This is a genomic window from Rothia endophytica, assembly GCF_928381505.1.
Classification (GTDB): Bacteria; Actinomycetota; Actinomycetes; order Actinomycetales; family Micrococcaceae; genus Rothia; species Rothia endophytica_A.
The window spans coordinates 113,718-171,388 of the sequence record NZ_CAKMSJ010000005.1 but is presented as its reverse complement, the minus strand read 5'-3'; the positions used below and the strand labels follow the sequence as shown (position 1 = coordinate 171,388).

The 57,671-nt window shown below is 58.1% G+C and carries 52 protein-coding genes (1 of these 52 only partly in view); 7 read left to right on the top strand and 45 right to left on the bottom strand.

The genetic code is table 11. The annotated features are described in order from the left end of the window. The 4 genes in view from L6990_RS07970 to argC are tightly spaced (at most 29 nt apart) and all read right to left on the bottom strand, a layout consistent with a single transcriptional unit that may run on beyond the window. Positions 1-265, bottom strand: the beginning of a protein-coding gene (locus tag L6990_RS07970) for an acetylornithine transaminase (RefSeq protein WP_237203579.1). 953 nt of this gene lie to the left of the window's left edge; only the first 265 of its 1,218 coding nucleotides appear in the window; its start codon is at positions 263-265; the stop codon falls past the left edge of the window. Positions 266-287: 22 nt separating this feature from the next. Continuing rightward, positions 288-1,298: an acetylglutamate kinase gene (gene argB, locus L6990_RS07965; RefSeq protein WP_237203578.1), complete on the bottom strand. Its 1,011-nt coding sequence runs from the start codon at positions 1,296-1,298 to the stop codon at positions 288-290. A 29-nt stretch (positions 1,299-1,327) separates the two neighbouring features. Next, the gene (argJ, locus tag L6990_RS07960; protein ID WP_237203577.1) at positions 1,328-2,542 is read right to left on the bottom strand and encodes a bifunctional glutamate N-acetyltransferase/amino-acid acetyltransferase ArgJ; all 1,215 of its coding nucleotides are present in this window, start codon (positions 2,540-2,542) and stop codon (positions 1,328-1,330) included. Beyond that, positions 2,539-3,585, bottom strand: coding sequence for an N-acetyl-gamma-glutamyl-phosphate reductase (gene argC / locus L6990_RS07955; protein WP_237203576.1), 1,047 nt, complete (start codon positions 3,583-3,585; stop codon positions 2,539-2,541). Before argC ends, argJ begins: the two co-directional genes overlap by 4 nt. Before the next feature lie 202 nt (positions 3,586-3,787). Here argC and L6990_RS07950 point away from each other — a divergent pair, with 202 nt between their 5' ends. Next, positions 3,788-4,765: a quinone oxidoreductase family protein gene (locus tag L6990_RS07950; protein WP_237203575.1), complete on the top strand. Its 978-nt coding sequence runs from the start codon at positions 3,788-3,790 to the stop codon at positions 4,763-4,765. A gap of 105 nt (positions 4,766-4,870) precedes the next feature. Here the strand turns inward: L6990_RS07950 and L6990_RS07945 are convergent, their stop codons facing one another. From L6990_RS07945 to infC, 12 genes are all read right to left on the bottom strand, one after another. After that, entirely contained in the window at positions 4,871-5,542 is a 672-nt protein-coding gene (locus L6990_RS07945) for a hypothetical protein (RefSeq protein WP_237203574.1), read from the bottom strand. Positions 5,543-5,754: 212 nt separating this feature from the next. Then, complete coding sequence (gene pheT / locus L6990_RS07940) at positions 5,755-8,304, bottom strand: phenylalanine--tRNA ligase subunit beta (protein ID WP_237203573.1); 2,550 nt, start codon at positions 8,302-8,304, stop codon at positions 5,755-5,757. A 4-nt stretch (positions 8,305-8,308) separates the two neighbouring features. Continuing rightward, positions 8,309-9,436, bottom strand: coding sequence for a phenylalanine--tRNA ligase subunit alpha (gene pheS, locus L6990_RS07935; protein ID WP_237203572.1), 1,128 nt, complete (start codon positions 9,434-9,436; stop codon positions 8,309-8,311). A gap of 272 nt (positions 9,437-9,708) precedes the next feature. Beyond that, entirely contained in the window at positions 9,709-10,839 is a 1,131-nt protein-coding gene (locus tag L6990_RS07930; RefSeq protein WP_237203571.1) for a VIT1/CCC1 transporter family protein, read from the bottom strand. Positions 10,840-11,173: 334 nt separating this feature from the next. Beyond that, positions 11,174-11,596, bottom strand: coding sequence for a (deoxy)nucleoside triphosphate pyrophosphohydrolase (locus L6990_RS07925; protein ID WP_237203570.1), 423 nt, complete (start codon positions 11,594-11,596; stop codon positions 11,174-11,176). 23 nt (positions 11,597-11,619) lie between these two features. After that, positions 11,620-12,552, bottom strand: a complete 933-nt coding sequence (locus tag L6990_RS07920) for a TrmH family RNA methyltransferase (protein WP_237203569.1) — start codon at positions 12,550-12,552, stop codon at positions 11,620-11,622. A 228-nt stretch (positions 12,553-12,780) separates the two neighbouring features. Next, positions 12,781-14,052, bottom strand: a complete 1,272-nt coding sequence (efeB, locus tag L6990_RS07915) for an iron uptake transporter deferrochelatase/peroxidase subunit (RefSeq protein ID WP_237203568.1) — start codon at positions 14,050-14,052, stop codon at positions 12,781-12,783. A gap of 13 nt (positions 14,053-14,065) precedes the next feature. Continuing rightward, positions 14,066-15,238, bottom strand: coding sequence for an iron uptake system protein EfeO (gene efeO / locus L6990_RS07910; RefSeq protein WP_237203567.1), 1,173 nt, complete (start codon positions 15,236-15,238; stop codon positions 14,066-14,068). A gap of 24 nt (positions 15,239-15,262) precedes the next feature. Beyond that, positions 15,263-16,093 carry an iron uptake transporter permease EfeU gene (efeU, locus tag L6990_RS07905; RefSeq protein WP_237203566.1) on the bottom strand — a complete coding sequence of 277 codons (831 nt, stop codon included), beginning with the start codon at positions 16,091-16,093 and terminating at the stop codon, positions 15,263-15,265. Positions 16,094-16,270: 177 nt separating this feature from the next. Beyond that, on the bottom strand, positions 16,271-16,654 hold the full coding sequence (gene rplT, locus L6990_RS07900) for a 50S ribosomal protein L20 (protein ID WP_237203565.1): 384 nt from the start codon (positions 16,652-16,654) through the stop codon (positions 16,271-16,273). 125 nt (positions 16,655-16,779) lie between these two features. Beyond that, positions 16,780-16,974, bottom strand: coding sequence for a 50S ribosomal protein L35 (gene rpmI / locus L6990_RS07895; RefSeq protein WP_237203564.1), 195 nt, complete (start codon positions 16,972-16,974; stop codon positions 16,780-16,782). A 212-nt stretch (positions 16,975-17,186) separates the two neighbouring features. Continuing rightward, complete coding sequence (gene infC / locus L6990_RS07890) at positions 17,187-17,810, bottom strand: translation initiation factor IF-3 (protein WP_409349927.1); 624 nt, start codon at positions 17,808-17,810, stop codon at positions 17,187-17,189. A gap of 359 nt (positions 17,811-18,169) precedes the next feature. Between infC and L6990_RS07885 the strand changes: the two genes are divergently transcribed. Then, a complete protein-coding gene (locus tag L6990_RS07885; RefSeq protein ID WP_237203563.1) occupies positions 18,170-18,589 on the top strand; it encodes a DUF1844 domain-containing protein in 420 nt (139 codons plus the stop codon). Between the two features lie 173 nt (positions 18,590-18,762). Here L6990_RS07885 and L6990_RS07880 read toward each other — a convergent pair whose 3' ends face one another. From L6990_RS07880 to L6990_RS07850, 7 genes are read right to left on the bottom strand one after another with little or no spacing between them, the layout of a single operon-like run. Next, on the bottom strand, positions 18,763-19,677 hold the full coding sequence (locus tag L6990_RS07880) for an SseB family protein (protein ID WP_237203562.1): 915 nt from the start codon (positions 19,675-19,677) through the stop codon (positions 18,763-18,765). Then, positions 19,677-20,408, bottom strand: coding sequence for a bifunctional 1-(5-phosphoribosyl)-5-((5-phosphoribosylamino)methylideneamino)imidazole-4-carboxamide isomerase/phosphoribosylanthranilate isomerase PriA (gene priA / locus L6990_RS07875; RefSeq protein ID WP_237203561.1), 732 nt, complete (start codon positions 20,406-20,408; stop codon positions 19,677-19,679). Before priA ends, L6990_RS07880 begins: the two co-directional genes overlap by 1 nt. 24 nt (positions 20,409-20,432) lie before the next feature. Further along, the gene (locus tag L6990_RS07870; protein ID WP_237203560.1) at positions 20,433-20,603 is read right to left on the bottom strand and encodes a hypothetical protein; all 171 of its coding nucleotides are present in this window, start codon (positions 20,601-20,603) and stop codon (positions 20,433-20,435) included. Next, complete coding sequence (hisH, locus tag L6990_RS07865) at positions 20,604-21,284, bottom strand: imidazole glycerol phosphate synthase subunit HisH (protein WP_237203559.1); 681 nt, start codon at positions 21,282-21,284, stop codon at positions 20,604-20,606. It abuts the gene before it with no gap. Next, a complete protein-coding gene (gene hisB / locus L6990_RS07860) occupies positions 21,285-21,917 on the bottom strand; it encodes an imidazoleglycerol-phosphate dehydratase HisB (protein ID WP_237203558.1) in 633 nt (210 codons plus the stop codon). Positions 21,918-21,950: 33 nt separating this feature from the next. Beyond that, positions 21,951-23,048, bottom strand: a complete 1,098-nt coding sequence (locus L6990_RS07855) for a histidinol-phosphate transaminase (RefSeq protein ID WP_440480490.1) — start codon at positions 23,046-23,048, stop codon at positions 21,951-21,953. Positions 23,049-23,097: 49 nt separating this feature from the next. Then, the gene (locus L6990_RS07850; RefSeq protein WP_237203556.1) at positions 23,098-23,709 is read right to left on the bottom strand and encodes a LysM peptidoglycan-binding domain-containing protein; all 612 of its coding nucleotides are present in this window, start codon (positions 23,707-23,709) and stop codon (positions 23,098-23,100) included. Positions 23,710-23,928: 219 nt separating this feature from the next. On the opposite strand from L6990_RS07850, the gene lexA reads away from it, so the two are divergent. Then, on the top strand, positions 23,929-24,642 hold the full coding sequence (gene lexA / locus L6990_RS07845) for a transcriptional repressor LexA (RefSeq protein WP_237203555.1): 714 nt from the start codon (positions 23,929-23,931) through the stop codon (positions 24,640-24,642). Positions 24,643-24,713: 71 nt separating this feature from the next. Here lexA and L6990_RS07840 read toward each other — a convergent pair whose 3' ends face one another. Next, positions 24,714-26,747: an ATP-dependent DNA helicase gene (locus L6990_RS07840; protein WP_237203554.1), complete on the bottom strand. Its 2,034-nt coding sequence runs from the start codon at positions 26,745-26,747 to the stop codon at positions 24,714-24,716. Next, the gene (gene hflX, locus L6990_RS07835) at positions 26,747-28,348 is read right to left on the bottom strand and encodes a GTPase HflX (protein ID WP_237203553.1); all 1,602 of its coding nucleotides are present in this window, start codon (positions 28,346-28,348) and stop codon (positions 26,747-26,749) included. The genes L6990_RS07840 and hflX overlap by 1 nt, the downstream gene beginning before the upstream one ends. Before the next feature lie 191 nt (positions 28,349-28,539). Between hflX and L6990_RS07830 the strand changes: the two genes are divergently transcribed. Next, the gene (locus L6990_RS07830; RefSeq protein WP_237203552.1) at positions 28,540-29,148 is read left to right on the top strand and encodes a class I SAM-dependent methyltransferase; all 609 of its coding nucleotides are present in this window, start codon (positions 28,540-28,542) and stop codon (positions 29,146-29,148) included. Between the two features lie 53 nt (positions 29,149-29,201). Here L6990_RS07830 and dapF read toward each other — a convergent pair whose 3' ends face one another. The 3 genes from dapF to miaB are packed head-to-tail and all read right to left on the bottom strand — an operon-like array spanning position 29,202 to position 32,729. Next, positions 29,202-30,158 carry a diaminopimelate epimerase gene (gene dapF, locus L6990_RS07825; RefSeq protein WP_237203551.1) on the bottom strand — a complete coding sequence of 319 codons (957 nt, stop codon included), beginning with the start codon at positions 30,156-30,158 and terminating at the stop codon, positions 29,202-29,204. Positions 30,159-30,213: 55 nt separating this feature from the next. Next, positions 30,214-31,218: a tRNA (adenosine(37)-N6)-dimethylallyltransferase MiaA gene (miaA, locus tag L6990_RS07820; RefSeq protein ID WP_237203550.1), complete on the bottom strand. Its 1,005-nt coding sequence runs from the start codon at positions 31,216-31,218 to the stop codon at positions 30,214-30,216. After that, positions 31,215-32,729 carry a tRNA (N6-isopentenyl adenosine(37)-C2)-methylthiotransferase MiaB gene (gene miaB, locus L6990_RS07815; protein WP_272879275.1) on the bottom strand — a complete coding sequence of 505 codons (1,515 nt, stop codon included), beginning with the start codon at positions 32,727-32,729 and terminating at the stop codon, positions 31,215-31,217. Before miaB ends, miaA begins: the two co-directional genes overlap by 4 nt. A 35-nt stretch (positions 32,730-32,764) precedes the next feature. Here miaB and L6990_RS07810 point away from each other — a divergent pair, with 35 nt between their 5' ends. Next, a complete protein-coding gene (locus L6990_RS07810; protein ID WP_237203549.1) occupies positions 32,765-33,862 on the top strand; it encodes a hypothetical protein in 1,098 nt (365 codons plus the stop codon). Between the two features lie 116 nt (positions 33,863-33,978). Further along, positions 33,979-35,202 (top strand): aromatic amino acid transport family protein, encoded by a 1,224-nt coding sequence (locus tag L6990_RS07805; protein WP_237203548.1) that lies wholly within the window; start codon positions 33,979-33,981, stop codon positions 35,200-35,202. A gap of 74 nt (positions 35,203-35,276) precedes the next feature. Here the strand turns inward: L6990_RS07805 and L6990_RS07800 are convergent, their stop codons facing one another. From L6990_RS07800 to dapB, 11 genes are all read right to left on the bottom strand, one after another. Continuing rightward, positions 35,277-36,287 carry a regulatory protein RecX gene (locus L6990_RS07800; protein WP_237203547.1) on the bottom strand — a complete coding sequence of 337 codons (1,011 nt, stop codon included), beginning with the start codon at positions 36,285-36,287 and terminating at the stop codon, positions 35,277-35,279. A gap of 126 nt (positions 36,288-36,413) precedes the next feature. Beyond that, positions 36,414-37,514 (bottom strand): recombinase RecA, encoded by a 1,101-nt coding sequence (recA, locus tag L6990_RS07795; RefSeq protein ID WP_237203546.1) that lies wholly within the window; start codon positions 37,512-37,514, stop codon positions 36,414-36,416. 213 nt (positions 37,515-37,727) lie between these two features. Further along, on the bottom strand, positions 37,728-37,991 hold the full coding sequence (locus L6990_RS07790; RefSeq protein ID WP_336604476.1) for a DUF3046 domain-containing protein: 264 nt from the start codon (positions 37,989-37,991) through the stop codon (positions 37,728-37,730). A 30-nt stretch (positions 37,992-38,021) separates the two neighbouring features. Next, positions 38,022-38,471, bottom strand: coding sequence for a helix-turn-helix domain-containing protein (locus L6990_RS07785; protein ID WP_237203545.1), 450 nt, complete (start codon positions 38,469-38,471; stop codon positions 38,022-38,024). Positions 38,472-38,733: 262 nt separating this feature from the next. Next, positions 38,734-39,237 (bottom strand): CinA family protein, encoded by a 504-nt coding sequence (locus tag L6990_RS07780; protein ID WP_237203544.1) that lies wholly within the window; start codon positions 39,235-39,237, stop codon positions 38,734-38,736. Further along, positions 39,237-39,842 carry a CDP-diacylglycerol--glycerol-3-phosphate 3-phosphatidyltransferase gene (pgsA, locus tag L6990_RS07775; protein ID WP_237203543.1) on the bottom strand — a complete coding sequence of 202 codons (606 nt, stop codon included), beginning with the start codon at positions 39,840-39,842 and terminating at the stop codon, positions 39,237-39,239. Before pgsA ends, L6990_RS07780 begins: the two co-directional genes overlap by 1 nt. Positions 39,843-39,893: 51 nt before the next feature. Then, positions 39,894-43,139 (bottom strand): FtsK/SpoIIIE family DNA translocase, encoded by a 3,246-nt coding sequence (locus tag L6990_RS07770; protein WP_237203542.1) that lies wholly within the window; start codon positions 43,137-43,139, stop codon positions 39,894-39,896. 95 nt (positions 43,140-43,234) lie between these two features. Continuing rightward, positions 43,235-44,953 carry a ribonuclease J gene (locus L6990_RS07765; RefSeq protein WP_237203541.1) on the bottom strand — a complete coding sequence of 573 codons (1,719 nt, stop codon included), beginning with the start codon at positions 44,951-44,953 and terminating at the stop codon, positions 43,235-43,237. Positions 44,954-45,054: 101 nt separating this feature from the next. Further along, complete coding sequence (gene dapA, locus L6990_RS07760) at positions 45,055-45,975, bottom strand: 4-hydroxy-tetrahydrodipicolinate synthase (RefSeq protein WP_237203540.1); 921 nt, start codon at positions 45,973-45,975, stop codon at positions 45,055-45,057. Positions 45,976-46,077: 102 nt separating this feature from the next. Continuing rightward, complete coding sequence (locus L6990_RS07755; RefSeq protein WP_237203539.1) at positions 46,078-46,701, bottom strand: hypothetical protein; 624 nt, start codon at positions 46,699-46,701, stop codon at positions 46,078-46,080. Beyond that, positions 46,694-47,449, bottom strand: a complete 756-nt coding sequence (dapB, locus tag L6990_RS07750; RefSeq protein WP_237203537.1) for a 4-hydroxy-tetrahydrodipicolinate reductase — start codon at positions 47,447-47,449, stop codon at positions 46,694-46,696. Before dapB ends, L6990_RS07755 begins: the two co-directional genes overlap by 8 nt. A 309-nt stretch (positions 47,450-47,758) precedes the next feature. Between dapB and L6990_RS07745 the strand changes: the two genes are divergently transcribed. Beyond that, positions 47,759-49,699 carry an acyltransferase family protein gene (locus tag L6990_RS07745; protein WP_237203535.1) on the top strand — a complete coding sequence of 647 codons (1,941 nt, stop codon included), beginning with the start codon at positions 47,759-47,761 and terminating at the stop codon, positions 49,697-49,699. Positions 49,700-49,704: 5 nt separating this feature from the next. Here the strand turns inward: L6990_RS07745 and L6990_RS07740 are convergent, their stop codons facing one another. The 6 genes from L6990_RS07740 to L6990_RS07715 form a co-directional block, all read right to left on the bottom strand. Continuing rightward, on the bottom strand, positions 49,705-51,036 hold the full coding sequence (locus tag L6990_RS07740) for a M16 family metallopeptidase (RefSeq protein ID WP_237203533.1): 1,332 nt from the start codon (positions 51,034-51,036) through the stop codon (positions 49,705-49,707). Between the two features lie 131 nt (positions 51,037-51,167). Further along, positions 51,168-53,399, bottom strand: a complete 2,232-nt coding sequence (locus L6990_RS07735) for a polyribonucleotide nucleotidyltransferase (protein WP_237203532.1) — start codon at positions 53,397-53,399, stop codon at positions 51,168-51,170. A gap of 210 nt (positions 53,400-53,609) precedes the next feature. Continuing rightward, a complete protein-coding gene (rpsO, locus tag L6990_RS07730) occupies positions 53,610-53,879 on the bottom strand; it encodes a 30S ribosomal protein S15 (RefSeq protein WP_237203531.1) in 270 nt (89 codons plus the stop codon). 488 nt (positions 53,880-54,367) lie between these two features. Next, positions 54,368-55,876, bottom strand: a complete 1,509-nt coding sequence (locus tag L6990_RS07725; protein WP_237203527.1) for a tripartite tricarboxylate transporter permease — start codon at positions 55,874-55,876, stop codon at positions 54,368-54,370. After that, positions 55,876-56,436 carry a tripartite tricarboxylate transporter TctB family protein gene (locus L6990_RS07720; RefSeq protein ID WP_237203523.1) on the bottom strand — a complete coding sequence of 187 codons (561 nt, stop codon included), beginning with the start codon at positions 56,434-56,436 and terminating at the stop codon, positions 55,876-55,878. The genes L6990_RS07725 and L6990_RS07720 overlap by 1 nt, the downstream gene beginning before the upstream one ends. Before the next feature lie 2 nt (positions 56,437-56,438). Then, a complete protein-coding gene (locus L6990_RS07715; RefSeq protein WP_237203522.1) occupies positions 56,439-57,530 on the bottom strand; it encodes a tripartite tricarboxylate transporter substrate binding protein in 1,092 nt (363 codons plus the stop codon). Positions 57,531-57,671: the final 141 nt, after the last annotated feature.

Genomic DNA, 57,671 nt, shown 5'->3' with positions numbered 1-57,671 from the left:
GCTGGGCTAGAGCCACCTGCTGCGGAGTGGTAAAAAAGTTAGAAACATGGGCCAGCGTAGCAGCCTGCTCCCCCACCGCCTTCACCCAAGCGGGGTGGGCATGGCCCAGAGCGTTAACGGCAATACCGCCAAGCAGGTCTAGGTAGGGATTGCCGTCTGCATCCCAGACGCGCGAGCCCTCACCGCGTACCAGCACCAGGGTGGGGTCACCAAAGACACCCAAGAGGTCGGTGGAATAGGTTTCAAGATAGTCTTGCTGGCTCACGTTTATCTCTTCTCTTCAGGCTCTAGTAGGTCACCGGTTCTACCCGGTAGTCAGCTTCTGGGTGCTTCCAGGCGCCCTCAGTCAGGCCGTCCGGGGTCAGCTGGGTGCCGATGCCAGTATCTGTAAAAATCTCAAGCAGGGGCGAGTGCGGCAGGCGTCCATCTACGATGGAAGCGCGCGGCACCCCCTGTTCTACCGCCTGTAGGCAGGCACCCATCTTGGGAATCATGCCAGACACAAGGCTGGGCATCATCTCCCGAAGTTCACTGACAGTAAGGGAGCTAATCAGAGAGCTACGGTCAGGCCAGTGGGCGTAAAGCCCCTCAACATCGGTCAGTACCACCAGCTTCTCAGCACCGAGCGCAGCGGCGACGGCGGCAGCGGCGGTATCAGCGTTAACGTTGAGGATTTCACCGGTGAGACCGGCCAGACCGTGGTCATGGTCCGGGTGCTTTTCGCGGTCGTGAACCTCGGGGGCAATCGATGAAATCACCGGGATTTTTCCGGCTTCAATCATGGAGGTAATAGCGGTGGTATTTACCCCTACCACTTCACCTACCAGCCCCAGGTCTGTCTCAACCCCATCAACCTGGGCTGTGATGCGTCGAGCGCGCAACAGCCCGCCGTCCTCACCGCTCATCGCAACAGCATAGGGGCCGTGACCGTTGATGTAGCTTACCAACTCGCGAGCCACCTGGCCGGTCAGTACCATGCGCACCACGTCCATTGCCTCAGGAGTGGTGTAGCGCAGACCGCCCCGGAACTCGCTCTCAATGCCCAGCTTGCCCAGCATGGCGGTAATCTGCGGCCCACCACCGTGCACTACTACCGGGCAAATACCGATAGTGCGTAAGAAAACCATGTCCTCAGCGAAAGCAGCGCGCAGATCCTCAGAAATCATGGCGTTGCCGCCGTATTTGAAGACCATAATCTTGCCGCGGAACTGCTGGATCCAGGGCAGGGCTTCGGTCAGGGTTTTAGCTTTTTCCTGCGCCGTATCAAAGCGGGCGGCGGCGTTGTTCTGCTGTGCCATGTCTTCTTTCTTGGCCGTGAGCGGGGTTCTTAACTGGAGTAGGCGCTGTTTTCGTGGACGTAGTCGTGGGTTAGGTCGTTGGTCCAGATGGTTGCCTGGTGCTCCCCTGCCCCCAGATCGATGTCTACGGTGACCCTGCGGTCAGCGGCCAAATCGACCAGGGAACGGTCTTCACCTATGCCACCGGCACGGCAGACCATCACGCCGTTGATGGTGACATTGACGTTTTCGGGCTCAAAGGTGGCACTGGTGGTGCCCACCTCAGAGAGGATGCGGCCCCAGTTAGGGTCGTTGCCAAAAATCGCCGTCTTAAAAAGGTTGGAGCGGGAAACCGCGCGGGAGACTTCCTCAGCCTCAGCTTCGGTAGCTGCCCCCAGGGTGCGCACGTGGATATCGTGGCTGGCTCCCTCGGCGTCGCCAATCAACTGAAGGGCAAGATCCTGGCAGATAGCGGTCAGTGCCTCGGTAAAGTCTTGCAGATCGGGGGTAACACCAGATTCCCCGGATGCCAGTAGCGCCACGGTATCGTTGGTGGACATACAGCCATCGGAGTCAGCCCGGTTGAAGCTCAAGCGGACGGCCTCGCGTAGCGCGGTATCAAGCTGCTGGCTGGTGAGGGCAGCATCGGTGGTCAGAACCACCAGCATGGTAGCCAACCCGGGTGCCAGCATGCCGGCGCCCTTGGCCATACCGCCAATGCGGTACGTTCCATCAGCCGCCGTTAGCTCCTGGCCAGCCAGCTTGTGCACGGTATCGGTGGTCATAATCGCCTGGGCTGACTCCTGGCAGGACGCCGCACCGGCACCCAGCGAAGCCACGGCTTCGCCAATACCGGCGCCCAACTTATCCATGGGTAGGCGCTGACCAATCATGCCGGTGGAACAGACCAGCACGTCCCCGGCTGAAACGCCCAGGACCTCTGCAACTTGCTCAGCACTGACGTGGGTGTCTTGAAAACCGGGTGAACCGGTGCAGGCGTTAGCCCCGCCCGAGTTGAGAAGAACCGCGTCCGCCCGCCCATCAGTGATAACCTGCTGGCTCCAGAGCACGGGCGCTGCAGCGAACTTATTGGTGGTGAAAACTGCGGCGGCGTTCTTCTGAGCCCCCTCATTAACCACCAGCGCTACATCTCGCTTACCAGCGACACTGGAAATCCCGGCGGCTACACCGGCAGCTCTGAAGCCGGCAGGGTAGGTAACCCCCTTGCTTTCGATGCCCTCAATGTGGTGCTTTAGATCGGTCACGGTGCCAGCCCTTCCTGCTCCAAGCCCAGCTCTTCACGCAGACCCAAAGCAATATTCATGGATTGAATGGCACCACCGGCGGTGCCCTTGGTCAGATTATCGATGACGCTGGTGACGATAACTCGCCCAGCGTGCTCGTCGAAGGCCAGTTGCATTTCAACGTGGTTAGAGCCCTGCACGCTCTTGGTGCTGGGCCACTGCCCCTCAGGGAGCAGGTGCACAAAGCGCTCACCCTCATAGGCCTTAGCCCAGGCGTCCCGCAGTTGGGCTTCGGTCACACCCGGCTTGACCCGAGCTGTACAGGTAGCCAGGATGCCGCGCGGCATGGGGGCAAGAGTGGGCGTGAAGGAAATCTGCACCCGCTCCCCCGCTGCTGCCGAAAGTTTCTCTTCAATCTCAGGGGTATGGCGGTGCGCCCCGCCTACGCCGTAGGGGCTCATGGAGCCCATGACCTCAGCCGAGAGCAGGTGAGACTTCAGACTCTTACCGGCCCCGCTGGTGCCGGACGCAGCCACGATAACGACGTCCTGAGGCTCTAAAAGGCCTGCAGAAAAACCGGGAGCCAGAGCAAGAATGGAGGACGTGGGGTAGCAGCCAGGCACAGCAATACGGCTTACGCCCTCAAGCTGCTCCCGTTGTTTTGGCCCTGCAGACGTCGGTAACTCTGGCAAACCATAAGGCCAGGTACCTGCGTGGTCGGTGCCGTAAAACTTCTGCCAAGCCTCCGCGTCATCTAAGCGGTGGTCGGCACCGGCATCAATCACCAGAGTGCCTTCAGGTAGCTGGGCGGCAACCGCGGCGCTGGCACCATGCGGCAAGGCGAGGAAAACAACATCGTGCCCAGACAGAGCCTCAGCGGTGGTATCAACAATCGTCAGGTCTGAGTACTTTCGCAGGTGAGGGGCAAGAGCCCCCAACTTCTGCCCAGCCGAAGAATGAGCGGCAACCGTCTTAACCTCCACGTGAGGGTGGGTTGCCAGCAAACGCAGGACCTCGCCACCGGCATAGCCGGTAGCACCAGAAACAGCTACTGTAATCGTCATGACACCATCTTTGCATTTTTTTGCAACGCAGTAAATATTTATACAGATTGTTTCGTGATGCGGACGCTTTAGCTCAGTCAGAGGCGGGCCAGGGTGGGTATGTGCTGGCCGGCCGGCCAGCGCATACCCACCCTAGCCCAAGCCCAGTACTGACAACTAGCCGTTAAAACCGAAAACTTAGAATTGGGAGTAGGCTTAAACCATGACTGATACCACAATGACCGCAGTACACCTTGAAGCAACCGGAGCGCCTGACGTTCTGGTTGCAGCCCAGCTCCCCCTACCTACTCCCAGCCCTACCCAGGTGCTGGTGAAGACTGCCGCGGTGGGCGTTAACTTCATTGAGACCTACCAGCGTGCCGGCGTCTACCCGGTACAGCTTCCTTTTGTTCCCGGTACTGAAGCTGCCGGTGAAGTGGTGGCGGTAGGTTCTGAGGTCACTCATTTTTCGGTTGGCAACCGGCTGGCTACTGCCAACGCAACCGCTACCTATGCTGAATATTTTCTAGTGGACCAAGAGCTCGCTGTTCCGGTACCCGAAAGCATCAGCTGGGAGGACGCCGCAGCCCTACCCCTCCAGGGTATGACGGCTCACTACCTCATCAACTCCACGTTCCGGGTGGAGCCGGGGCATAACGTCCTTATTCACGCCGGTGCAGGTGGGGTGGGCGGCATCGCCATTCAGTTGCTCAAGGCTCGTGGAGCCACGGTTTTCACCACGGTCTCCTCCGATGAGAAAGCTGAAATTGCGGCAGCCCACGGAGCCGACCATGTTCTGCGCTATGAAGGTTTTGCAGAAAATGTTAAAGACCTTACCGATGGCGCCGGTCTGGATGTCGTCTACGATGGCGTGGGTAAAGATACCTTTGAAAAGTCACTGACCGTGCTGAAAACCCGCGGCATGGCGGCGCTCTTTGGTGGGGCATCCGGCCAGGTAGCACCCTTTGATCTGCAAAAGCTCAACGAGCTAGGCTCTCTCTTTGTCACCCGCCCCACCCTGGCACACTACTCCCAGGACCGCCAGGAAATTAGCTGGCGCATGGGTGAGCTCTTTGACGCAATTGAAACTGGTGACCTGCAGCTGACCGTGGACCAGACCTTCCCCCTTGAGCAGGCAGCGGAAGCTCACACCTATCTAGAGGCTCGGAAGACCCGCGGCAAGGTACTCCTCCTCCCCTAGCTCTTGGCTAAACGGATGTAACCTTTTGAACGGCTCGGGGTGGGAACATGGAAAGGGGCGCTCGTTTCTTCTGTGAAACGAGCGCCCCTTGTCTTCTCGTCAGTCTTAGAGTTCTTCTTTTTTCTTGCGGATCATGAAGAAGGTGCCGACTACTCCGGCGCCAAAGACCAGGATGGCGCCGCCCAGTTTGAGCATGGCGTTAGTTTTCTGGGAATCTACAGTACTTTCGGTAACGGGCACCAGGGTGCCGGTTTCACCGGTGCGAGCGACCGTGAGATTACCCTCAGCATTTTCAACAAGTAGTGCATCGACCTGTTCGGGGAAGTCGCTCTTGACGCGCCCGGTCTGGGAGCCCCGGAACTTAACGCCCTGGTTGGGGCCAACTGAAACTGAATCCGCTACATCAGAGACAAAGGTCTTATCGGTCATGGCTTCATCATCGGGAAGGGCTCCCGCGTAGATACCCACGTTGTTATCGCCCTGCAGGTCCCTGGTGAGATCTTCAAGGGTGCCTTGGATAACCCAGGACTTGTTTTCGTAGCCCTCATTTTCGCGGGCTTCGCTGTAGGTGCGTACGCCGCTAACAAGCAGGAGCAGGGCAATCAGCGACACCAGTAGCATGAGCCCCGCTGCAATGAGCTTGGGTAGGATGGGGCCGCGAGTTTCCTCAAGCTCATCTTCATCGTTGAGGCCAAAGAACCCGTCTGAGCGCTCACCGGCAAGGAGGTCTTCTCCCTGTAGGTTGTCATTGTTTTCTGGTTCGCGCTGTTGGCTCACTGTGTCGCTTTCGTTGGATAAGTGTTTACTCGGTTGGCCAGGTGGTCTTTCAAGACTACTTGAGCGCAAAGAGGGGCGGCAACCCGGGCGCGGGGTGCGCTAAAACTTTCTTCTACACTTTTGTGGGTGGAGAAGTGATGAGCACCCGGCTTCTGCCCGCCTTGGGTAGGCGGGCAGAAGCCGGGTGCAGCAAGTAACGCTTGAGCTAGGCCTTAGCGCTGGACAGCGCCGAATCGCTCTGCGGCGACAGCTACACCGGCCGAGCGTGCCTCGCTTGCCTCATCTGCCGTCAGCGTACGGTCGGTTGCACGGAAGCGCAGGGCGAAGGCCAGGGACTTCTTACCCTCGTCGATGCCAGCGCCGCGGTAGTCGTCAAAAACGCGGACGTCTTCGAGCAGCTCCCCTGCGCCCTCAGCCAGGGCCGTGGCAACTGCCTTTGCCGGGACGTCAGCGTCAACGATCAGCGCGACGTCCTGGTTGGTGGCCGGGTAGCCGAAGATACCGGTGGCGATGGTGGGGCCGCCGCGGCTGTCCAGCAGTGCTGAGAAGTTGAGCTCGAAAGCGGCAGTACGCTCGGGCATATCCAGTTCAGCAAGGAGCTTGGGGTGCAGTTCACCGGCGTAGCCGATGACGGTGCCATCGGCTAAGGCCAGGGCTGCGGTACGGCCAGGATGGAAGGCCTGGTGTTCGCCCTTGGCAACTTCCAGCCTCACACCGATAACATCTGCAACCAAGGTGGCAGAGTCAAGGGCATCACGCCAGTCCAGCGGGTTGGGAACAGTGCCGGGGGTTTCTTCGTGCTCCAGGCCGCAGAAAAGACCTGCAATATGGCGGGGCTGTGCGGGGATGCCTGCGTTGAGGTCAGCCAGTACCTCGTCCGAGGGGCGCACACCCAGACCGGGGATCTGAGCTGAACCGTGTTGCGCGCCGGGGATGAAGACATGCCCTGTTTCGTAGATCGCCAGGTTCTTGAAGCCGCGGGACAGGTTGCGCTTCAGTACCTCGGTTAGCCCGGGGAGTAGCGAACGGCGCATCCAGCCCTGCTGGGAAGCAATGGGGTTAGCCAGTCGTATCGATTCTACGGTTTCACCAGCAACGGGGCTAGCCCAGAGGTTGTTGTCATCCTCAGAAACAAAGGGGTAAGCCGATACCTCGGTCAAGCCCGACGCTGCCAGCACGTTAAGGGCACGGCGGCGCAGGAGCTGCTCTGTGCTCAGGCCCTTGCCGGGGGGTGCCACGGGCAGGGTTGAGGGGATCAGGTCGTAACCGACCAGGCGCGCGATCTCCTCGGTGAGGTGCTCCTTGTCGGTCAGGTCAGGGCGCCAGGACGGCGCGGTGACGCGGTAGCCCGTCTCGGTGCGCTCTACTGTGGCGCCGATCTGCTCCAAGGAGTCAGTAATCTGAGCTTCGGTGTAGTCAATGCCGATGCGGTCTGCGGTGTAGTCTGCAGGCAGGTCAATGACGGTGGGTTTGAAGGTAGAGCCGGTATCGGTCACGCCTTCTTCCACTGTGGCACCGGCCAGCTCGACTAGCAGGTCGACGGCTCGCTGGGCGGCTGCTGACTGGAGTTGGGGGTCAACACCACGCTCAAAACGCTTGGAGGCATCAGATGAGAGCTTGTGACGGCGGGAGGTACGGGCAATCGAGACCTCATCAAAGCGGGCAGCTTCGATAATGATGCTGGTGGTCGCATCGCTCACTTCCGTGTTGGCTCCACCCATGACGCCGGCAAGACCAATGGGGCCTGACACGTCGGTAATCAGCAGGTCCTCGGTGTGGAGCTCGCGTACCTTTTCATCCAGGGTTGTGAGCTTCTCCCCAGCCTCGGCACGGCGTACGGTGATACCACCGTCCAGCTTGTCTGCATCGTAGAAGTGCAAGGGCTGGCCGGTTTCGAGCATCACGTAGTTGGAAATATCAACCGGTAGTGAGATGGAGCGGACTCCCGCCAGGCGCAGGCGTGATGACATCCAGGTGGGCACGGGGGCTGCTGCGTTGACGCCAGAGACCTTGCGGGTCACAAAGCGGGTGCAGCCGTCCTTGCCATGGATGGGGGCAGAGTCAGTGAGGGCGACGGGCAGACCATTAGCGTTAGCCGCAGGTGCCTTGGCAGCCAGATCAAGCACGAAGTCATCAAAGGTCTCACCGGTCGCATGGCAGTACTCGCGGGCGATACCGCGAATGGAGAAGCCGTAGCCGCGGTCGGGGGTGACGTTGACTTCTGCTGCCTGATCGTAGAGACCCAGCAGTTCCATGGCGTCCGAGCCAAGTTCTGGGTCAAGGCCCAGGGTGGAGAGCACCAGGATGCCGTCGTGGTCATCGCCAATACCGAGCTCGCGCACGGAGGCAATCATGCCAGCGGACTTGTGGCCGTAGGTCTTGCGGGCGGTGATAGCAAAACCACCGGGCAGGACGGCGCCGGGTAGGGTTACGACGACCTTGTCGCTGGGCTTGAAGTTGTGGGCACCGCAGATAATGCCCTGCACGCCAGATTCTTCAATGCCCTTGCCAGTCAGAGTCTGGGTCTGACCTTCGGGAACCACGCGCACCTGGCACCAGTTCACGGTCTTACCGTTGGAGTGGGTTTCAGGTTCCATCGAGAGCACCTGGCCGACCACGATGGGGCCGGTGAGCTCGTCGGTGGGGCGGTGGACGTCTTCTTCTTCAAGGCCAACCTTAACCAGGGTTGCCATGACATCTTCGGCGGTTGCGTCTGCCGGGACGGGCGCGTATTCACGCAGCCAGGAAAGGGGAATTCGCATTGGGTTAGATCTCCATCTTGAACTGCTGTGAGAAACGGATGTCGCCTTCGATCATGTCGCGCATGTCTTGAACGCCGTTGCGGAACATGAGGGTACGTTCGATGCCCATGCCGAAGGCGAAGCCGGAGTAGACATCGGGGTCCAGGCCTGCTGCCCGCAGGACGTTGGGGTTGACCATGCCACAGCCGCCCCATTCAATCCAGCGGGGGCCGCCCTTGGCGTCCGGGTGCCAGACGTCCAGCTCAGCGGAAGGTTCGGTAAAGGGGAAGAAGTTGGGGCGCAGACGGATCTTGGCATCGTCGCCGAACATGGCGCGTGCCATGTGTTCCAGGGTGCCCTTGAGGTCAGCCATGGTAAGGCTCTTGTCGACTGCCAGACCCTCGATCTGGTGGAAGACCGGGGTGTGGGTGGCATCCAGCTCGTCAGTGCGGTAGACCTTGCCAGGGCAAACAATATAGAGAGGCACATCGCGAGTCAGCAGCGAGCGCATCTGCACCGGTGAGGTGTGGGTACGCAACATCAGGTGTGAGCTGACCGGCTCCACGAAGAAGGTGTCCTGCAGTTCGCGGGCGGGGTGGTCCGGCGGGAAGTTGAGGGAGTCAAAGTTGTACCACTCTGATTCCAGCTCGGGGCCATCGGCGACTTCCCAGCCCATGCCAACGAAGATGTCACACATCTGCTCTTGCAGGACGTTGATAGGGTGGCGGCCACCCACGCGACGGCGCGGGGTGTGAGCAGTGACGTCCACTGCCTCTTCCACGAGAATGCGAGCAGCGCGCTCTTCTTCAAGCTCAGCGTTGCGGGTCTCTAGCGCCTTAGCTAAGCGCCCACGAGCCTGGCCCATGAGCTTACCAACCTCAGCTTTGTGCTCTTTGGCCAGATCTCGCATCTGCTTATTGGCGAGGGTGAAACCACCCTTGTCGCCGATGAATTCAAGGCGAATACGCTTGAGGGCCTCAAAGTCGTTTGCTTGCCCGCTAATGGCAGCAAGCGCTCGTTCCAGCTCCGAGGCAAAAGCCTGCTGTACAGTTTTTAGGCCCGTCTCGGGGTCTTGCTCAAGAATGGTGCGAATATTAGCCAGTACCTGAAAGCCAGTGGGGTTTTCGGGCACCTCGGGCAAAGAATTAGTCATAGACCCATCTCTTCACGTGTGTGGTTGGCGGGCGCAGGGCTTATCGCCAGGCGCCCAGGGCATCAATCCACTATTTTAGTGCACTTTGGGCGTGCGACATAAAGAAGCGCCCCGCTGATAGCAACGGGACGCTAAGGTGAGTGGGTTTAGGTCTTAGTGAACATAGCCAGTGCGCTTTGTCATCAGCTGGTCGAGGCATACCTCTTACTTCAAGCATCGCATGACAGACGCTAAAGAAACAACACTGACTCCCACATACTTCACCAGGTTACCTAACCAACCGTCGCACCAAAGAGGAGCCCCAGCAGGTAGGTTGCTAGCGCTGCACCGTACCCAATCGCCAGCTGGCGTAGACCCCTCTTCATCGGTGAGGCACCAGAGAGCAGTCCCACTACACCGCCGGTAATCATGAGGGCGATACCGACTAGCACTAGAGAGAGCACCATAGCGAAGGTGCCACTGGCCCCAAAGATGTAGGGCAGAATCGGCACCAGGGCACCGGACGCGAAGAAGGCGAAGCTTGAGGCTGAAGCACCGATATCTGAGCCGAGAGCACCGTGTTCTTCTTCTTGTTCTTCTCCCTCAATAACATCCTTGAAAGACAGCGATGGGTCGCAGTCACAGTCAAAGTGCCCAAAACGTTCCATGGCACGGTGCTGGGCGGCTTCCTCACTCATGCCGCGTGCCTTGTAAATGAGTACCAGTTCATTCTGATCAATATCAAGATCCTTGGCTACCGACAGGGTCACCTGGGTGGGTCGGGAAGCGTCCAACAGTTCGCGCTGCGAGCGCACCGACACGAATTCACCGGCCGCCATGGAGAGCGCACCTGCCAGCAAACCTGCGATACCGGAGAGTAGGATCATCGAGCTAGAGACACCCGATGCACCGATACCCATAATGAGAGCTACGTTAGAGACCAGCCCATCATTAGCGCCAAAGACGGCGGCGCGGAAGTTACCCGACAGTTTTTCGCGTCCGCTGGTTGAGAGCGCTCGAATAATTTCTTCGTGGATCGCTTCATCGGCCGCCATCGCTTCGGTGGCGTCCGGATCCTCACTGTAGGGTGAGCGCCCCTCTGCACGCTGGGCAAGAGCGAGAACGAAAACGGTACCGAAGTTTTTGGCAAGCAGTTCAAGGAGTTTGGCAGAAGCGGACGGACGCGGCTCGGGATGGGCGTGCTCCCCCAGAAGGGCCCGCCAGTGGTCCTGGTGCCGCTTTTCAGCGTCAGCCACTGACTGCAAGATTTCTGCCTCGTGGCCTGAGGAAAGTTTTGCCAGAGCTGTGTAAACCTGGGCTTCAGAGATCTCTTCTGCCAAGTAGCGGCGCCACCTGCGAATTTGAGCGGGAGTGGGGTTAATGGCAGCGTGGTGAAGCTGGTCTGGGTGCGGGGTACTGGGCATAAGCTCGCTGTCTGTTCAGTCAGTGATGGTGCCGGTAGACCCTACCGTTATGTGGGCACACACTCCGGCAGCGGCTACCCACGTCACTGGGGTGAAAGTCGTCTGCCGAAGGTCTTGCTCGCCTGCCGGCATCTGGGGTGATACAGCAGGTGGTGCACCGGGTTTGAAAAGCAACCAGTATGTCGATACACCGCTTGGGCACCTGCAAGGTGCCAGTGTGGGAGCTACTCCCCTTCGTTTCTTCACCATAGTAGTTGATGATGCAAGTAAGGCAAAGCCCCCGGTCTCAGATGAGGCCAGGGGCACAGTCTTCAGCGGTGCTGGGTGATAGCGTTTAGAGGCCCAGCAATGCTCTGATGATGGGCAGATTAGCCGGAATCCAGGCAACCTTGGGGAGATCAGAATCAAGTGGGAACCATTCCAGAGCCAGGTGATCCTGAAGCGTAGCCGGTTGGCCGTCGGTTATTTCAGCCAGCCAGACGCGCATGGCAGCCTTCTCGTTCAGAGGCCACCCCTGCGGGTGCGGGCCGCTGATTTCGCGGCCCGGGGCAATCTCTACGCCTAACTCTTCGACCAGCTCACGTTTCAGTGCGTCCTGGCAACTCTCTTGCGATTCAACCTTCCCGCCGGGGAATTCCCAAAGACCAGCCAGAGCAGGCGGCGCAGACCGTTGCCCCAGCAGTATACGGGTGGGGTTCTGCAGCGAATCAACCAGTGCAGCACCCACCACCTGAACAGGGTAAACCGTGTCAGTCATAGAACTAGCCCTACCCTCTGAGTTTACTGCTTGCGGTTTTGAGCCAGCGCCGAAGCGTAGAGACAAACGCCAGCAGCCATACCCACATTCAGAGACTCAGCAGCACCGTGGATGGGCACCGCCACTCGCAACGAGGCGGCAGCTTTCTCTTCATCGTTAAGGCCCTGAGCTTCATTACCGAACAGCCACATGGTGGGTGCCGCAAGGTCGTATTTGACCTTCTTGCGCGGCTCAACACCAGCGCGGGCCGCAAAAGCGGCGTCCTGCAGGTCATCAAGGCTAACTCGCCCGTATCCGTCAGCAGCCAGCACACCAATGCCCTGGCCCTTGGCGTCCTCGGCAAAATCTTCTAGATCGATGCCCTGCAACAAAGGCAGGTGGAAGAGAGAGCCGGCGGTGGAGCGCACAGCCTTGGGGTTGTAAAGGTCAACGGTTCCCTTGGTGGTGATAATCAGGTCAGCACCGGCAGCGTCAGCCGCGCGCACGATGGTGCCCGCGTTGCCAGGGTCCTGCACACGGGTCAGCACAGCAACCAGCTTGGGGTTGATAGCGCCCTCACCCCAGATATCAGCCGGAGAAATTTCCTGCTGGAAAGCAACAGCAACAATACCCTGCGGGGTCACCGCTTCAGCCATCGCCGCCAGAACCTCGTCGGTCACCATACGCATAAAGACCTTGCGCCCCGGCTCGGGGGTGGGGCTACCGTGCACTTCCTCCAGCAGCTCAACCAGATCCTCATGGCGGTCAAAAGCTTTCTCAGTAATGTAGACCGCATCCAGCAGGGGCTTCTTCTGGTGAGCCAGCAGCGCCTCGCGCACCGCCTGCGGCCCCTCAACAAGGAACTGACCGCTCTTGGCGCGACCGCTACGGTTAGCTAGCTTGGCCACATCCTTCACACGATCAGCGAAGGGGTTGTTCATAATGACGGGGGTAGCAAGACGCTCAAAAAAATCCATAGCCTCCATTGTCTCACGGCCACCGCAGCCAAGCAGCCAGGTGTGGGCAAGAGCGCAAAGACCTGGCGCTGGTAGAAGGCTGAGGGGTGTAATGGGCGAGCTAACTACAGGTGAGGAGGAGGGGGTATATCTGCCAGCTGGTCGGGGCTGGCGTGAATTACGGGCGAGCGCCCCGCGCCAGCCCCTAAGAGGGTCAGCTGGCGGATATACCCCTCCTTCGAGCAACCGTTAGTTTTCCTCCTCGAATAGCCCCGATGCCAGATAGTCTTTCTCGTCTTTGACGCCCGGCGGGATGGCAAAGACCGCGCTACCAGTGTGGCGCAAGTACTCACTAAGAGCATCAGATTTCATCATGGTGCGCAGCATTGGAACAAAGTGAGTGCGAGGGTCGCACACATAGGCGATGAAGAAGAGCCCAGCGTCCAGATGCCCTAGCCCATCGCTACCATCGGTGTAGTTGAAGCCGCGGCGTAGCATCTGCACTCCCCCGTTCTGGTCAGGGTGCATGAGGTGCACATGAGAATTGGCGGGGATGATGGGGCCGTTTCTACCCTTCATGGCGAAGTCTGGGGCATCAAATTCACCACCACCCGAGAGCGGTGCGCCTTCACGCTTGGTACGCCCAATAATGTCTTCTTGCTCCCGCAGAGGTGCTCGGTCCCAAGGCTCAATCAGCATACGGATGCGGCGGGTGGCGCAGTAGGAACCACCCTGCATCCAGGCGGGGTTACCCTCCGATGTCTGGGGCGTTGCCCACACATGTTGTTTCAGCAGTTCCTCCTCTTCAACCTTCAGGTTGGCGGTGCCGTCTTTGAAGCCAAAGAGGTTACGCGGGGTCACCTGCGCGGTAGAAGTTGAGGATGTTCTGCCAAAGCCTAGCTGGCTCCAAGCTACTGCGGCCCGCCCGGCTGCGATTCTTACCAGGTTGCGTACGGCGTGCACCGCCACCTGCGGATCATCGGCACAGGCCTGGATGCATAAATCCCCTCCGCTACGTGCCGCCTCGAGCATATCCCCGCTCATCTTGGGGATATCCTCCAGTGCTGGAGGTAACTGACCCTCGAGCCCAAAGCGGGCGACACCATCTGCGTCAATAAAAAGCGAACGCCCCAGCCCAAAGGTAAGCGTCAGATGGGAGGCGCTGAGATCCATAGCTTCACCCGTATCATCGGGCGGAGCATTCAGCGGCCTCTCCTCACCCACCGGTTCACCTGCCATCAGCTGACGGGCTGCTACCGTCCAGTCCCTTAAGAGTTCTTGCAACTCTTCGCGGGATTCAGTGGTGACGGTTAGAGCCACGAAATGTAAGCGATCCTGCACCGGAGTAACGATGCCGCTCTGGTGTTGCCCAAAAAATTCATGGGAGTCAGTAGGCGCCTGTTCTGCGCTTTCTTCTGTAGCGCCGCATGCTACAGCGCCCACGGCTGTGGCTAAGCCCAACCCACCCAGCAGAGCTGTGCGTCGGCTCAGACCCGGAAGATAGTCAGAATCTTTCATCATGGTTCCTTGAGATTTAGACAAGGACGCCGGTGAGCTGAGAGAGGGGCTCACTCAGAGCATCAATAGCGTCAGAAAGTTCGCGCACCTGCTCCTCGCTCAGCTCGGTATAAGCAACGAATCCCTCACCGTCTCGGTGCTGATCAAGCAGGCTCTGAATATCGGTGAACTTGGCGTCGATGGTTTGAGCCAGCTCAGCGTCCTTGGATTCCAGCAGAGGCCGGACATCCTCGAAAGCCACCCTAGCGCCATCAATGTTGCCCTGGAAGTCGGAAAGGTCGGTGTGTGACCAGATTTCCTCTTCACCGGTGACCTTGGAGAAGGCCACCTCATCGAGCAGGCTCTTAGCACCATTGGTGATTTGATCCAGGGTTAGTTCCAGGTCTCGGGTCTGATCGTAGAGGCTCTGGGTGTCTTCCTTAAGTTTGGTGGCGGCTTCTTTGCGCTGGCTCTCGGTCAGCGGTGTATAAGCCTTACCGTCGTTATCTTCTGCGGTAGGTTGCCAGAGGTCCTTTTCAATCAGGTGCCAGCCGGTCCAGGTCTGCCCCTCTTCAAGGTCAGCCTCACGGAGGTCCAGTAGTGGGTCAAGATCACCGAATGACTCAGCAACCGGTTCAATCCGTTCGTAGTGCAGACGAGCAGCGGCGTAGAGTGAGCGGGCTTGTTCGTCATCCCCGGCAGCGTAAGCATCTGCAAAAGCATCGGTCTTGGTTTTGAGCTGCTCAGTCTGGTCTTTGACGTAAGCAGTGTACTGGGTGATAGCGGTATCGCGCAGAGCCTGCTCATCCGCAGACACGGGGCTAGCGTCTGGGTTGGCAGCAACGGTTAGGTCACCGATAATTCCATCCCCCACCATTCCAGGCTTGCAGCTGGTTTTATAGGTGCCTTCTGCAAGATTGACGGTCAGGTCCCGGGTGATACCGGGGCCGATGTTCTCCACCTCTGAAATAATGCGCAGACCGTCCTCAGCCAAAACGTAGAACTCAGTCACCTGGCTGCCGTCATTAGTGACTGAGAAGGTATTTTTACCAGCCTTAACCTCGGTGGTCGATAGGTTACATTCACTTTCGGTAGACGATACCATCACCGCTCCGTCTGCCGAGTTGGATGCCGTGTTATCGGTGCAGCCGGTCAGTGCCAGCAGAGTCACGGTGAGTGCTACGCCGGTGGTTGTGGGAGAAATTTTCATGGTGTTACCTTTTCGGAATGAGGGTTAGGACGCCGCTGCCAGCTTTGCTGCGGGCTTGGGTGCCTTGTGCTTGGTCAGGAAGATTGTGAGCACGGTACCGGTGTATAGCAACCATGCACCTGCTTCAAGCCAGGTGGTGGCCGGTGAGAAGTTGAAGATTCCCTTGAGTAGCGTGCCAACCAGTGAGGTAGGTGCAATGACGTGGGAAAGGTCAAAAGCCAGGTGGTGCAGGCCAGGCAGAATACCCGCCTCTTGCAGGTCGTGCACTCCGTAGGCGAGCACACCTGCGGCAATAAAGATCAAGAAAATGCCGGTATAGCGGAAGAAGGTTACAAGGTTGAGTTTCAAAGCCCCGCGCATGATAAGCCAGGCCAGGGCGATGGCAATCAGAATACCCAAAAGTGCACCGACCAAGGCGGTTGCACCGCTGCCTGCAGACTGGGAGGCAGCCCAGAGAAAGAGCGCTGTTTCTAGCCCCTCGCGCCCTACCGCCAGCGCTGCAATGGTTATAACGGCAGCCGTGCTTGCCTGGGCGGCATCAATTTTCTGCCCCAGTTCCTGGGAAAGGTGCTTAGAGTTTTCTGCCATCCAGAAAATCATCCAGGTGACAAAGCCAACGGCGATAATGGAGAGCGTGCCTCCGATAACCTCTTGCGCCTCAAAGGTGAGGCCGCGCGGCCCAAAGGTCAGAAGCGCTCCAAAACCCAGCGATACACATACAGCGGCGGCGACACCCAGCCAAATTTTAGGCACGAGACGCGCTTTGCCGGTTTTACGGACATAGGCGAGTAGCAGACCAACCACCAAGGCGGCTTCTAGCCCCTCGCGCAGGCCAATGAGAAAGTTTTGAAACATGGTTCTCTTCTACACTGAAGACATTTACTTAGGCTCACCTATCATACGCCTTAATGTGCTCTAAATACGACCTGTTGCTAACCTTCGTTCAAATATTTCTGACAGGCGCACAAAAGGACGCCGCCACTCCCCCAAACGGGGAGCAGCGGCGCCCTTATCAGCTTAGAAAGCTAGAGCTTAGGCAGCCTTGGGAGCTGAGGTATCCTCAGGCAGGTTGTCCTTAGCGATCTTAACCAGTGCTGAGAAAGCAGCGGGCTCGTTGACAGCCAGCTCAGCCAGCATACGGCGATCAACCTCAACCTCAGCAGCCTTCAGGCCCTGGATGAAGCGGTTGTAGGTCAGACCTTCTGCACGGGCAGCTGCGTTGATACGCTGAATCCAGAGACGACGGAAATCGCCCTTCTTCTTACGACGGTGGTCGTAGCTGTAAACCAGTGAGTGAATGACCTGCTCTTTAGCCTTACGGTAAAGGCGTGAACGCTGGCCACGGTAGCCGGATGCGCGTTCAAGGATTACTCGGCGCTTCTTGTGCGCGTTAACCGCGCGCTTCACACGTGCCACGTGTGTCTCCTAACATCTATGTCCTGGCAACTAATAACCTAGCGTTGCGCAGGAGAGAAATAATTATCTACTTTGGTGCGACCTTACCAAGAAGGGAAGGTCAAAGCTTCATCAAGAAGACGGTTTTACTTACCGAGCATCTTCTTGATGACCTTGGCCTGACCGCCTTCGACGATCTGGTCAGATGCCAGACGGCGGGTCACGCGTGATGACTTGTGCTCAAGGTAGTGACGGCGGTTGGCCTGCTGGCGCTTAACCTTGCCGGTACCGGTGAGCTTGAAGCGCTTTTTTGCACCAGAGTGGGTCTTCTGCTTCGGCATGAGCCGATTCTCCTTACGTTCTACCCTCCCGCCCTCTCGGGCGATGAGGAACTCTACACTAAACGAACACCGCAGTAGCGGGCCCGTCTATGAAAGGGGTTTGGTTTTCACGCTGCATCAACCACCTGACCGTGAGGACGGCGGGATTATGCGTAAATTTTTGACCTTGCGCCGCACATATTGCATGCGGCACCGGTAGTCTAACCAGTTCCTTATTCGGCTGACGCCTGCGCCTTGAGCTCAGCAGGCATTGCATCTGCCAGCGAGTTAGTTACAGGGGTTGCCTCAGTGGTGTTAACGCGTTCGCGACCCTTGCGGCTGCTCTCCTGCTGGGCGTCACGGCGGACTTCCTGCTTACCGCGTAGCGGGGCAAGAACCATCACCATGTTACGACCGTCAACGCGAGGCTTCGATTCAATCGAGCTCACCTCAACCAGGTCATTCGCCATGCGCTCGAGCAGACGCACACCCATCTCGGGGCGCTGCTGTTCACGACCACGGAACTGAATCATAGCCTTGACCTTGTCACCACCGGCAAGGAAACGACGTGCGTGCCCTACCTTGGTTTCGTAGTCATGGGTGTCAATTTTGAGGCGGAAACGGATTTCCTTCAGCGAGGCATTAACCTGCTTCTTGCGAGACTCACGAGCCTTGACAGCGGCTTCGTACTTGTACTTGCCGAAGTCCATCAACTTGCACACGGGCGGCTTAGCGTTAGGGGCAACCTCAACCAGGTCGAGATCGGATTCCTGAGCAAGACGCAGTGCATCTTCTACACGGACAATACCGACCTGTTCACCACCGGGGCCGACGAGACGGACTTCCGGAACGCGAATACGGTCGTTAATGCGGGGATCGCTAATGACTAAGCTCCTGTTGCTTGTAGGGATATACCCGTGAATTTCTCTCGGGGACTAAAAAAGCCCCCATTGTGGTAACGCAAACGGAGGCTTATAACCCTGACCTCAACTGCACGCAACAAAATACTGCGGCCTTGAGGCCAAAACCCGTCAACCCTGGAGCTGATTCGGGTGGGAACTAAAAACGTTCCGCTTGCAAACACCTTAGAACTCTACGTGCTTTGCCCCCATTTATCAAGGCTTAGAGGCCCCTTTCAAGGATTAAAAGGCAATAAAATGCCCGAGTGTGACCGGCGATTCACACCGGTCGCAACCTATGTGAGATTCTAGTAACCATGAGTAACGAATCTACCTACCGTTTTGAAGACCAACAGCCCGATGAAGGCCACCTCCCAGAAGGTGTAACCGCTGAGCAGGTCAGAGAAGTCAACGCCCAGATGCGGGATATCGCCGAAGTTCCAGCAGTTGAGGTCATCACCACCGCCGCAGTCCACCTGATGAGCGCCGCCGCCGTCAAGTGTGGGCTAGGTGCAGAAGAAAACGCCGCTGACCTCAAAGATCTGGACGAAGCTCGCAAACTGATCACTGCCCTGGCAGGTTTTGTCACCGCGGCGGCACCAGAAATTGGCTCACAGCATGCCGCTCCCCTGCGTGACGGCCTGCGCTCCCTGCAACTGGCCTTCCGCGAAGCTTCAGCCTTCCCCGACAAGCCAGGTCAGGGCCCCGGCGAAAAGTTCACCGGCCCGGTCTTCTAAAAGGACGTTCCTGCCCCGCGTAGGAGAGCAAAGGTGGGCATCCCGTAAGTCAACTGGTCGGGGCTGGCGTGAATCGCGTGCGAGCTCTGCGAGCCTGCGAGAGGGTCAGTCGACGGAGGGATGCCCCCCTTAGCTCTGCATAGCTTGTGCCGGTATCGTCCTTTCGTCCCTAGCTATGAGGCAGCCGCTAGGGAGATTTGCACGGAGTCAACCAGCTCAGAGATGACCGGGTTGATGGCCAGCCCCTGCTGGAAGGTCTGCACGGTGTGGTTGAGCTGGTCTTGTGTAAGACCCGGTGCTAGGCGCAGGGTAATTTTTAATTCGGGCCCGTGACCGCCGCCTGCGAGCACTGTGCCGTCTGCTGTGCGGCTATAGACTCCCTGGCCCGGAGCTGCCTCAACAGCAGTCACTGAGGGGATAGGGGCAGCGATGTCCTGGAGTGCCTGGGCTACCTGCGGGTTGCGGTAGGAGGGCACCCATTCCTGACCTTTAGCGATGGCCCAGAAGGCCGGGCGGCGCAGTACAAAAGTCAGGTTTTGACCGGGATTGATAACAATCAGCTGGTTTTCGTCTTCCACCGCTGACAGGGCCGTTTTGCGCATATCTGCAGCAACGGGTCGAGCTAAATCGTGCCAGCCGGTCAAAGCGTCCACCGCTGTAAAGATGGGTAACGCCTTACGGCCGTCCGGAGCCTGAATACTAACCAGAGCCATATCTGATTCTTTATCTGAGACTAACCCAGCTTCGGTGATTTCTGCCTGGGAGAGCTGGGCTACGACGGGGGCGAAAATACGCACGTTGCGCAGGGCATCGACCACTGCAGCTTCATCAACCTCGCCGGCAACAAAAGCGTCAAATACCTGTTGCAGAGCTGGGTCAGTCGTACCCTGGTCGCCCGGGTACTGGTGAGTGTGGCTGGTGCCCTCAGCAAGGTTTCGCCCTTCCCAGGGCTGCCCGCCGGTGTCAGTTTTCTGCCCGGCACTGGCCAGTTGTGCGGCGATGTGGGCAGGCAGGTCGCGTTTAGCTCCACCGCCGACACCGTGCCCGTGGGTATGGGCACGGTGCACTCGGTCCGAGAAGTCGGTCATTAGGGGCGGCCTGCTACATCAAGTGCCTGCTGCAGGGTGAACTTGCCTGCGTAGAGGGCCTTACCGGTGATGGCACCTTCAACGCCGTGGGGAACCATGGTGCGCAGAGCAGCAATGTCGTCCAGGGTAGCGATACCACCGGAGGCAACTACCGGTTTATCGGTGCGTTCAGCAACCTTGCGCAGCAGTTCCAGGTTGGGGCCCTGCAGGGTGCCATCCTTGGTAACATCGGTAACTACGTAGCGGGCGCACCCGTCTTCATTCAGGCGGTCAAGCACCTCCCAGAGGTTGCCGCCCTCTTTAGTCCAGCCGCGAGCAGCAAGAACATCCCCGCGGACGTCCAGCCCAACTGCGATGACATCCCCGTGTTCAGCGATGACTTTACGGGTCCAGTCGGGGTTTTCCAGTGCGGCGGTGCCCAGGTTAATGCGAGCAGGGTTGAGGGAGAGCGCACGCTCCAAAGAAGCGTCGTCGCGAATACCACCGGACATCTCAACCTTGATGGTTAGCTCCTGGGCCACTTCAGCCAGAATGTCAATGTTGTCACCGCGGCCAAATGCGGCGTCCAGGTCAACGAGGTGCAACCATTCTGCGCCGGCGTTCTGCCATTCGAGGGCCGCTTCGAGGGGGCTGCCGTAGCTGGTTTCAGAGCCAGCCTCACCCTGGACCAGGCGCACAGCCTGACCATCGGCAACGTCTACTGCGGGCAATAGTTCAAGTCGTTCAGTCATAGTTTCTCCTAAAAATGAGGTTTTTTACCCGTAGTTGAGCACAATGTATAGGCCGTAGCCCGCGAAGCCGAGCCCTACCAGCAGCAAAATAAGCTGGGCTATCCAGGTAATTTTCTGTCGGTAAAAAGAGTAGGCACCGCCTATAAACATCATGCCAATGGTCATCAGCAGCAGGCCTGAGGTAGAAGCGGACATTTAGGCCTCCTGCACTGTGATACGGCCGGTCACCGGCAGGGTGTTCAACCAGTTACGCAAGAGCTTAATACCTGCTTCCCCTGATTTTTCGGGGTGGAATTGGGTCGCCGATAAAGGCCCATTTTCGACGGCGGCGATGAAGTCGCTTCCGTGATGGGACCAGGTGACCTGAGGGGGCACCATAGATTCGATGTTCTGGTCAAAGTCCCAGGTCTGCACGCCGTAGGAGTGCACGAAATAGAAGCGCTCGTCTTCGATCCCAGCAAAGAGGCGGGAGTTAGCCGGCGGGCGCACCGTATTCCAGCCCATGTGGGGCACCACATCAGCTTGGAGCTTTTCGACGGTTCCGGGCCACTCACCCAAACCTTCGGTGTCAATACCGTGTTCAACGCCGTGCTCAAACATCACCTGAAGACCAACGCAGATACCCAGAACTGGGCGCCCACCAGCCACGCGACGTCCGATCATTCGGATAGTATCTGCTTGCTTGAGACCGTCCATCACGGCCTTGAAAGCACCAACCCCGGGCACCACCAGACCATCAGCGCCCAGCACATCTGTCTCGCGACGTGACAGGAGCACTTCTGCTCCGGCTTCCTCAAGGGCACGAACCGCTGAACGGACGTTTCCCGCGCCATAATCCAGAACGACAACTAAAGGTTTCTGTTGGGGCTCTGTCATTTAGAGGGCTCCCTTAGTGGAAGGGATACCTGCGTGGCGGGGATCTGGTTCTACTGCCTGACGTAGGGCCCGTGCCAGTGCCTTGAACTCAGCTTCAGCGATGTGGTGGGGATCGCGGCCACCCAGCAGGTTGATGTGAAGGCAAATACCGGCATGGTAAGCAAAAGCTTCAAATACATGACGCACCATCGAACCGGTAAAGTGCCCACCGATGAGGTGGAACTCGAACCCGGCAGGTTCACCGGTGTGCACCAGGTAGGGGCGGCCTGAGATATCAACAACCGCCGACGCCAGGGCTTCATCCAGGGGCACCGTTGCGGTACCAAAGCGGCGAATGCCGGCCTTATCGCCCAGTGCTTGACGAAGAACCTCGCCCAGCACGATGCCGGTGTCCTCTACGGTATGGTGCACATCGATGTGGGTGTCCCCCGAGCACTTGATGGTCATATCAATGAGTGAGTGCTTAGAGAGCGCGGTCAGCATATGGTCATAGAAAGGTACGCCGGTGTCGATGTTTGACACTCCGGTGCCGTCCAGATTGATTTCCACGCTGACCGATGACTCGCTTGTTGTGCGCTCCATCTTTGCGATGCGGGGGCCTAGGCCAGTTGATGTTTCGTGGGGTACTGCCATGTCTACCTCAATATATGGTGTGGTCAAGAAAAATTATCGCTCGAATGTCTCGATGTAGGCCGTCATATGCTCTAAGAATGCACTGGTTTCTGCCTCTGTTCCGGCGGTGACTCGCAAGTAGCCGGGTATACCGTTATCGCGGACCAGGACGCCGGCATCCAGTAAGTATTGCCAGGCCGCTTTCTCGTCCTTCAGGCCTCCGAAAAAGACAAAGTTTGAGTCTGATACCGCAGGCTTGAGGCCCAAGCCGGTCAGATGATCTACGATGCGATCGCGCTGCGCCCGAATATCATCGACATTAGCCAGGAGTTGCTGGCGGTGGCGAAGGGCAGCTACAGCGGTCGCCTGGGTGACTGCCGAAAGATGGTATGGCAGGCGAACCAGGCGGACGGCGTCGCAGACAGTGGGGGCCGCTGCGAAATAACCAAGGCGAGCTCCCGCAAGGGCAAAGGCCTTGCTCATGGTTCGAGTAACAATCAGGTTGGGACGCCCAGGGAGTAGTGTCAGGGCATTTTGGGAGCGGTCTTGGGCAAATTCAGCGTAGGCCTCATCGACCACTACAATGCCGTTATCAGCTGCAACTGCCTCATAAACAGCCTCGATCACGGCCAGGTCAAGGCCGGTACCGGTGGGGTTGTTGGGTGAGCACAGAATGACGATATTGGGGCGGTGCTCCCGAATCTGAGCAAGGGCCGACTCGATGGACAGGGAATAGTCTTCTGCACGGTAGCCAGCAATAAAGGTGGTGTTGGTGCCGTCCGCGAGGAGGGGATACATAGAGTAGGTGGGCACAAAGCTCATGACGCTTCGGCCGGGGCCACCAAAGACCTGCATGATTTGCTGCAGAATCTCGTTGGAGCCATTTGCTGCCCAAAGATTCTCTGCGGTCAGACCGTGACCAAGATAGGTTGCTAATTCCTGCCGCAAAACAGAAAATTCGCGATCGGGGTAGCGGTTGAGCGTAAGAGCTGCGGCAGCTACATCGCGAATAATCGCCTCTACAACCTCAGCGGGCATAGAGTGTGTATTCTCGTTAACGTTGAGCGTCACGGGCACATCTATCATGGGCGCGCCGTAGGGCGAACGGCCCCGCAAATCATCGCGCAACGGGAGGTCAGAGAGAGAATCCATAGAATTAGTCACCCCACCAGTCTAGCCGCGCTAGCTCATATCGAACATTTTATTTCGAAGTGTAGACCGGCACCTCAAGCACCTGACCAGGCTCAACCCGGGCAGTACTCAAATCATTAATCTGCATGATGTGGTTAATGACGTCTCGGTTGTCCTGCCCCGGGGCAACTTTAGCAGCAATGGACCAGAGTGAGTCACCGTGCATCACCGTCATGGTTGAACTCACCTGGGTTGCCATGTCGGAGGTCGAGCTCTTCGCTTCGCCCGGGCTCATGAAGGCCAAGGCCCCCAACACAACGAGTACAGCAAGGGTTAGTGCAGGGATGCCACGGAAAACCAAGCGGCCTTTACGAGTAAGACGCACTGCCCCTCCCAGAAATCCATGCTTTTTCTGTTTGCTGATGTTCTGAGGAGCCTGAGACGCAGAAGCTGCGGTGAGGAGCTGACCCTGCTGAGCGGGCCTAGCTACAGCTGCACCAGCGCTGTGTTGTCTCCTAAAAGTTCCAGGCTCAACGGTACGAATACGATACTGGGGTGAAGAGAAAGTTGAGTTAGCCTTTGAACCTGAACGCTGGCCGGCGTCAGCCTGTGCCTGCAATGAGGTGAGGGGCTTCTTCACGGAAGCGGGAGCCATAAAATCCGGTAGGGCGATAGCGCTCATGTGTCCTTCTCCTAACGACTGCTCAAACATTCAACCACCGGTCGAATGAATGTTCTAAAAAATCTAGTACTTATGTTCTATCAGAAAAATCGAACATAGTCGAGAAAAATTAGAACAAATGTTTGAATAAACTGTTTTGGTGGCATAGTCTTAGAAGACCACCTAACTCAGTAGACAACGGGTGGCTGACATTTTAGGACCAACAGAGACGAGCACACCGTGAGCGAACGCACTCAGCACACTCCGGCCAGCCCTAGAAATAAGGGGTCTCGCCCGCTTACCGCCCGCCAGAAAAAAATTCTTGAGGCAATTTCAGAGGCCATCGATGAGCACGGTTATCCGCCGTCCATGCGCGAAATTGGTGACCTCGTAGGTTTAGCGTCTCTTTCTTCGGTGACTCATCAGCTGACCCGTCTTGAAGAGATGGGCTACATTCGCCGTGACCCCAAACGACCGCGTGCTATCGAAATTCTTGGTGAGGGTGAGCAAGCGGAACCAGCTGCAGAGACCTCTGTGCTTCGTTTGCCCCTGCTGCCCACCTTCGAACAGAGCAGCGAAGACTTAGCGACGGTGCCGCTGGTTGGTCGCATCGCAGCTGGCTCTCCGATTGCCGCTGAGCAATCAATTGAGGATGTTATGACCCTGCCCCGCCAGCTGGTGGGAAACGGTGACCTCTTCATGCTGAGGGTCAAGGGTGATTCTATGGTTGACGCCGCTATCTGTGACGGTGACTGGGTCGTGGTCCGCACCCAAAATACCGCTCAAAACGGCGACATCGTTGCAGCACTCTTAGAGGACGAGGCCACAGTAAAAACCTTCCGCCAGCGTGATGGTCACACCTGGCTTCTGCCCCAGAACACCCAGTATGAACCAATCCTGGGTGACCGAGCCACCATCATGGGTAAGGTCGTTTCGGTTCTGCGTAGCCTCTAACTTGCTCAATACCACCTCATATAAGGAGGGCTAGGTCATGCTCACCTAGCCCTCCTTATTTATCTCTACCCCTATGGGCTCTCGACAGTCTGTGCCAGACGCTCCAAAGCTCCAAGCACGACGTCCTTATTTTGGGTCGCCCAAAAAGGCGGCAACGTTTTCACCAGGTAGCTACCGTACCGCTGGGTAGCAATTCTTGAATCCAGAACCGCAACAACGCCACGGTCGTTGACCGAGCGCACCAGGCGACCTGCGCCCTGTGCCATACGAACAGCCGCGTGAGTGGCCGATACCGCCATAAAGCCATTGCCACCGTTCTGGGCGACAGCACGCGAACGTGCTTGTGACAGCGGGTCATCAGGCCGAGGGAAGGGGATGCGATCCATGATGACCAGTCGGCAGGAATCACCCGGCACGTCCACGCCCTGCCACAGGCTCATGGTGCCAAAGAGACAGGAGTTTGTATCGTCACCAAATTCTTTAACCAGTGCACGCAGGGATGATTCCCCCTGTAAGAGGATATTGAGGTCAGTTCGCTCACGAACGTATTCGGCGGCAAGTTCAGCACCTCGTTTAGAAGAAAAGAGGCCCAGCGCACCGCCGCCCGAGGCGGTCACTAGCTCGACGATTCGGTCCAGCTGTTCCGTTGATACTCCGCGTCCTGGCTTGGGTAAATCTGATGCTAGGTAGAGAACGCCCTGTTTAGGGTAGTTGAAGGGTGAACCTACATCGATGGCATCCCAGCGTGGTGCGCCTGAACCCATCAGACCCAGGGCGCCAGCTGTTGCTTCAAAGGACTCCCCCAGCGCCAGTGTTGCCGAGGTGAGCACCACGGTGCGGCCGTCAAAGAGACCCTCACGCAGATACCCCGCCACAGAAATAGGTGCGATGTTGAGGGTTGCAGGGTCATCATCAGACGCTGCCACGTAACCACGCCCCGGTTCCCACGAACCCTGGCGGGATACCCAAATCACCTGGTACTGAGGGTCTGCTTGCAGCATCTTCTCGGCGGTATCGTGCACCTCGGTGAGGCTGGCACGCGTCATCTGCCGTCCAGCATCTGAATCCTTTTCACCAGACTTGGTATCGGTGAGGGCAGAACGAGCGGCATCTCGTACCTGTTCCATTGCCGCAGCAACACGGTCAGGCAGACCCCTCGCCATCAGTTCAGCGGGCACACCATTGAGAGCATCATCCAGCTTTAGAGCAGCCTGCTCTAGAGCCTTATGGTCGGCGGTGGTGTGTTTGCGGACGCTACGAGCGACTTTGCTGACCATGAGCGGTGAAAGTCCACCAGTCACCGCACCGGTCACTCGGTCCGCGAGTTCGTGGGCCTCGTCGATAATGACGATCTCGTGTTCAGGCAGAACATTGACACCCTCAAAGGCGTTGATAGCCAACAGTGCGTGGTTGGTGATGACGATATCTGCATCGGCTGCCTGGGTGCGGGCATTTTCGCTAAAGCATTCCTCAATGAGGGGGCACTTACGCCCCAGACATTCCGAGGCTGTTACAGCAACCTGCCGCCAGGCACGGTCACTGACGCCGGGAAGCAGCTCATCGCGGTCGCCGGTATCGGTAGTCTGCACCCAGGAGCGCAGGCGAAGAATCTCCTCGCCCAGTTTGCCGGTAGCGCCGGTAGCAGCATCCATTTCAAAGAGGGTTTCACCGTCATCCTCAGGGTAGCCGCCTTCAACCTTGTGCAGGCAGGCATAGTTGTTCCGGCCCTTGAGAATGGCTACATCAGTTTCGTGTTCGGGCTGGTCCCCCAGCGCCTCGAGGAGGCGTGGGATATCGCGGTTAACAATCTGGGACTGTAGCGCCAGGGTGGCGGTGGCAACGATGATGGGTTTCTCGCTGTGCTGGGCGGCAACAATAGCAGGGACCAGGTAGCCCAGAGACTTACCGGTGCCGGTGCCAGCCTGAACCAGCAGGTGCTTTTCAGCATCCAGCGAACGGGCAACGTGTGCTGCCATGGTACGCTGACCATCCCGTTTCTGGCCCCCGCTACGCTCAACCACCGTGTCAAGAAGTTCTAAAGCCGGTTTTGCACCGGGCAGGGTTTCTAACTCCTGCCCGGTGGGTGCGCTGACGGTTTTACTCATTAGCGGACGGTTTCGACGGCGCCAGCAGCCACCGCCTCATCGATTTCGGGCTGCAGAATTTCATAAAGCTCATCGTCTAGAACGAACTCCGATAGTTCTGAGGCCACCTCATCGCGCACCAGCGCTTGAACGTAGGTGCCATCAGAGACAAAGGCAGTACGCAGGATTTCCGCGTCCCACTGATGCAGGCGGGAAACAATCTCACCGTGGGCATAGGGCACCAGCAGATTGAGTTCAATGGAGGGGCGAGGAATGGTGTCAGCAATTTTCTGCTGCAGTTCCTCGATGCCTTCACCGGTACGGGCAGAGACCGCCACGTGGTTGGGTTCGCGCTGACGCAGGCGTTCAACCACGTAGGGATCCGCAGCATCAACCTTGTTGAGCACGATAATCTCAGGAATGTTCTGAGCTTCAACCTCTGTAATGACTTCACGAACCGAGTGAATCTGACCCTCGGGGTCAGGGTGCGATACATCGACCACGTGGACAATTACATCAGCATACGCCACCTCTTCGAGGGTGGAGCGGAAGGCCTCAACCAGCTGAGTGGGCAGTGAGCGCACGAAACCTACGGTGTCAGAGAGGGTGTAGCCAACCCCATCTGGAGTTTGCGCCTTACGCACGGTGGGGTCAAGGGTGGCGAAGAGAGCGTTTTCGACCAGTACACCGGCGTCCGTCAGGCGGTTAAGGAGCGAGGATTTACCGGCGTTGGTGTAGCCGGCGATAGCCACCGAGGGCACTCGGTTTCGCTTGCGGTTAAGACGCTTGGTTTCGCGAGCCGGTGCCATCGCAGCGATTTCGCGCTTGAGCTTAGCCATGCGGGCGCGCAGTCGACGGCGGTCCAGCTCAATCTTGGTTTCACCGGGCCCACGCGAGCCAATACCTTCACCACCGGCAGCACGGCCACCTGCCTGACGAGAAAGGGAAGCACCCCAACCTCGCAGACGCGGCAACATGTATTCAAGCTGGGCTAGCTCAACCTGGGCTTTACCTTCGCGGGACTTTGCGTGCTGAGCAAAGATATCCAGAATCAGAGCGGTTCGATCAATGACCTTAACCTTGACGATGTCCTCGATAGCACGACGCTGTGAGGGTGCCAGTTCGGCGTCCACAATCACCGTATCGGCACCTGTCGATTCAACAATATCTTTGAGTTCGAGCACTTTACCGGAGCCCAAGAAAGTACCGGGGTCGGGCTTGAGTCGGCGTTGTACAAGACCATCCAGAACCTCAGAACCAGCGGTCTCAGCCAGCGCAGCCAGCTCCCGCAGAGAGTTCTCCGCCTCAGCCAGGGTTCCTTCGCTCCAGACACCTGCCAGCACTACGCGTTCAAGGCGCAGCTGGCGGTATTCGACCTCAGTGACATCTTCAAGCTCGGTCGACAGGCCAGCAACGCGGCGCAGTGCCCGGCGTTCTTCAAGATCCTGCTGTTCACCATCGTAGGAGGAGTGTTCGCTCTGGTTGTTTGAAAGCTCGCGAGCGCGTTCGCCCAGCACGTTGCCGCTGCTTTCTGCCCTGCCCAGCACCCGGTCAACGGTGAGGCGGAGCTGCTCATCAGATGGCAGATTGGTGGTCTGGCTGGGGTGTGCGTTTTCGGTCATAGTGCCTTTCTCGGGTTAGAAACTGTGTTCTATTCTACCGGGGTGGGAGGGCTAGGGGCAGAGGGTGCGGGTTAAAAGGCGGGGGTGTTCTTTGGTGGCTTAAGCCCCGGTGGCTATCGAGCAATGGGTTGTTCTCGTCAGATATTCCGCACCGTCCACCAAGTGGGCCGGGTGCCGTAAAATGGTGGTCTATGAGTTCAGCGCACTATTTTTCTGAAAACCCCACCGGCGACTTCACCCCCAAGCCCCTTTCTGTTGAGCTGGCTGGGCAGAAAGTCACTGTAATGACAGCGGGCGGTATTTTCAGCCCCGGTGGTGTGGATAAGGGCACCAAGATATTGCTGGACGAGGCTCCTGCACCTACCGGTCAAAACCTCCTGGATATTGGGTGCGGCTGGGGCCCTATTACCCTCGCCTTGGCGATGTGGGCACCAGAAGCTGCGGTCTACGGTGTTGATGTGAACTCTCGTTCTGCCCAACTCACCGAGATGAACGCAGCTCAGCTGGGGCTGTCCAACGTGACGGTGGGTAGCCCAGAGTCACTACCCGAGGGTCTCACCTTTGACACCATCTGGTCTAACCCTCCCATTCGAGTGGGTAAAGAGGTCTTGCACGAGATCATGCACCGGTGGCTCCCCCGGCTCTCCCCCGGCGGCTCTGCCTACCTGGTGGTCCAAAAGAACCTGGGGTCTGACTCTCTGCACAAGTGGCTGAGCGCTCAGTTCCCGGCCTTGGAGGTTAGCCGTTACGCTACCTCCAAGGGCTTCCGCATTCTGCAGGTGCACAACCCCGCAGATTAACCATGAGAGTTTGAGCGGCCGCGTTCTAGCAGCCGCCACCTCTCGCTTTCTCCCTAGCCGAGGAGAATCTTACCCACCATGGTGGCGGGGCCTGCGAGGACGACGTGTTCGAGTTCATCCGGTCCGAGCACAAAAGTGACTGCTAGGGTTCCACCGGGGACGCGCACCAGCCATTCGTCGGGGGCGTCGTCTCCACCCCAGAAGCGGGTGGCTGCTGCGGCTGCGCAGGCGCCGGTGCCACAGGAGAGAGTTTCGCCGACGCCGCGTTCGTGCACGCGCATGCGGATTTGACCGATATTCTCGGTGGCTGGGTCACCGTCTTCTGCTGAGATTTCTTCGGGGACCACGAATTCGACGTTGGTGCCTTCAGGTGGCCGAGGTGAAACTTTAGGGGCTTCGTGGAGGTTGAGTCCATCCAGTTTGCCGTCGGTCCCTAGCATGACCACGGTGTGGGGGTTACCCATGGTGATGGAGAGTGCGCCGCGCGGGGTTTTGAGGCCCTTAGCGGTCACCTGGGCGTCAGTGCCGTTATCGCGTGCCATGTCACCGTTGATAAAGCCCCAGGGGCCCATATCGATGGCGTAGCCAGTATCAGTTTTAGCCACGGCTTTGACACCTGCTCGGGTTCCGATGAGGAGGCGTCCACCTTCTTCAAGTTCTATCAGGCCTTCACTGAGCAGGTAGTCCACGAAAGCGCGCACGCCGTTGCCGCACATCTCAGCGATGGAACCATCACCGTTACGGTAGTCCATAAACCATGTTGCCTCGGGATGAGCTTCTAGCAGATGGCTGGCAAAGTCCAGATTTTTGGTTTTGACCGCGCGGATAAACCCGTCTGCACCAATGCCGAAGTGGCGGTCAGCTACCTGTGCAATCAGTTCAGCAGGAAGGTCCAGCTCACCTAATGGGTCAGTGATAAAAATAAAATCGTTGCCCGTTGCATGCCCCTTCGTCAGGGTTTTGCCGGTGAGGTCTCCCCAGACAGGAGCTTCATATACATGGGTAGCCACTGGTATCCCTTTCGGTCGTTGGTCTCACAATAGACCTCTTCATCTGCCCCTCAGTCTAGTTGCTCCGGGCAGGGTTTGTAGCCTCAAACTGTCGGATAGCCTCTATCGCTCGGTCTGGTTTCTCAGCATCTGACCAGTCCAGCCAGGTAACCCTAGGGTCAGCCGAGAACCAGGTGATCTGCCGGCGTGCGAACTGGCGAGTTGCGGTCACTGTATCGTCGATGGCTTCTTCCACCGTGTACTTCTCGCCCTGAGGCAACTGGCCGCGCTCAGCATCCAAAAGGCGCAAGAATTCACGGTAGCCGATAGCTCTAGAGGCCGTCTTGCCCTGGCGTAGTCCCTGTGCCTCCAGTGTCTCTACTTCCGCCAGCAGACCGGCCTTTTCCATGAGAACCACCCGCTCATGCAGGCGTTCGTGCAGCTGTGCCCGGTCTCCGTTAAGACCAATTTGCAGGGAAGGCTGGACATACTGACGGGTAGGCATAAAGGACGAAAAGGGCCGACCGGTCACCTGGTAGACCTCCAAGGCTCGCACCAGCCGGCGGTCGTCCTTGACCCGTGCCGCTGATTCAGGGTCTACCTGCAGCAGCCGGGCGTGTAAAACACCGGGGCCCTTGGCTTTGAGTTCATCTTCCAATGCAGCACGTACATCTGGGTCCGTATCTGGGAACTCCAGCACATCTAGAGCTGCTCGTACGTAGAGACCAGAGCCGCCCACCACGATGGGATAACGGCCACGGCCCTGAATTTCAGCAATCCTCTGACGCACCTGCTGCTGAAAAACGGCGACCGAAGCTTCCTCGGTGACGTCCAGAATATCCAGCATGTGGTGGGGCACCCCGCTCATTTCCTCAGCGGTAACTTTAGCGGTGCCGATGTCCATACCGCGGTAGAACTGCATGGAATCAGCGTTGATGCACTCCCCCCCTAGGGTTAAGGCCAGGTCGATAGCAAGATCAGACTTGCCGCTACCCGTTGGGCCGACGATGGCAATGACCGGCAGAGCACCCGCGACAGTGGCGTGCGCCAGCTCAGCGGTTACATCAGCGGAAGATGTCATGAGCGCTTCACGATGGTCGGGAAACCCAGTGATACCGGTGAGCCGGGGACCTGGGTGGTGCCGGTACCACATGAGTCAGCCTGTGCTCGGTCCCAGGCATCCCCTGCACGCGAGCGGCGCACCGAGTACTGGCTGGCGTCCGGGTCTGAAATCAGGTGGAAAGAACCGGCTTCGGTGATGGGTAGGGTGACCAGGTCACCGGGGCGGGGCACCTCGCAACCTGCGGGCACTGAGAAGTGCACCAGACGCTGATCTCGGGCACGGCCAGAAAGTCGGTGGGTCTGCTCAGCCTTGCGCCCTGATTCAGCGGTGACCATGAGCTCAACGGTCTTGCCCATCTGCTTACGGTTCTCTTCACCGGCAATGCGGTCCTGCAGGGCAGTCAGGCGCTCATACCGTTCCTGCACCACAGCCTTGGGTACCTGGTGAGGCATGGTAGCAGCCGGGGTGCCGGGGCGGATCGAGTACTGGAAAGTAAAAGCCGAGGAGAAGCGTGACTCTTCAACCACGCGCAGAGTCTCAGCGAAGTCTTCTTCAGTTTCACCGGGGAAGCCCACAATGATATCGGTGGTAATAACAGCCTCAGGGATGCGCTCGCGCACCTTCTCCAGAATCCCCAAGAACTTCTTGGAGCGGTAGGAGCGCTTCATATCTTTAAGCACCTTATCCGAACCGGACTGCAGAGGCATATGCAGCACGGGCATGACGTTGGGGGTCTCTGCCATTGCATCAATGACATCATCAGTGAACATGGCAGGGTGAGGGCTGGTAAAACGGACGCGTTCTAGACCCTCAATCTCACCGCAGGCCCGCAGTAGTTTAGAAAAAGCCTGGCGGTCGCCAAAACCTACACCGTAGGAGTTGACGTTCTGGCCCAGCAGGGTGACCTCAATAGCGCCGTCGTCTACCAGTGCCTGTACCTCAGCCAGGATCTCACCGGGGCGGCGGTCCTGTTCCTTACCGCGCAGGGAGGGCACAATGCAGAAGGTGCAGGTATTGTTACAGCCGACCGAGATAGAGACCCAGCCGGAGTAGACCTTATCGCGTTTGGTGGGCAGGGTTGAGGGGAAAACCTCAAGGGATTCCAGCAGCTCAGCCTCAGCTTTGTTATTGTGGCGAGCGCGTTCAAGCAGGGTGGGAAGTGAGCCAATGTTATGGGTGCCGAAAACCACATCGACCCAGGGGGCCTTTTCAATGATGGTGTTTTGGTCCTTCTGCGCCAGACAGCCACCCACAGCAATCTGCATATCGGTGTGAATATCTTTGACTTGCTTGAGCATGCCCAGATTGCCGTAGAGCTTGTTATCGGCGTTCTCGCGTACCGCGCAGGTGTTAAAGACCACCAGGTCAGCACGCTCGCCGTCCTCAGCGGGCACATAGCCGCTGGATTCCAGCAGACCGCTCATGCGCTCTGAATCATGTACGTTCATCTGACAACCAAACGTGCGCACTTCGTAGGTGCGGGTTTTGGTTGTTTCTTCTGGCTTCTCTACTGATACGTCAATACTCACTTCTCTAGGGTACTAGATAGGCGATAATGGTGACTATGTCAGCTTCGTCCCCTCGCTTCGCCGCACTGGTAGCGGCTGCAGCTGCCGCTTACACTCCGTCCAGCACTGAGTCACCGGTGACCTCGGCTGCTTTTGCGCGACTGGCTACCTCCATGCTTGAGTTTGCTGAGCAGGCGTCAGGACGTCGAGTGGGCGCGGCAGAGATTTTGTCAGCCGGTATGCGGTCGGTGGTTTTGCGCCTGGTCTTCGATGAGCCGGCTACTCCCTCGGGTAGTACCGCGAGCGCTAGGAGTAGCTGCGTCGTCAAGTTTTTCCGCCGTCGCGATGCTGCTAGTAATTCTGGGGGCTTTGGTTACCTGAGAGAAAAGCACGGTCTAGCCGCCTTGGGTGAACTGGTGCCGGGGGTCTACCCGCAACTACTTGCCGCCGATGATGGCCGCCGCATTCTCATGATGGAAGACCTAGCTGCAGGTGGCACCGGCGAGCTAAAAAGCTGCGCTGAACTCATGGTCCAGGGGTCTCAGCAAGCTGCCCTAGCTCTGCGAGCTTACCTAGACCTGTGGACGGCGGTGCTCGGCTCCCCTGCCCAGCAGAAGACCATTGAAGGGTTCAGGCAGCAGCTGTCGCTAGCTGACCCCAAAGCAAGCAGTCCCGGTTCACTCACTTCCCCCGCTCTAGCTCTCAAGGGGCTAGAGCGAATGGTTGCTAGCGGTGATCTGCCTGCAGATCACCTTGCCCGCGCAAGGGGTAAAATAGAGACCCTTTTGGCAACCAGCCCCCACCAGTCGGTGTTAACCAGTGGAGATTTCTCACCCCTCAATGTGGTCTTATTCGTTTCCCCACCCTCTAGCCTGAGCACGGGGAACCTAGCAGTCAGGGCTCTCGATGCCGAGGGCAGCGCCTGGCATCATCCCGCCCTGCTCATTGCTGAAGTTCTCTTAGGCTTTCCATCGACACCGGGTCCGTCACTGACCGCCTACCTGAGCGAAAGACAGCTTCAGGAAGCAGCCCTCATGCTGGCACAGCATCTCTACCCCGGCGTCCTCACCATAGAAGAACTGACCGGCCTGCCAGAAGTCGAGGCCGCAGTAGTAATTATTCAAAGTATTCGCGCCGAACAAGCCGGCAGCTAGCCAAGCCCATCAACCTGCTGATCTGCCACACGCTACACAGCTCACCACCGGGAGACTAAAAACCTCAACGTACAATCTAAGATGACACACACCCACCCTCTCTCGAAAGCTGATCTATGCCCCATAACATCACCTCCAGCGTAGCTGCCTACCAGCGCCCTGCCCCCACCCTGAGCGTCCTGCAGGGTATCGCACTCATTTTCGGCACCAATATTGGCGCCGGTATTCTCAGCCTGCCCTACGCCGCTCGAAACGGCGGCTTCCTGGCACTCGCGATAGCTCTGGCCATTGCGGGCCTGCTCACGACCTTCTCCATGATGTACATTGCTGAGGTTTCCCAGCGCACCAAAGAGCCCCTGCAGCTTTCAGGCCTTGCAGAAAAGTACCTGGGACAAGCCGGCAGATGGATTATCTTTGCTGCCATCATGGTTAACAGCATCGGCGCCCTCATTGCCTACGCTGCTGGTTCAGGTTCGCTACTGAGCAATCTCACCGGGCTTCCGCCGCTGGCCGGTAGCCTTCTCTTCTTCTTGGCAGGCTCCTTCATCATGTACAAGGGATTGCACACTACAGGCTTGGTCGAGGGGCTGATCACTACCGGCATGGCAGCCATCATCCTTGCTCTCTCGCTCTGGACCATTCTGGGCCCCGGGATCACCTTCGAAAACCTGCTGGTGCTGCACCCCTTCTTCATCATCCCCATCATGAACCTGGCGGTCTTCACCTTTATGGCTCAGTACGTCGTACCTGAGCTGGTACGAGGCCTGGGCGATACCAACCCTCGTGCTATTCCCACTGCTCTGGTGGGTGGCATGGCGGCCACCGGCTTTACTCTGGCTTTGGTTCCCTTTGTGGCACTCGGTTTACTGGGCGAGAACGTCTCAGAAGTAGTTACCCTCTCCTGGGGCGAAGCTCTAGGGCCCGTTGCTTACTACCTTGCTAACATCTTCGCGCTACTTGCCATGTTCACTTCTTTCGTTGCCATCGGCTACACCGCCATGCGCAACATCTTAGATATTGGCCACTGGCACGAGAAAGGCCGCCAGCGCCTCATCGCTGTGCTTCTCACCGTTGTGCCTCCTCTCGCGATTTCTCTCGCGGGTCTGGGTGGCTTCGTTTCGGCACTCAGCTACGCCGGCGGCTTCGCAGGTGCTGCCATGTCTATTCTGCCGGTGCTCATGCTGCATGCTGCCCGTAAAAAGGGCGAGCTGCAGCCGGTCTGGGCGGTCACCTGGCAGGCCCACCCCATCATCCAGGGCCTACTCATCCTCACCTACATGGTCGCCTTCATCTACTCCCTGGCTGCCATCTTCGGTCTACTTCCCACCGGCTGGGCTTAGAAGCCTTTACCGCAGACACCGATACAGCACGAGGGCGCCGCTTGCACTGTCAGGTGCGGGCGGCGCCCTTAGTTTTAGTCGTAGTAGCTTCCCGAGCTTGAGTTCTCTATGCGGTTCTCTTCCATATACGTATCAATTTCTTGCTTGACGACACTAAAAGCCAGCCCCGAAGGGTAGCCCTTTCGTGCCAGCATAGCCACGAGGCGACGCATGATTTTATCCCTCTCTTGGCGGTCAGCAAGGTCCATGGATGGCCTCAACTTCTTGCGCACCAGCTCGTGGGCATCGTTGCGTTCGTCGTCCTCGGTGCGCTGTTCCAGTGCAATCTCGGCGGCCTCCCCCTCCACGCCCTTCTGTTTCAGTTCCCTACGAATAGCGCTTCGAGACAGCTTCTTTACGTTCATGCGGGTGCGCACGTAGACATCGGCAAACTCAGCATCATTGACAAGACCTACAGCTTCGAAACGAGCCAACACGTCTTCAATGACAGATTCAGAAATCTCTTTCTCAACCAGCTTCTTGTAGAGCATAGACCGGGATTTCGGGGAGGCCGCCAGCTGGTTGAGCACCGTATTCTTGGCACGGCTGAACTCGCTCTCAGGTTCCTTGGCCTTGCGTCTGCCCCTCCCGGTTTCCGGTAAGGGCGTAACCCCTTGAAGCAGCATCTCTTCATCGCTGACCGGTTCATTGAGGGCGGAGCCTTCACGGAAGAGCGGCGCGCTCCGCGGGAGTTTTTGCGGAGCATCTGGCTGATCAACGGAGCCTGCCCCAATAGCGGGTGCAAAGGGTGAAGCAGCAGCATATTTGGCTGGCGGGCGGCGGAAGCCCTTTTTAAGGTTGGGGTTACGGCGCTTAGTGTAGCGGTTGGTGCCCGAAGCAGAAGAGGTCGAAGCTGGACGCTGCTCCTGGGCAGAATGTTCCGTCGGTGAGTCTTTACCCGTGTAGGGGGTCGCAGGTGCAGAAGTCGCGGCATAAACCCCATTTTCGTCGGGAAGATCCTGGACTATGCCCTGAGCTGCAGGGTGCCAGGCAGGGTATTCCTCCGGCTGTAGGAAGGTTTCTTCTGAAAAGTTGCTACTCTGCATGCTTCTACTTTCTCATATAAGCGTAGCCGCCCTCCCCAGAGGGAAGAGCGGCTTGCTCTGTCTCAACCAGCCCTCACTACCTCTAGGTAGAGAGCTTCTCGAGAGATAGGGTAAAGAACTTGAGGATTAGAAGTTCTCTGAGATGTCATCCAGCGGATCAACCGACTCGCTGGCTACTTCCTCAGGCTCTTCTTCGGCTTCGACGATACCGAGCTTAACCATGGTCTTGTACTTGATTTCCTCACAGAGCTCAGGGTTGTCTTTGAGGAAGCGGCGGACGTTTTCCTTACCCTGGCCCAGCTGGTCGCCCTCGTAGGTGAACCAGGCGCCGGACTTCTTGACCACGTTGTGGTCTACCGCCAGGTCCAGAATGCCACCCTCTACCGAGATACCTTCACCGTAGAGGATATCGAATTCAGCCTGCTTGAAGGGGGGTGCCATCTTGTTTTTGACAATCTTGGCACGGGTGCGGTTACCGATGGGGTTAGCGCCGTCCTTGAGGGTCTCAATGCGGCGGATGTCGATACGGACCGAAGCGTAGAACTTGAGTGCCTTACCACCGGTGGTGGTTTCGGGTGAACCGAAGAAGACGCCGATCTTTTCGCGCAGCTGGTTGATAAAGATCGCGGTGGTGTTGGTTGAAGCAAGACGGCCGGTAATTTTACGCAGTGCCTGGGACATCAGGCGAGCCTGCAGACCCACGTGTGAGTCACCCATTTCGCCTTCGATTTCAGCGCGGGGCACCAGAGCAGCCACGGAGTCAATGACGATAATATCGACCGAACCGGAGCCCACCAGCATATCCATGATTTCAAGGGCCTGCTCACCGGTATCCGGCTGGGAGACCAGCAGCGAGTCAGTGTCAACGCCCAGCTTGGCTGCATAGACAGGGTCAAGAGCGTGCTCGGCGTCGATGAAGGCGGCGATGCCGCCCTCCTTCTGGACGCTGGCGACAGCGTGAAGAGCAACGGTGGTTTTACCCGATGATTCAGGGCCGTAGATTTCTACGACGCGGCCGCGGGGCAACCCTCCGATACCCAGGGCAGCATCCAGAGCCAGAGCACCGGTTGAAATGGTGTCAACCTTAGGGGTTTCACGGTCACCCAGTCGCATGACTGAGCCCTTGCCATAGTTCTTATCGATCTGCGCAAGTACAGCTTCAAGTGCTTTTTCTCGGCCTTCGGCGGGCACCTGGCTCACTGTCTGCATGCGGGTTTTAGCTGCCATCTACGTTTCCTCGTCTCTTATCGTGGTGGAGTGTTTTCCTCTGGTCACCACGGTAATACCTGTGGCTGACACTTTAGGGGGTCTCGGTAAATTTTCTGAAAATCTGTGGATAACCGTCTTATATGTCAGCGCGTAAGCTTCATGTGTACACATTCTACACACATTCGAACACATTTTCTATTAAGTACGAAAGTGTTCTAGTGATTCACTGGTCTAGGCACGCTGCGCCACGTCGGGGCCCAGCCACCGATCTTCGGGTAAGTCTTGGATACGACAGACGGCAAGCCACACCGCGCGCACGTCCTTACCCGCAGCTAATGCCTGCTCAACCGTCAGGTCGCCAAAGTCGCCAGGCACTAGATCTCTAGCAAGATGCCGGGCGTAGGCTGACCCAAATTCATGCTCCATCGCTACCCAAAATTCACTGAGCTTCATGGTTGCCTTTGCATACTTGTACAGAAAAAGAGCTGAACCCACCTGTGGGTTCAGCTCCTCTTCTCGTGATTATTAGCGAGCCGCTACAGGGCGCTCTGCAGCGGGGATGTCGCGGCTAGAGGTAGCTGCGATGCCGTATTCGCGCTTGAACTGCTCAGAGAATTCAGCGGGAACAGTATCAGGCACAGAGAAACCTTCTTCAACCGCCATACGGGCGGAAACTTCGGCCAGCATAGCTGAAAGGGTGATATCGAGTGCCTGGCAGATGGAAGCCAGAAGCTCTGATGAGGCTTCTTTCTGTCCGCGCTCTACTTCACTAAGGTAACCCAGTGATACTCGGGCTGAATGTGAAACTTCGCGGAGGGTGCGGCCCTGGCGCTGGCGAACATCGCGCAGAACTTCGCCGATAGCGTGACGCAGAAGGATAACCTTGCCGGTCTCGTGGGCTGGGGCAGCATTCTCTGTCTGACCCACATCCTTCCAACGGACGACACCGTTCACGGATACGGGCTGCTTCGTCATTTTTATACCTATCTCCTATGGGTATCTGCTTTTGATAGATTCAAAAGCTGGTTGTTATCCAGCCTAACGCACTAAATCTGCGCAGTCAGCTGAAAATCAAGAATATTTCGTATACTTACGACTTTTTCCTGTTACATCTATTGAAACCCAATAACCTGGGCTTTCATTCCCCGTTTTACCGAAATTTATCTGAAGAATTGCTGGGAATTAGGTAAACAGCTGATGCCTGGGATCACAAGCAAGCTCCACCCGTACGGTCCACCTAGCTGGATAGCTCACCTTCAAGAGCATCTGCCAGGAGCACCAGCGCATCGCAAGCTGCCTGATGACGTATACTCTGGCGATCACCCGCATAGTTCTTTTCAACTGAAAATACCTGCCCATCACCGGCCACCGCTAGATAAACTCGACCAACGGGTTTACCGTCCCAGGGCTCGGGCCCGGCAGCGCCCGTTGTGGAAACCCCATAGTCTGCCCCACATACCCGGGCGGTACCCTGTGCCATGTGTTGGGCTACCTCCGGGTCAACTGCGCCCCTGCTAGCTAGCAGATCAGCGGGGACTCCCAACACCGACGCTTTAACCTCGGAAGCATAGGAAATGACTCCACCTCGATAGACAGCTGAGGCCCCAGGAACCGAGCAAATAAGCTGCCCCAGCAAGCCACCCGTCAGAGACTCAGCGGTAGCCAGCGTCGTCCCTGACTGAGAAGCCGCTGCCACTAGCCTGGCTGCGGCTCGTTCAAGGTCTTGCTCAAGTGGTTGCATTAGCGCCCCTGAGCTGCGAAGTAGTCCCGGCGCAGCTGCATCGCCTTGATAACGTAATCAATGCCTGTCACCACGGTAACCACCACGACGGCTGCCATAGCAATCCAGCCCGGCCACAGTGCCCAGGTACCCAGCTGTCCCAGAGGCATAATCATCAGCACCAGTGCTACGGTCTGCAGAACGGTCTTCAGCTTGCCGCCCTTGGACGCTGCCATAACCCCGTATTTGATGATGAAAAGACGCATCACGGTAATGCCCCATTCACGCACCAGAATCACGATGGTGACCCACCACCACAGCTCCCCCAGCATAGAGAGCACCACGAAAGCTGCCCCCGTGAGGAGCTTGTCGGCAATGGGGTCAGCAATCTTGCCAAAGCTGGTAATCAGATTGCGGGAGCGAGCCAGATACCCGTCCAGCCAGTCCGTGATCATCGCAATGATGAAGACAGCAACTGCCCACCAGCGCAACCCCATATCGGTTTCACCGTGCTGGCCACCAGCCAAAAGCAGCCAGATGAAGAGGGGCACCATGACGATACGCAGGGCGGTCAAAGCGTTGGGAAGGTTCCAGTTGGATGAGGTGGTAGCTGTTTGCTCTGCCATCTCGTATCACGTCCTTACGTAAGTGGTCACTGGCAGTGTCGGGTACTTCTATTATCGCCCGGTGAGGCTCCAGGCGTCCTCGCTGCCCTCATCGTCATCATCTGCGTCGTAATAATCAACGGCTTCAGGGACGCCCGCGTTCATATTGCCCACGGGGTCACCGGCGTAGGGGTCATCGTAGTCTTCGGCCATAGCAGGGAGATCTTCACCGCGCAGTTTAGCCAACACACCGGGCAAATCATCTGGCTGAACCAGAACGTCACGTGCCTTTGACCCCTCAGAGGGGCCAACGATTTCGCGGGATTCAAGAAGGTCCATTAGACGGCCTGCCTTAGCGAAGCCCACGCGAAGCTTTCGCTGCAGCATGGAGGTTGAACCGAACTGGGTGTTAACCACCAGTTCAGCGGCGCGCAGCAGGTCATCGAGATCGTCACCAATATCATCCGCGATTTTCTTCGAAGGAGCAGCAGCCACCACATCATCGCGATAGGAAACGGGCATCTGAGTTTTGACGTGTTCTACCACCTCGTGAATCTCAGATTCAGAGACCCAGGCACCCTGTACACGCATGGGCTTGGAGGCGCCCATGGGCAGGAAGAGGGCATCGCCCTGGCCGATTAGCTTTTCGGCACCCGGCTGGTCCAGGACCACGCGGGAGTCCGTAACAGATGAGGTAGCAAAAGCCATGCGAGAGGGCACGTTCGCCTTGATGAGGCCGGTGACAACATCCACCGAGGGACGCTGGGTAGCCAGCACCAGGTGAATACCGGCAGCACGCGCCAGCTGGGTGATACGCACGATGGACTCTTCCACATCACGCGGAGCAACCATCATGAGGTCCGCCAGCTCGTCCACAATCACCAGCAGGTAGGGGTAGGCCTTGATGGTGCGCTTAGAGCCGGGTTCGGGCTGAATCTTGCCGGCCTTGACCGCCTTGTTGAAGTCGTCCACGTGCTTGTAGCCGTAGTGAGCGAGGTCGTCATAGCGGGCGTCCATCTCTCGAACCACCCACTGCAGCGCTTCGGCTGCCTTCTTGGGGTTGGTGATGATGGGGGTAATCAGGTGCGGGATGCCTTCGTAGGCGGTGAGCTCCACGCGTTTGGGGTCCACCATGACCAGGCGTACCTGGTCGGGAGTTGAACGCATGAGAATGGAGGTAATCATGGAGTTCACGAAGGATGACTTACCGGCACCGGTTGCACCTGCGACCAGCATGTGAGGCATCTTGGCCAGGTTAGCGATCACGAAGCCGCCTTCGACGTCCTTACCAACGCCCATCACCATGGGGTGGTCGGTGGCGTGAGCCTTAGCCGAGCGCAGCACGTCGCCCAGCACCACTATTTCACGGTCGGTGTTGGGGATTTCGATGCCGATAGCGCTCTTGCCCGGAATGGGCGAAAGAATACGCACATCGGCCGATGCCACTGCGTAGGAAATGTTCTTGGAGAGAGCAGTGACGCGCTCAACCTTGGTACCAGCGCCCAGCTCAATCTCGTAACGGGTTACGGTGGGACCACGGGAGAAGCCGGTCACCTCAGCGTCTACGTTGAACTGCTGCAAGACATTGGTCAGAGCATCAACCACCTGCTCATTGACCTCGCTGCTCTCCTTAGCCGGAGGGCCTGCCTCCAGCATGCTTTCTGTGGGCAGGGTGTAATCGCGGCCGGCGGCTTCAACCACCTGAGCTTCACGGGGCTGCTCAGTTGATTCCACGCGGGTGTTGTTCTGAATGCGGGCAGTACGCTCAGCACCGGGCACAGCAGAGGGAGCGGGTGCAGCTGGTACCGAAGGAGCCGGCGCTGATGAGGCCGTGCCTCCTGCCACCCCGGCAGTAGCGCTAGCTAGGCTAGCACCCAGAGAACCACCGGCAGCCGCACTCTTGTGGGACGAAGGACGAGGTACGGTGTGGGTGCGCGCAGCCTCCGAGACGGGAGCTTCATCCTGAACTTGAACTCCAGAGTCATGAGCTTGATGAGACTTAGCGGGTGCTTCCTCGGGCAGGTCACCACGCTGGGCAGCAGCCTTGCGGGTTTCATCCAGGCGCTGAGCGGGGGCATCCGAGGTGCCGTAACCAGTCTCGTCTGCTGAAGTGTCAGCCCAGGCCCCTTGATCGAAGAGCTCGGCACGTTGCTTAGCGGCTTTCTTAGCTGCCTTCTTTTCGCTGCGGGTCTGCTTGCGAGGAGCTTCAACGTCAAAGGCATCAACAGACGGCGGGCGGGTAGAAGCAACGGTTGAGCTCTGCTGATCGCGGGCAGCCTGAGCCACCGGTGCCGTATCTGCAGCAGGCTCCTCAAATAGAGCACCGCGGTAAGCTTCATCCCCATCATAAGCATCGAGGCGGGTGTCCACCGCTGGCTGCTGACCAAAGCCTAACCAAGCGAGCAAACCGCCGCGACGCTGGGGTGCCGGTGACTCTTCGTAGCCACCGTCATAGAGGTAGGAGCGGTCATGCTCACCCTCATCAAAGACTTTGGTGGGCTGATCGTCAGCAGTGCGTGAGGTAGCACGAGAACCGGCTGAGGGCGAAGCGTGATGGTGGCGCTCCCCCAGCAGAATCCCAAAGATGTGAACTGTCCTGGGCCAGACCTGACGAAGAGGGGTGCGAGTAGCAACCAAGAGACCGGCCAGAAAAACCAGGCTAATCAGAATCCATTCCAGGGCGTTAACCCCGCCCACGATACGGCTGGCAGGGGTGCCGATGAGTACGCCAACGGTGCCGCCACCGCCCCAGAAATGTTCGAAAGAATCAGAGAAGGTGGGGTAATCAGCCACCTTGGCGCCCATCATTGAAGCCGAAACGGTCATGATGGTAAAGCCCAAAGCAATGCGGTTATTCTCCCGTACTTCAAGGGGATGCCGGAAGATACGGATGGCAAAGATGAAGCACAAAATGGGTATGAGCAGCGAACCCTGGCCGAAAAGACCGCCGACAATAATATGCCAGAAGTTCAAAGGCCATTCGTACCAAGACAGATCAGCTGTGGCATCCGCACGCCAACCCCACCACTCCACAGCAGCAGTGAGAAGACCGATAGCCAGAATCAAGAGGGCTCCGCCGTCTCTGCGTTCGTGCAGCTCAATATCGGTGCGTAGGGCGCCCATACGGCGCACGGCTCCACCCACGGTGAAGGCAAGGCCCTGCCACGCCCCTACCAGGGCACGCACCAGGGCGTTGCTCTCTTGGGGTGCAGCGGTTCTGCGGTTGCCCTTCCGAGCGGACGCGCGTTTGGGCGCGCTCGCGCGGGAACCGTTTGAACGGGGTGCTGATTTGCTCGATCGTGAGTTTCTCGGAGCCATTCTTCCAGTACAGTTTCGTGGGTTGATAGGGCAAGAGGTGCGAAGCTCCGGTGTGGATGAGCTTCGCACCATCGCTACGTTAGATAGCTTTTATGTTAGCCTTTGCGGGCTTCAGGGGTGTTGGTTTCAATCACCACAGGCACAATCATGGGCTTGCGGCGCAGACGGCGGGCCACCCAAGCTCCCATAGTGCGGCGGACAATCTGCTGCAGCTGGTGCACGGTATGCACACGCTCAGGAGCCCGGTGCAAGGCGTCCTCAAGAGCAGCAGTGATTTTGGGGGTGATGTCATCAAAAACAGAATCGTTTTCGGCGATACCGCGGGCGTGGATGTCCGGCCCGGTCACAACGCGCTTGGTGGCGCGGTCGATAACGGTCACGATGGATACGAAACCTTCTTCACCCAGAACGCGGCGGTCCTTGAGGTCATCTTCGGTTACATGACCTACGGATTTGCCGTCAACATAAACATATTCACAGGGTACCTGACCCACAATATTCGCCAAGCCGTCCTTGAGGTCAACCACGGTGCCGGAGTCACAGATCAGCACGCGGTCTTCCTTGATACCGGTTTCAACGGCTAGCTTGCCACTGGCCTGCAGATGGCGAACTTCGCCGTGCACGGGCATGACGTTGCGGGGGCGCAGGATGTTGTAGCAGTAGAGCAGTTCGCCCGCTGCTGCGTGACCTGAAACGTGAACCTTAGCGTTACCCTTGTGCACCACGTTAGCACCCAGCTTCATCAGGCCGTTGATGACGCGGTAGACAGAGGTCTCGTTGCCGGGAATCAAAGAGGACGCCAGGATGACGGTGTCATCGGGTTCAATTTGAATCTTATGATCGCCGTTAGCCATGCGAGAGAGCGCAGCCATGGGCTCACCCTGGGAGCCGGTGCACATCATGACGATTTGCTCGGGGCGGTAGTCATCGACCTTCTTGAGGTCAATCAGTAGGCCCTTGGGCACGGTCAGGTAACCCAGCTTCTCAGCGATGGTCATATTACGCACCATCGAGCGGCCCACTAGCACGACCTTACGGCCCCGTTCTTCGGCGGCGTCCAGCACCTGCTGTACGCGGTGCACGTGAGAGGAGAAGGAAGCCACGATGACGCGTTTCTTGGCGTCACGGATGACGTTGGAAATCACCGGGCCAATGTTCTTCTCGGTCGGGGTGAAGCCGGGAACTTCAGCGTTGGTTGAGTCGGGCAAGAAGAGGTCGACACCTTCTTCACCCAGACGCGCGAAGTGGCGCAGGTCGGTAATGCGGCCGTCCAGGGGTAGCTGATCCATCTTGAAGTCACCGGTGTGCAGGGTGTTACCTGCAACGGTGCGAATGAAGACCGCCATGGCATCGGGAATGGAGTGATTAACGGCAACGAATTCGCACTCGAAGGGGCCGATTTTCTCGATCTGCCCCTCGACTACGTCCATGGTGTAGGGCTTGATGCGGTGTTCTTGCAGCTTAGCCTCTACCAAGGCCAGTGTCAGCTGTGAGCCCACCAGGGGGATGTCGGGGCGGCGACGCAACAGGTAAGGAACAGCGCCGATGTGGTCTTCGTGGCCGTGTGTCAGCACCACAGCTACCACGTCATCTAGGCGGTCCTTGATGTAGTTGAGGTCCGGCAGAATCAGGTCAACACCGGGCTGGGACTCTTCGGGGAAGAGCACGCCGCAGTCAACGATGAGGAGCTTGCCGTTGATCTCATAAACGGTCATGTTACGGCCTACTTCACCCAGACCACCGAGCGGCACAACGCGCAGGGTGTCCTTCTTGAGCTTGGGCGGCATATGGGGACTGGTAACAGTTTGAGCCATAGTCTCTCTTTCTTACTTTTCTTTTTATATTTTCTACGGGCAAAGCGGGCCTGCCTAAAACCTAGTGTCTTAGGTAAGCCCGCTAACCCCTTGTAACGTCTTTATCGGATGAGTGTTGAAGCGATGGTAGAACCTTCAAGGTCTGCCCGCATGAGTGCCGCTTCTTCATCGGTTGCTAGCACGTGCGGTAGACGCACAGCCGGGGAATCTAGAATTCCCTGCCAAGAGAGAATCTGCTTGGCAGCTACACAACCGGGCACACGGCTCATAGCAGCGCGAATTACCGGTGCCAGTTCAAGGTGTAGCTTCTGAGCTGTCGCAAGGTCTCCTGCAACGGTCGTGTCGATGAGCTGGCGGAAGGCCTCGGGAGCCACGTGGCTGGTCACACCGACCAGGCCAACTGCACCCACCGCCATCCAGGGCAGGGTCAGACCATCATCACCGGAGTAGTACTGCAGGTCGGTGGTTTCCATGACCTCGGTGGCTGCGGTGAAGTCTGCCTTAGCGTCCTTAACAGCCACGATGTTCTCGTGGCTAGCCAGTGAACGGTAGACCGCAGGAGTAATGGGAATGCCAGCTCGCCCGGGAATGTCATAGAGCATAACGGGGGTTTTGACGGCATCAGCTACGGTGCGGAAGTGGGCTTCAAGTCCAGTCTGAGTGGGCTTGTTGTAATAGGGGGTTACCACCAGCAGGCCGTCTACACCAACCGCTTCGGCGCGGGAGGCCAGGTGAAGAGTGTGGTTAGTGTCGTTAGAGCCCACGCCGGCCACGATGTGGGCTCGCTCCCCCACTGCCTCTTTGACGATGCGGAAAACGTTCTCATTTTCTTCATCGGTCATGGTGGAGTATTCGCCGGTCGTGCCGCAGACGATGAGACCGTCATGACCGCGGTCCACAAGGTTTTGAGCAAGAGCCGCTGTGGCTTTCTCGTCAACGTCACCAGACTCGGTGAAAGGGGTGACCATAGCGGTCAGCAGTCGACCAAAGATGGGTGAGGTGGTGGTTGCAGTCTCAGACATAGTTAATACGTTACCTTATGTGCTGGGGCTAGTCCCTAGAAAGTAGCCCATCTCGTGTGAGCTTGCTCCCCCGGTGCTACCCGTGTGATCAGTTGAAATTCTCTAGACGGTGAGGTTCTGGGGTGTTTTACCCCGGTATAGGTCAATGGCGGTGCGCATGGACTTTCGGGCACGTTTGCGGTCGCCCGAAGCGTCGTAGGCTAAAGATAGTTTGAACCAGTTCTTCCAGCTGCCACCATCATTTTCTACCGCGCCGGCGTACTGAGTGAACTGTTCATCGGCAGCTGCCCGATCGATCCGCCCCGAAGCGCTGCGGGGCAGGTGGTCTTCTGGAAGCTCACCGGCCTGCGCCAGTTCTTCACCCAGTTTTTGGGTGCGGGCGCCAAAGATAATTTCTCGGACGATGGACCAGACTCCCAGAAGGGGTAGGACGATGAGGGCAAGGCCAAGAACCAATCCCACGGGGCCAGCATGTTCAATGAAGATCAGCCCACGCTGCACTGTCAGCGCCAAGTAGAGGGCGAGCGCCCCGGTGATTAGGGCTGCAAAGATTTTGCCTCGGCCTCCGGCATCCACCGCGATGAAGACAGCGCAGAAGACACCTACCGTGAGCAGGAAGAGTTTGGTGCCCCAGCCCAGGGGAAGAATGAGCACGGTGAGCACAGCCAGGGCAATAGTGCCAGCGCTAAAGAGCCTGAGTGAGGTGCTGGGGGTTGTGCTAGTCAAGGTTAAGGTACCGGTCAAGGCCCACTGAGAGGCCGGGGTTCTCAGCTACCTGGCGCACGCCTAGCAGGACGCCGGGCATGAAGCTAGTGCGGTCAAAGGAGTCGTGGCGGATGACCAGCTGCTGGCCAGCATCTCCCAGCAGGATTTCTTGGTGAGCGGTCAGCCCGCGCAGACGCACGGCGTGCACGTTGACGCCATTGACCACGGCACCGCGTGAGCCATCAGGGTCGGTTTCGGTTGCGTCAGGTGAAGGCCCGACACCGGCGGTTGCTCGGGATTCAGCAATTTTCTGGGCGGTGTGCACCGCGGTACCGCTCGGGGCGTCCACCTTATTGGGGTGGTGCATCTCAATAACTTCTACCGATTCAAAGAAGCGGGCAGCTTTGGCAGCGAATTCGGTGGCCAAAATGGAGCCGATGGCAAAGTTAGGGGCAATCAGTACACCAACGCTGGGGTGCTCTTTGAGGAGGGTTTCAAGGCTGCTGAGGCGTTCCTCGTCCCAGCCGGTGGTGCCTACTACGGCGTGAATATTGTGCTCTACTGCGAAGCGGACGTTCTGCTCAGTGACAGCGGGAACGGTCAGGTCAATCATGACTTCTGCGCCATATTCCACCAGAAGTTCCAGGGAATCTCCGTTGCCCAGGGCCGCTACCAGCTCCATATCATCAGCTTTATTGACCGCCGCTACTGCTTCTGACCCCATACGGCCAGCTGCACCGACCACAGCAACCTTCCACATCTTGCTCATTTACCTGCCCTGTCTCCCAGCAACCCGAGTACTTGTAGGTAACGCCAGATACGTGGCGCTACTGCTGCCTACCACTCTAGCGAAAACACCTGCCCGGCGCAGGGGCACACTTCATAAAAGACATGTTCACAAGCGCGTATACTCTTCCCAAGCGCTTCACACCGTTTCAGCATACGAAACCGGGCTGGTTGATGATGAAAGAACACCCTTACCGACAGGTTCTGCGCGCCCTGCTTTTAGCCCTCTACCCCCTAAACTGGTGAGGTGCATCTGCACATCTCCCCCTAATAAAACCAGAGGATCTTTTCGGTGAAAGAGGACCACGTCTTTTATTCTGCCGTGCACCCGCACGAAGGGCAGAGAAAATTTGTGCTGCGCGGGCTCGACGGTATACGAGCCATCGCCGTGCTACTGGTTGTGGTCTACCATTTCTGGCCCCAAGCTCTGCCCGGAGGCATGATCGGTGTTGATATTTTCTTCGTTATCTCCGGTTACCTCATTACCGCCCTACTGCTGCGCGAGGGTGCTTATACCGGCAAGATGAACATCATCGCTTTCTGGGTGCGGCGTCTGCGCCGTCTTATCCCGGCCGTCGCTGTGCTGGTGCTCTTTATCTCTACAGTGGCACTGTTCGTGGGCGGGGACGCCCAGGTAGGTCTGGGACGCCAAATTTTGGGTGCCTTCACCTACTCTTCTAACTGGCTGCTCATCGGGGCAGGTAACGACTATTTCACCCAGACCTCCCCCGAACTCATGACCAATTTCTGGTCCCTGGCTGTTGAGGAACAGTTCTACTTCTTCTGGCCGGTCATCATGGTCTTTGTCTTCATGTTCACCGCCAAGTGGTGGCAGCGTTCACTGGTCCCGGCAATTTTGGGCACACTCTCCCTGTTGCTCACGCTCATCCTAGGGGCGCTGGGCGCTTCAGCTACCCGCCTCTACTACGGCACCGATACCCATCTCTACGGTCTGATGGTGGGCGTACTACTCGCTATGCTGCTGCCCTGGTCTATGTACCCGCCAGCAGATGAACGTCTCTACCCCATCGTTGGTTACGGCAACGGCGCCCAGGGCTGGATCCGTCAGGTAACGGGCTGGGTGTCCCTCCTGCTCGTAATACCCTTGGCCCTCACCCTTTCTGATGCTAACCCGGGTCTTTTGATGCCCTGGGGGCTTCTTACCGGTTCCCTCTTAGGTTTGGGAATGATTCAGGCACTCCTACCGGATGTCCGGGGCGGCACCTCAGGCGCTTTTCGCGCTCTGCTCTCCTTTCCCCCTCTCGTCTGGGTGGGTCAGAGGTCCTACGGTATTTATCTCTGGCATTGGCCGCTGATGGTGCTGGCTCACTATGCCTTTGGCCCCGTCAGCGCCCCCTGGGTCAATGCCGTCGTCCTGCTACTCACTCTGCTCTGCGCCGGTGCCTCTTACATCTATGTGGAACAACCGGTTCGCGCTCTAGGCTTCCGCGGGGCCCTGAGTTCCTGGCTGACCGCTATATTTGCTCGCACCGGCAAAGTGGTGCCCGTGGCCGCTGCGGTGCTGGCCTGCCTAGCCCTCATCGCAACGGTTTTTGCTGTACGTACAGCACCGAACATGACGCAGGCCCAAGCTCTCATTGCTGCCGGCCAGGCTGCCCAAGATGAACACCAGCAACAGCCGGTTACCTCTGCCCCAGAGGACCAGCCACCGGCTGACACGCCCACTCCCTTTGCAATTCCCGATGGGGTAAGTGTGGTGGGTGACTCTGTGACGCTGGCCGCCGCCGGTGAGCTGGCAAACATGCTCCCTCATGCGGCTATTGACGGGGAAGTTTCCCGCACCAGCAGTAAGGCCATACCCCTGATTAAGCAGCGGGCAAACGAAGGTACGCTCCCCACCATTGTGGTGCTCTCAGTGACCGCAAATTCCACTTTCTCAACTGAAGAACTTGAACAGCTACTCCAGACAGTAGTTGGCGATGGTGAACGCCGGTTAGTTCTCGTGACCGGCCGCGGCCCTGCCAGCCTGCCCTGGATTGAGCCTTCTAATCAGGCTATTCGCGCCTTTGCCGCAGCTCACCCCGATACGGTGAGCATCGCCGACTGGCAGGCAGCCAGCGAAGGGCACCCGGAGTACCTGGTGTCAGACGGCGTGCACCCCCAGGGGCCGGGCCTTGAAGTCTACGCCCAGACCATTGCAGACGCCGTCCAGCAGGCAGAAGCTAGCCTGGCCCACAGCACTCTGGCCCCGGAACACGTCCAGGGCCAGTAGGGATTTTATTTGACAACCGTTGTTACCCAGGTCTGCTGTGCCAGGTAGCGGGCAAGATCTTGAACATCATCGAGGGTGACGGCACGGACGCCTTCAAGGAGCTCATCTAAGCTCATAAAGCGACCCGAATCTAGCTCAGCCCTACCCAGGCGGCTCATACGGCTACCGGCGTCCTCACTGCCCAGTATGGTTGACCCACCCAGCTGGCCAATGACCTTTTCCAGCTCATCGGCGGTCAACCCATCGCGTGCAAGATCGTCAAAGGTCTTCTGCATCAGCTCAGTCACCTGCTCTGCTTTGGCTGGCAGGCAACCAGCGTACATACCGAAGTAGCCCGCATCTGAGTAAGATCCAGAGAAAGAGAAGGTCGAGTAGGCCAGACCGCGCTTCTCACGAATCTCCTGGAAAAGACGGGAAGACATGCCGCCGCCCAGGGCGCTGTTGAGCACGCTCATGGCAAAACGGCGATCATCTCCTGCTATCAAACCCGGGCAACCCATCACAATGTTGGTCTGCTCAAAATTCTTCTCCAGAGTCAGACTCTCAGCGCCCGGGGTGATGTCAGCGCGCAGGCGCTCGCGGCGGGGTGCCGGGGCGGTGCCCTCGCTCAAGTCCCAGCCGCGCTGAGCCAGCGATTCCATGACCAGTTTGACGATTTCGCCGTGGTTGAGACTACCTGCGGCAGAGATAACTAGACGGTCGGGGGTGTAGAACTTCTTGTAGTGATCCCACACCGCTTCGCGGGAAACATCGGTGATTTCCTGCGGGGTACCCCCGATGGGGCGTCCCAGCGGGTGAGCTCCCATGAGCTGCTCGATGAATGACTCAAAGGCAACGTCGGTGGGGTCGTCCTGGTCCATGGCAATTTCTTCGAGGATGACGCCGCGCTCTTGCTCCAGCAGTTCGGGGTCAATGACAGCGCCGGTCACCATATCGGCGATGACGTCAATGGCCATGGAGGTGTCCTCGTCCAACACTCGTGCGTAGTAGCAGGTGTGCTCTTTAGCGGTGAGCGCGTTGGATTCGCCGCCCACCCTGTCAAAGGCGTGGGCGATATCCAGTGCGGTACGCTGACCGGTGCCCTTAAAAAGCAGGTGTTCAAGGAAGTGAGTGGAACCCAGCATACCGGGGGCTTCATCGCGTGAGCCGACCCCTACCCAAAAGCCAATTGAAACAGAACGCTGGGAGGGCATGCGCTCGGTTATTACGCGCACACCGCCGGGTAAAATGCTACGGCGAACATCGTTGCCGCCGCCGCCGGCGTGAATGAGCTTGCCGGTATGGTAGTTGAGCTCATCGGTGAGATGGGTGAGGGAGGTGGGAAGAAGGACGGGCATAGGTCTCTCTGGTCTAAAATCTTTGGGCTTTTAGTTCAATATACCCTTTTGCAGGCTTTAAAACCCCAACGGGTGGGGAGCCTTTCGGCACCCCACCCGTTGATGGTGGTTACAGTAAGGGCTGGCCCTACTTACTCTTCGTCGGCTCCAGCCTCTTCGCCGTCGGCGACGACGGGAACCAGTGAGAGCTTTCCGCGGTCATCAATCTTGGAGATTTCGACCTGGACCTTCTGGCCTACGCCCACGACGTCCTCAACATCTTCAACGCGCTTGCCGTCGTTGAGTTTACGCAGCTCGCTGATGTGCAGCAGACCGTCCTTGCCGGGGGTCAGTGACACGAAAGCACCAAAGCTGGTGGTCTTGACAACGGTACCCAGGTAGCGTTCGCCGATTTCGGGAACCTGGGGGTTAGCGATTGCGTTGATGGCTGAGCGTGCAGCCTCAGCTGAGGGGCCGTCGGTTGCGCCAATGTAGACGGTGCCGTCGTCCTCAATGGAGATATCGGTGCCGGTATCTTCCTGGATCTGGTTGATCATCTTGCCCTTGGGGCCAATGACCTCACCGATCTTGGCAACGGGTACCTGAACGGAGATCACGCGGGGTGCAAAGTCGCTCATCTCATCGGGGGCATCAATAGCTGCATTGATGACCTCGAGGATGTGCAGACGGGCTTCGCGTGCCTGAGTCAGGGCGCCGGCCAGAACGGATGCGGGGATACCGTCGAGCTTGGTGTCCAACTGGATAGCGGTAACGAACTCGCTGGTACCTGCGACCTTGAAGTCCATATCGCCCAGTGCGTCTTCTGCACCGAGGATGTCGGTCAGAGCTGCATAACGGGTTTCGCCGTCAACTTCGTCTGATACCAGACCCATCGCAATACCTGCGACGGGCGCACGCAGGGGAACACCGGCGTTCAGCAGGGACAGGGTTGAAGCACACACTGAGCCCATGGAGGTTGAGCCGTTGGAACCCAACGCTTCTGATACCTGGCGGATGGCGTAGGGGAACTCTTCGCGGGAGGGCAGGATCGGGGTGATCGCGCGCTCTGCAAGGGCACCGTGGCCGATTTCGCGGCGCTTGGGTGAGCCTACGCGGCCGGTTTCACCGGTTGAGTAGGGCGGGAAGTTGTAGTGGTGGATGTAGCGCTTTGACTTAACCGGGTAAAGGGAGTCAAGCTGCTGTTCCATCTTGAGCATGTTGAGAGTGGTGACGCCCATGATCTGGGTTTCGCCGCGCTCAAAGATAGCTGAACCGTGGACGCGGGGCAGAACCTCAACCTCAGCGGTCAGCTGGCGGATGTCGGTCAGACCGCGGCCGTCGATGCGTACCTGGTCGGTGAGGATGCGCTGACGCACAACGTGCTTGGTCAAAGCGTTGAAGGCTGCGTTGACTTCGTCCTCACGGCCTTCGAAGGGCTTGCCTTCACCGGAGAGCTCTTCAGCGATCTGCTGCTGCAGGTCACCGGAAGCGATTTCGCGTTCCTGCTTACCTGCGATGGAGTAGACCTCTACTACCTTGGGCTCGTATGCCTTGACGGCTTCGTCCACGTCAGCTTCACGCTGTCCGAAGACGGGCAGTGTCATGGCGGGCTTGCCTGCGCGGGCAGCCAGGTCTGACTGAGCCTTGCAGAGAGCTGCAATGAAGGGCTTTGACGCTTCGAGACCCTGAGCCACGACCTCTTCGGTAGGAGCGGTTGCGCCGTCTTCCTTGATGAGCTTCCAGGAGTTATCGGTTGCTTCAGCTTCAACCATCATGATGGCTACGTCTTCGGTGCCGTCAGCCTTGGTGATGACACGGCCGGCAACTGCCATATCGAAGACAGCGTTTTCAAGCTGTGAGTGCTTGGGGAAAGCAACCCACTGGCCGTCAATCAGTGCTACGCGTACGCCACCGATGGGGCCAGCGAAGGGTGCACCTGAAAGCGTGGTTGAAGCGGAGGCAGCGTTGATGGCTACGGTGTTGTAGATTTCATCGGGCTCAATGGTCAGAACGGTAACGACGACCTGAACCTCGTTGCGGATGCCCTTCTTGAAGACGGGGCGCAGGGGGCGGTCAATCAGACGTGCAGCCAGGATCGCTTCGGTGGAGGGGCGGCCTTCGCGGCGGAAGAAGCCGCCGGGGATCTTGCCCGCTGCGTACATACGTTCTTCAACGTCGACGGTCAGCGGGAAGAAGTCGAAGCCCTCGCGGGGGTTCTTGCCAATGGCGGTAGCGGAGAGCAGGGTGGTTTCATCGTCGATGGTAACCAGTGCTGAGCCTGCTGCCTGCTGGGCTAGACGGCCGGTTTCGAAGCGAACTACGCGCTTACCGAATGTGCCGTTATCAATAATTGCTTCAGCGAACTGAATTTCGGGACCTTCCAAGGTTCCTCCATTTCGTGTGGTGCGCCGCGCTTTCGGTCATCGATTGAGGCTCACAGACCCCTACGTTGGGTGTTCTGTAAACCGCTACCGAGGACCGCGAAAGCACGCGGCGTCTTAGTTTTCTGTTGGGTGGATGTAAGGCAAGGGCGGCACCTTAGCGGTCTTCTCTTTCGAGGAGGGGTGCCCAGGTGTCGCCCTTACGCTACTGATTTATCGGCGGATACCGAGACGCTCGATGAGTGCGCGGTAACGTGCGATATCAACGCTCTTGAGGTAGCCGAGCAGGTTGCGGCGGCGACCAACGAGGATCATCAGACCACGACGTGAGTGGTGGTCGTGCTTGTGGGACTTGAGGTGTTCGGTCAGGTCGGTGATACGACGAGTCAGAACTGCAACCTGAACCTCGGGTGAACCGGTGTCACCTTCGTGGGTTGCGTATTCCTTCATGATTTCCTGCTTGATGGCGGGATCGAGTGCCACTGTGTAACTCCTAGAGTTAGTGCCGTGTGCGGCCCGGTCAATATTTTTACTGCCGGGTGGAGGGCCTCACCTAGCGCTGGGCGCCAGATGGCTTCTGCCTGTAACTGCCACGGACTGCAGTCACATGCGCTCCCCACTTTACCGCACAGGCAAGCGCTCTGGAAGAGTAGCCCTGTGCTAGCTACCACACACCGGCAGGACGGCGGGGTGGAGGTGATTGCAAAGGCAAGGGCCAGCATCGCGGACGTGCGCCCGCCTGCAGACCCTCTCATCCTGGTTCGCTAGCGCTCACTAGGACGATTCACGCCAGCCCCGAGCCAGCAGGCGGGCTACACGTCCGCTCTGCTTTGTTTGGCTTAGCGTCCTGCCCCACCAAGCACTTACCCCCACACGTCCTCTCTTCGACCGGAAATAAACACCGGGTAGAAGAGAGAAAGTACGGGGGGGTGGGTAAGTTAGCGTGCGGACGCTGTCAGCAGCTAGGTGCTCTAAATGTCGTTACCGGTCTTCTTCGTGACCTTACTGCGCAGGGTCAGTAGCAACATGAGCACCAGCACTGCGTAGAGCGTGATGACGATGGGGCCACTGAAAAGCACCGAAAAGTCACCGCTGGAGGAGGTCAGAGCATCACGCAGGCTGGTTTCAGCCAGCGGACCGAGCACCATACCAATGATCAGCGGTGCAAGCGGGTAATCGTTCATGCGCATCAAGAAACCCAATAAACCGATACCCAGCAACAGCAAGAGGTCAAAGGTAGAGGATGAGGTGGCGTAAATACCCAGCCCACAAAAGACCGTAATCCCCGCATAGAGGTAGGGCGCAGGAATCAGCAACAGCTTAGCCCAGAGCATCGCAAACGGCAGGTTAATCGCCAGCAACACCACCATAGCGATGAAGAAGCTAGCCAGCAGCGCCCAAACCAGCTCCGGCGAACGCTCAAAGAGCAGGGGGCCAGGTTGCAGACCGTACTGGCGGAAGGCCGCCAGCATAATCGCAGCCGTTGCAGAGATCGGCAGACCCAGCGCCAGCAAAGCACCCATGGCCATACCGGTGGTTGCATTACCTGCCGCCTCGGGGGCAGCAAGACCACGGATGGCGCCCTTGTCACCGAACTGGGGGTTCTTGCGGCGGCGGTCCAGCTTTCGCTCAGTTCCATAGGCCAAGAAGGTAGGGATATCCGCACCGCCTGCAGGGATAATACCGAAGGGTAAACCAATCAAGGTACCGCGCCCCCAAGCAGGGGCTGCTTCTTTGAACTCAGCACCGGTCAGCCAGGGGCGTCCCTTGGGGCGGATAATCTTGCCCTCTTCTTGGTGGCGGGCGACCGAAGCGCTGTAAAAGACCTCGCCCAGCGCCAGAATCGCCACGGTCACGGTGACCAGGGAAATACCGTCAAAGAGGTAGTTGGAGTCCATAGTGAAGCGGGGAATACCGGTCACACCATCGATGCCGACCACAGCCACACCTAGACCAAGAGCCAATGAGAGCAGACCCTTGACCGCTGAGTCGGTCACCACTGAGGACGTCGCGGCAAAAGCGAAAATGGCGAGCGCCAGGTATTCAGCCGGGCCGAATTTGGTGGAGAAGTCTGCCAGCACGGGGGCTAGGAATACCACAAGTATCGAGGAGATGAAACCGCCGATGAAGGCACCAATGGCAGCTACCGCAAGCGCCTGGGCGGCGCGTCCGTTTTTAGCCATGCGGTGCCCCTCGAAGGTTGAGGCAATCGCAGAAGCCTGCCCCGGGGTGTTCATGAGAATGCCCATGGTGGAATCACCGAAGAGACCACCGAAGTAGACACCGGCGAACATGATGAAGGCAGCGGTGGGTTCGAGAGCGAAGGTGACGGGCAGCAGCAGAGCTACAGCCATCGATGAGCCAAGCCCGGGCATGACACCCACGGCGGTGCCCAGCAAACAGCCAACGAGCACCCAGAACAGGTTTTGCAGGGTTAAGGCGCCGGCAAAGCCGTCCGCCAGCAGTGAGAGAGCGTCCACTAGAAACCGCCTCCTAGAATTCCAGAGGGGAGGTTGAGCCCTAGCCCCATGTCAAAAGCGATGTAGGCCAGTGAACTGACGGTCAGCCCTACGATGAGTGCCATCAGAGGGTTTTTGGCCCCGAAGCCGCGGGCAACACACCAGAAGAGCAAGCCAGCGCCGATGACCCAGCCCAAATATTCAAGGGTGAGGGCAAAGAAGAGGAAGCCCCCCACAGCCCAGGTAAGGGAACGAATATCCACGCGGGTAATGACGTCCTCGTGGGCTGTTGCGGCGGGGTCGCCGTCGCGGTAGGTTCCCGAGCTTTCCACCGTCTGCAGAGTATCCGGTGTGCGGTGTTTTCTGATCACACCAAGGATGTCAGCCAGCGCCAGCACGTAGAGCACGGCGGTGATAATCGCCGGGAAGAACCGGGGGCCAGGGAAGGCTACAGAATCGGGCACGTTCATGTTCAGCATGCCGAATAGAAGGTAGGTAGCCAGGGCAATAATCAGCAGGGGCATACTGAGATCCCTGATCATATGAGCCCTGTTCTGACGAGCACTCAGTGTTTCAGCCATAGCTAGACCCCCAAACTTTCATAGAGGGAGCTAATGCGCTCTTTTTCATCTTCCAAGAAGACATCAAGTTCATCGCCCGTGATGACGCGTTCGGCCCAGTTATAGCGGTCTACAGCAGTGGACCATTCTTCGGTTTCGACCGTTTCAAGCACGATATCGGTTAGCTCTGCCTCTTCTTCAGCGGTCAGCCCACCTGGGGCAGCCAGGAGGCGCCAGTTGGAGAGGGTCACGTCATAACCCTGCTCCACGGTGGTGGGAATGTCCACGCCTTCAAAGCGTTCCTTAGAGACCAGGCCTAGAGCACGCAGGCGGCCCGATTCCACCTGGTCGATGGAATCAGAGAAGCCAGAGGCTGCAGCCTGGACCGTGCCATTCAGCAGGGCAGCGGTCACTTCACCGCCGCCGTCCGAGGATACGAATACCATCTCTTTGGGGTCTACACCCGCCGCGGTAGCCAACTCTGTGGCTACCAGACGGTCAAAGGAGCCCCCACCACTCCACGGCACTGAAGCAGGGTCAGCCGCCCACGCAGTCATGAGTTCTTCAAGACTCTGATAGGGAGAGTCAGCCGGAACGACCACCAGGTTGTACTCTTCAACGGTGATTGCCAGAGGGGTGATATCTGCGTACGTGGTATCTGTGTCGTACTGGATGGTGGCAGCCAGCTGACCGGTGCCACCGACCATGAGGGTGCTACGGTCGCCTTCAAGATTGGCAAGGTTCCCCAGCGCAATGGTGCCACCGGCACCGGGCATGTTGACCACCTGGGTGTTATTAACGATGCCGTTGGCCCGCTGTGCCTGCTGCATTTCACGGGCGACGGTATCCCAGCCACCACCGGCACCTGCCGGGGCCACAATCGTCATAGAGGTGCGTAAGCTATCGCCCTGGTGGGCTGAGGCAAAAGATCCAACGGTGGCTGTGCCAATTGCACCCACAGCAATAATTGCTCCGAGGATTTTAAATAGGGGCGACTTTTTTGAAGGCTCAGCGCGGTGAACCCCAACGCTAGCTGGGGTATCCGGCGTACCGTTTGAGGTAGCCCAGGGCGGGGTAACGTCACCGCCTTGAGCAGGGTTTTGATGTGAACTCATCGTGCTCCGTGGATTATGTGAATGACCAGGGTAATTAATTGAAAATATTGTGACTCACCCTACATGATTACCTGTCCTGCGTCACATCACCTAATGCACTCTCACTTGACGAGATGTTGAGCCTACACAACACCCACACCT

Coding starts and splice junctions, on each gene's coding strand:
- argB (WP_237203578.1), bottom strand. CDS start 1,298: ATGGCACAGCAGAACAACGCCGCCGCCCGCTTTGATACGGCGCAGGAA.
- argC (WP_237203576.1), bottom strand. CDS start 3,585: ATGACGATTACAGTAGCTGTTTCTGGTGCTACCGGCTATGCCGGTGGC.
- L6990_RS07950 (WP_237203575.1), top strand. CDS start 3,788: ATGACTGATACCACAATGACCGCAGTACACCTTGAAGCAACCGGAGCG.
- pheT (WP_237203573.1), bottom strand. CDS start 8,304: ATGCGAATTCCCCTTTCCTGGCTGCGTGAATACGCGCCCGTCCCGGCA.
- pheS (WP_237203572.1), bottom strand. CDS start 9,436: ATGACTAATTCTTTGCCCGAGGTGCCCGAAAACCCCACTGGCTTTCAG.
- L6990_RS07930 (WP_237203571.1), bottom strand. CDS start 10,839: ATGCCCAGTACCCCGCACCCAGACCAGCTTCACCACGCTGCCATTAAC.
- L6990_RS07925 (WP_237203570.1), bottom strand. CDS start 11,596: ATGACTGACACGGTTTACCCTGTTCAGGTGGTGGGTGCTGCACTGGTT.
- L6990_RS07920 (WP_237203569.1), bottom strand. CDS start 12,552: ATGGATTTTTTTGAGCGTCTTGCTACCCCCGTCATTATGAACAACCCC.
- efeB (WP_237203568.1), bottom strand. CDS start 14,052: ATGATGAAAGATTCTGACTATCTTCCGGGTCTGAGCCGACGCACAGCT.
- efeO (WP_237203567.1), bottom strand. CDS start 15,238: ATGAAAATTTCTCCCACAACCACCGGCGTAGCACTCACCGTGACTCTG.
- efeU (WP_237203566.1), bottom strand. CDS start 16,093: ATGTTTCAAAACTTTCTCATTGGCCTGCGCGAGGGGCTAGAAGCCGCC.
- rpmI (WP_237203564.1), bottom strand. CDS start 16,974: ATGCCGAAGCAGAAGACCCACTCTGGTGCAAAAAAGCGCTTCAAGCTC.
- L6990_RS07885 (WP_237203563.1), top strand. CDS start 18,170: ATGAGTAACGAATCTACCTACCGTTTTGAAGACCAACAGCCCGATGAA.
- L6990_RS07880 (WP_237203562.1), bottom strand. CDS start 19,677: ATGACCGACTTCTCGGACCGAGTGCACCGTGCCCATACCCACGGGCAC.
- priA (WP_237203561.1), bottom strand. CDS start 20,408: ATGACTGAACGACTTGAACTATTGCCCGCAGTAGACGTTGCCGATGGT.
- L6990_RS07870 (WP_237203560.1), bottom strand. CDS start 20,603: ATGTCCGCTTCTACCTCAGGCCTGCTGCTGATGACCATTGGCATGATG.
- hisH (WP_237203559.1), bottom strand. CDS start 21,284: ATGACAGAGCCCCAACAGAAACCTTTAGTTGTCGTTCTGGATTATGGC.
- hisB (WP_237203558.1), bottom strand. CDS start 21,917: ATGGCAGTACCCCACGAAACATCAACTGGCCTAGGCCCCCGCATCGCA.
- L6990_RS07855 (WP_440480490.1), bottom strand. CDS start 23,048: ATGGATTCTCTCTCTGACCTCCCGTTGCGCGATGATTTGCGGGGCCGT.
- L6990_RS07850 (WP_237203556.1), bottom strand. CDS start 23,709: ATGAGCGCTATCGCCCTACCGGATTTTATGGCTCCCGCTTCCGTGAAG.
- L6990_RS07840 (WP_237203554.1), bottom strand. CDS start 26,747: ATGAGTAAAACCGTCAGCGCACCCACCGGGCAGGAGTTAGAAACCCTG.
- hflX (WP_237203553.1), bottom strand. CDS start 28,348: ATGACCGAAAACGCACACCCCAGCCAGACCACCAATCTGCCATCTGAT.
- L6990_RS07830 (WP_237203552.1), top strand. CDS start 28,540: ATGAGTTCAGCGCACTATTTTTCTGAAAACCCCACCGGCGACTTCACC.
- miaA (WP_237203550.1), bottom strand. CDS start 31,218: ATGACATCTTCCGCTGATGTAACCGCTGAGCTGGCGCACGCCACTGTC.
- L6990_RS07810 (WP_237203549.1), top strand. CDS start 32,765: ATGTCAGCTTCGTCCCCTCGCTTCGCCGCACTGGTAGCGGCTGCAGCT.
- L6990_RS07805 (WP_237203548.1), top strand. CDS start 33,979: ATGCCCCATAACATCACCTCCAGCGTAGCTGCCTACCAGCGCCCTGCC.
- L6990_RS07800 (WP_237203547.1), bottom strand. CDS start 36,287: ATGCAGAGTAGCAACTTTTCAGAAGAAACCTTCCTACAGCCGGAGGAA.
- recA (WP_237203546.1), bottom strand. CDS start 37,514: ATGGCAGCTAAAACCCGCATGCAGACAGTGAGCCAGGTGCCCGCCGAA.
- L6990_RS07785 (WP_237203545.1), bottom strand. CDS start 38,471: ATGACGAAGCAGCCCGTATCCGTGAACGGTGTCGTCCGTTGGAAGGAT.
- L6990_RS07780 (WP_237203544.1), bottom strand. CDS start 39,237: ATGCAACCACTTGAGCAAGACCTTGAACGAGCCGCAGCCAGGCTAGTG.
- pgsA (WP_237203543.1), bottom strand. CDS start 39,842: ATGGCAGAGCAAACAGCTACCACCTCATCCAACTGGAACCTTCCCAAC.
- L6990_RS07770 (WP_237203542.1), bottom strand. CDS start 43,139: ATGGCTCCGAGAAACTCACGATCGAGCAAATCAGCACCCCGTTCAAAC.
- L6990_RS07765 (WP_237203541.1), bottom strand. CDS start 44,953: ATGGCTCAAACTGTTACCAGTCCCCATATGCCGCCCAAGCTCAAGAAG.
- dapA (WP_237203540.1), bottom strand. CDS start 45,975: ATGTCTGAGACTGCAACCACCACCTCACCCATCTTTGGTCGACTGCTG.
- dapB (WP_237203537.1), bottom strand. CDS start 47,449: ATGAGCAAGATGTGGAAGGTTGCTGTGGTCGGTGCAGCTGGCCGTATG.
- L6990_RS07740 (WP_237203533.1), bottom strand. CDS start 51,036: ATGCCCGTCCTTCTTCCCACCTCCCTCACCCATCTCACCGATGAGCTC.
- L6990_RS07720 (WP_237203523.1), bottom strand. CDS start 56,436: ATGGCTGAAACACTGAGTGCTCGTCAGAACAGGGCTCATATGATCAGG.
- L6990_RS07715 (WP_237203522.1), bottom strand. CDS start 57,530: ATGAGTTCACATCAAAACCCTGCTCAAGGCGGTGACGTTACCCCGCCC.